Origin of the sequence: Ochrobactrum sp. BTU1 (genome assembly GCA_018798825.1) — a bacterium.
Classification (GTDB): domain Bacteria; phylum Pseudomonadota; class Alphaproteobacteria; order Rhizobiales; family Rhizobiaceae; genus Brucella.
Map to the genome: position 1 here is coordinate 574,779 of CP076354.1, position 57,671 is coordinate 632,449.

A 57,671-nucleotide genomic window follows, 5' to 3' on the forward strand; every position below is an offset into this window, starting at 1 on the left:
TCTGTTTTAAGCTCACGCAGTTTCGCAACCCACTTGGCAGGTTCCCAATAGGTCACACGCGGGTCGGTCAGACCAGCCACTGCCAGAATGCGCGGATAGGCTTGCGCGCTGACATTATCGTAAGGCGAATAGGCTGCGATGTTGCGATAATCGGTTTCCGAGGTGATCGGATTGCCCCATTCCGGCCATTCAGGCGGCGTCAGCGGCAAGGTATCATCAAGCATGGTGTTGAGCACATCCACGAACGGAACTTCCGCAATAATGCCACCAAAGGCTTCCGGTGCCATATTGGCGATAGCGCCCATCAGCATGCCGCCTGCCGAGCCGCCATGGGCGACAATGCGATCATGGCTGGTGAAACCATGCGTGACGAGGTGTTTTGCTGCCGCGATGAAGTCCGTAAACGTGTTGGTCTTCTTTTCGCGCTTGCCGTTTTCGTACCAGGCAAAACCCTTGTCCTTGCCGCCACGAATATGCGCGATGGCATAGATGAAGCCGCGATCCACGAGCGACAGACGCGAGGTGCTGAAGCTTGCCGGGATGGTGATGCCGTACGAACCATAGCCATAAAGCAGGCAAGGGGCAGAGCCGTCGAGCTTTGTATCCTTATGATAGATCAGCGAAACGGGCACCAGTTCGCCATCCATTGCCGGAGCGAGAACGCGCCGTGTGATGTAATCAGCAATATTATGGCCTGATGGAACTTCCTGCGTTTTGAGCAGTGCGCGTTCACGCGTGCGCATGTTGTAATCAAACAGCTGCTCAGGCGTGGTCATTGAAGAATAGGAGAAACGAATAACATCCGTATCGTATTCCGCGCTGCCATGCAGGCCGAGCGAATAGGCTTCTTCGTCGAATGCGATGGCGTGCTGCTCGCCGGTTTCGCGATCACGGATAACGATGCGCGGCAGGCCATTATCACGTTCCATCCAGACCAGATGCCGCTTATAGGCGGAATGCGACAGGATCAGGCGTCCCGGCACTTCCGGAACCAGCTCTTCCCAGTTTTCAGGCTGCGGTGCCGCTGCCGGTGCGCGCATGATCTTGAAGTCTTTGGCCCCATCAACATTAGTCAGAATGAAGAACTCATCGCCACCGGGCGCGATATCGTATTCAACGCCTGTTTTACGAGCCATGATCAGCTGTGGTTTTGCAGACGGATCATTTGCAGGCAACAACCAGCATTCCGAAGTCTCGTGATCATGAATATCGATGAAGATGAAGTCATCGAGTGCCGAGCCACCAACGCCTAGGAAGAAACCAGCATCCTTTTCTTCAAAGATCAGCTTGTCCTGCGTCTGTGCTGTGCCGATCTTGTGGTAGAAAACCTTGGATGGTCGGTGATTTTCATCCAGCAAAGTATAGAAGAAACCTTTGCTGTCAGCATCCCAGCTGCCACCGCCATTGGTATCTGTCAGAATATCTTCGAGATCCGACATGCTGTCGAGGTCACGTACCTTGAGCTTGTAGAACTCTGATCCCTTGTCATCATACCCCCAGATCAAACGATTGTGATCGGGTGAATGATCGGCAGATGCGAGGCGGAAATAGGCTTTGTCTTTCGCTTCCTTGTCGCCGTCGAGCAGAATGGTTTCATCACCGCCATCACGCGGGGTGCGAATGAAGTAAGGCTGCTCGCCGCCGGTCCGGAACGACATGCCGTAAGCATAGGGGCCATCCTTTGAAGGAATGGATGAATCGTCTTCCTTGATGCGACCGCGCATCTCAGCAAAAAGCTGCTTCTGCAGTGCATCTGTGTCCTGCATCAAAGTGGTCTGGTAGGCATTTTCCGCCTCCAGATGCTCGCGGATTTCAGACGCCAGAACCGACGGGTCTTTGAACACTTCCTGCCAGTTGTCAGCGCGGAGCCAGGCATAATCATCAGTTCGGGTGATGCCGTGGCGCGTGTCGCTCGCGGGGTGCTTTGGTGCTTTTGGTGGCTGAGGAAAATTGGTGTCGTGTGGCATGTAAAATCCAGTAAAAAGCAAATGAAATCAGTCCGAACCGTTGTGCCGGTCCGGACTGTGAAGCACAGGAATTAATCCTGATCGAAGATCAGTGCATTGCCGTTCATGCAATAGCGCAGGCCGGTTGGCGGAGGGCCGTCCGGGAAAACGTGACCCAGATGTGCATCGCAATCCGAGCAACGAATTTCCGTGCGGTTCATACCGTAGGAGTGATCTTCAAATGCTGAGACGGCATCTGGTTCGATCGGCTGAAAGAAGCTCGGCCAGCCAGTGCCGGACTCGTATTTCGCTTCCGACTTGTAGAGTGGACGGTCGCAGCAAACACAACGATAGGTGCCGTGTAAGGAGCTGTCGAAGTTCGGGCTTGAAAAAGCGCGTTCCGTACCGTGCTGTCGGGTGATCTGATACTGGATCGGCGTAAGCTGTTCGCGCCATTCCGCATCGGTCTTCACAACCTTCAATGGGCGGGTTTGATCGGTAGAGCTAGACATATATATCTCCTCTCTTGAGCGAAGCCGTATGGATTTGAATGCGGCACAGTGCAAACGGACATAAACTCTTCAATATATTGTTGAATTGCTTGTGCGCTTAGATGCCTGCATGTGCTCTGCGTTTCGTAGCGATTATATAGTTCGTGGATAAGCCAAATGCGAGCTGATCTGAATGAAATATATTTTAATTATGCCTTTTTGCTGCCCGACTCCCTGTTCATGGTCGCAATCAATAAATTGTGTTTGTAGTGGCGTGGGTAAATAGACTTGGCAGAAAAAAACTATTGCTTATGTGTGAGCTACAAATTAATGAAGCTGCGGAAAAGAGATGCAAATCCCCCCATCTTTAAGAATATATGGCTGAGCTGAAAATAGCGTCAAACGCGTTTGGCTACAGCATAATTCCTTAAACTTGAATCAGTTTAAGGTAAAGTTATGCTGTAAATATAGATTGTTAGAGCGACCTTTGTGTGCCCAAGAGGGCGTACGGCGCTCTAGTTTGAACGGTAATTGGTTTTTTGTGTTTAAGTACATTGTATTTGCACAACCAAGAAGAAATCAATTCCGTTAATGTAAAGTGGTTTGACAATTCTATTGCAAATGGCACTATTCATTGGTATTCGCATCGCGAAATGAGTTGGGCAGGGCATAAGAATTCGCGTAGACGGCAATCGGTTTTGAGAGTCGCAGTCTGCTTGATAAAAAGCAAAGACAAAAAAAGGAAATACAATGGAAAACCCTGAAATTTACGACGAAAGCGCAGAGCTGCTTCTCAGCCTTACTGCTGATGTTGTTGCTGCTTACGTCGGAAACAACTCCATTCGTGCGAGCGAACTGCCTCTCCTGATTTCGGAAGTGCATTCTGCTTTCAAGCGTCACGTTGAGCGTGAAGAAGCTCCGGTCGTTGTTGAAAAGCCGAAGCCAGCCGTCAATCCAAAGAAGTCGGTTACTGACGATTACATCATCTGCCTGGAAGATGGTAAGAAGTTCAAGTCGCTGAAGCGTCACCTGATGACTCATTACAGCATGACGCCAGAACAGTACCGTGAAAAGTGGGATCTCGATCCTAATTACCCAATGGTTGCTCCAAATTATGCTGCAGCACGTTCGCGTCTTGCAAAGAAAATGGGTCTGGGCCGCAAGCCTAAGGACGCATAATTATAGCATCTCCAGCAAGAGTGCGAAGCGGTTTTGCGTTGGACAATGCATAAAACCAAACAGTTACAGTGGTTCCAACGATTCAGTCTGAACTGGAGCCGCTGTAATCAAATCTTGGTATCCGAAGCTTGTGTTTCGATACTGACATGCGATTTGTTTGATGATGGCTCGGAATACATGAGGTAACCTTCATGCTCTCCGGGCCATTATTCATTTGAATTTATAGCATCGACTTTTGCTTTGCTTTTATCCCGCATAGCCGGTCCAAAGCCTGTTTTAATGCAATATGTCGATTAAGATCATAGCTCCAGTGTCCGCGCACACCACGAAGACGTTCGCGTTCGATAGGCGGTTTAGGCGGCCTTTTGCCTGCCGCTGCTCCTCAGCTGGGGCGCGGAGAAGCTTATCCATATCAATCCCAGCTATGATTTGCAGCGCTGCGCGTTGTATCGCGCTCATGCGCTCTTCTTTGCGCGCGTTCAAAAAGGTTTGGGTTGCTTCTCTTAGGGCTAATTCCATTATCATACTCCTCGTCGGCTTAATTTGGTGCCGAAAGGATCGCGCATTTCGCGCTTTGATGGATAAATTCCTATTATTTATAATTTTGTTAGACGCGGTATCAATTTTCTGTTGTAAAAAACTTATCCACGCTTGCAAACTCCTCACTATAAGAAGATATTCCTATTACGGTGAGGAAAGATGAATGTCTTTGGAACTAACAGATATCATCCATACCCGGGCTGAAGCTCTTGAGGCTTTGAAGGTGATTGCGGCGCGACACGGTCGAGCCCTCAGGATAGATAATTCTGGTCGTGCGTTGGGTCGCAGGCGCCAGGAAAAAAGCGTGGAACTCTGTGACGCGTTGATCGATTTGTTGTCGGCACATTTTTCTGTAAGCGGCGCTGAACTGCGCCCACCGCTAAGATGCAGAAGAGAAGTAGCACAGGTCAGACAGATCGGAATGTATTTGGCGCACACATCGTTTGGAATGGTGATGAGCGAGGTTGCATGTGGGTTTTCGAGAGACAGGAGCACCGTTGTTTATGCGTGTCATCTTGTTGAAGACAGACGTGATGACGAAGATTTCGATGCAGTGGTTTCCACACTTGAAAAGGTTGTGAATTCAGGGTTCTCGGCTTGGAGGATGGCAGCATGAGCGTGGCGTTATCAGCTTCTGAAACAAGATTGGTCCGCTTTTTAAAGCAGGGCGGCTGCGAAATGCAGGATTCCGTTCGCGAAACGCATGTATTGCTGGTTGGCGAGCAGGGAACCATTGCCGCAACGCGTATCGAGATCAGCGAAATGCAGAAGCGCGGCGTCATCATCTGTGATGGCCAGCGCCTGGCTCTCTCTGGGCCAATCCGCAAGGTCGCTGCAAAATGTGCCAAACCCGCAAAGACAGCGCGGGTCAGTCAGACAATTGAAACGGAGCAGGGGGAGACTGTTGAAATTAATCCAGCCGAATCTCCGCTCGCAAAGCTTTATCGCCTTAGAAGTGCCGATGGTTGCAGCTTCATTTCTGAGGACGAGTTTCGGGCAGGCGAGCGCCTAAGAGCTGATTTCACGCGCGGTTCTTTAATGCCTTCGATTTCTGCGCGATGGGATGCAAGTGTGGGCAATTCGGGTCGTTCCGGTCCCGGCGGGATGGCCGAGCTGACTGATATTGCACTGGCGAGCAGAATCCGTGTGGAGCGTGCGCTGGAAGCGGTTGGCCCCGAACTTAGCGGGGTCCTGATTGATATCTGTTGCTTCCTGAAGGGATTGGAAACAGTCGAGCGTGAGCGTCAATGGCCGGTGCGTTCAGGAAAGATGTTGCTAAAAATGGGGCTGGCAATGCTGAATAGGCACTATAATCCGCCGCGCGCAGTCGAACATAGGTCGCCGACAGTCCTGCATTGGGGTGCGGACGATTATCGTCCGACTGCTCGTCCCAGCCAGGGTTGAGTGGGGGTGCTCATTTTGACCGCATTGACCCTTTGAAGACTTTGAACAACAAAGCATTAGCAGCGGGGGTGAAAATGCAAAGCAATCGGCAAAGTCTTGAACGAGTTCTTGCAGAGCTTGAAGCTCGAGCGAAAACCGAACGTGTCTTCGGTAAGATTTATGCCGAAACCGCGCGTAATGAAGCCGATGCCGCTGATCAGCGCATCAAAGAAGGACGTTCCCGCGGACCTCTGGACGGTCGGATTGTATCGATCAAGGATCTATTCGATGTAACTGGCGAGCCAACGCTCGCTGGTTCCATCGTGCGTAAAATTGGATCGCCTGCCACCAATGATGCCCTCATTGTGCAACGTTTGAGGGATGCGGGCGCGATCATTGTCGGTAAAACGCATATGACGGAATTCGCCTTTACTGCAGTCGGATTAAACCCCCATTACGGCGTGCCAGCCAATGCAGTGGACCCAACGCGCGTTCCTGGTGGTTCATCGTCGGGGGCGGCAGTTTCGGTTGCAGAAGGTACGAGCGAAATCGCCATAGGTTCAGATACTGGCGGCTCTGTGCGAATCCCTGCCGCTTTGAATGGCGTAGTTGGCTTCAAACCAACCGCTAAACGCATTCCGCTGGATGGCGCATTTCCACTGGCCCCCTCACTTGATTCTATCGGGCCTCTGGCGCGGACGGTTGCGGATTGCATTCTGACGGACGCGATAATGGCTGGCGAAGCGTCTGTTCTGCCTGATGCTGCAGATTTGAGCACGCTAACGGTTGGTTTGCCGGAAGGCGTGCTCTTGGCTGATATGGAGCCGGAAGTAGCGGAAGCTTTTGGTGAGGCGTTAAACGCTCTCAAAAATGCGGGCGTGAGGATCGTCTCGCTTGAGGTCAACGATCTTATCTTAGAGCTGCGCAAAGCAGCACGGATTGGTTCGATTGCCGGTATTGAAGCAAGCCATGTTCATGCTGACACCTGGCTCAAAGACCCGGATGCAAATGTTGATCATCGGGTGAAGTACACGCTTGCGGAACGCTTGAATGTCTCAGATCAGGCATATGAAGAGCTGATGCAGACGCGGAAAAATCTGGTTCAGGAAATGGACCGGCGATTGGGTGGCATGGATTTCTTCGTAACCCCCACGACGCCAATTGTTGCGCCGACGATTGCGTCTGTCAGCGAAGATCCCGTTGAATATGACCGTGTTGAAGGATTGCTGCTGCGTAACACGCAGATCGCCAATCAATTCGACCTTTGCAGCATCACTCTGCCGATGCCGGTTAAAGGAATGCCAGCAGGATTCATGCTGACAGCCCGAAACGGTGCCGACAAGTTGTTGTTTGCTGCAGCTCTTGCCGTCGAAAAATTGCTAGAGCGTCTCCCGAAAAGCGGGAACCGGTTTTCGGAATAAGATGCGCCTAAAAACAACCAGATAAAGCATTTCCAATGATTCAATCTGAACAGGAAATGCTTTAGGCTGAGACTTTCAATGCTGCCGCATCGCGGCGGATGCGCGCGACCATGGAGCGAAGACCATTTGAACGCTGTGGCGTAAGATGCTCATCAAGTCCGAGCTTCTTCAGCACCTCTTCCGGATCGGAAGCGACGATTTCAGACGCTTTACGACCGGAATAGAATGCAAGCACAATAGCAACGAGACCGCGGACGATATGAGCGTCAGAATCGCCGAGAAATTCGACAACCGGATCATTGCCTTCATGTGGAATAGTCTTCAGCCACACCTGGCTGACGCAGCCTTGAACCTTATGCGCCGCGTCACGGGCATCATCTGGATAGGCTGGCAATTCCTTACCAAGATCAATCACATAGCGATAGCGATCTTCCCAATCGTCGAGAAATTCGAAGTCGGAGATTATGCTGTCGATTGTGGTCGTCATGATATTTGCTCAGATTTGATCCCGGATATGCCGTCTATATAGGGATAAATGTGACAAAGGTCACGGAAAAGCATCACTTGCGTGCGGGAATTGCACCTGTGGAAGAATGATCAAGTGCGCGCAGTGCTTCAGCGCGTGGCGTAGGGATCGGAATGGCATGGAGTAAGCTTTTCGTGGGCTGCTCCGTCGTTGTGTCCTGCGTTACAGTAACTGGCGACGCAGTCTTCGGCTTTGTACCGAAGCGATCGCTTAAATATTCAAGTACCCCGCCGCTGCGTTCCAGCACACCGCTCGCGGCGCTGGAAAGAACAGACGCGCCGTTTTCACATAAAGCAGGGTTGTTTACGCAAAGCTTGCCCAGTTCCAGGGCCGTTTTGCCATTATTGAGCAATTGGTCAATCGAATCCGGCTCCGCTTTGGTTTGAACCGGAGCGCTGTTCTTCGTCGATGTGTTTTCCTGATCCGCAGGAAAGAAGTGCGGCATCACCATGAATGCCAGCGACAGCCAGATTGCGGATTTGATGAGAAAACGGATCATTAGCTCAAAAATGTTGATCGGAAGCTTCGGGGCTATTCTCTACGGAATTTGAAAAGATTCCGTAACTGACGGATTCGACGCATTCATGACATGAAACAAATGCCGAGAGCCGAAGGCCTTGATGTCACTTGTCTACCTTCTGTTTACCATAGTGAAAAAACCCGGCCTCTGAACCCTCAGATTTTGGCTCAATGGACGCAACACGGTTCAGTTTTATCGTTTCTTTAAAGCCTCACCTGCAATTCTACTGTCGACGGGCTGATCCCTGATGGTGAAGCCAAACGAGTATTGAGTGAGTAAGGCAAGTTGAACGCCATTCTTTTGAACGCAGCACAGATCGTAGGCACGCAGGTGCAGGCGCTCGCGCGTTTTCACGAACGTTTCTGTCAGCGCTGGACTGAGCAATCAGACGCGTCTGCGATTCGCGTCGTCGGCTCATTCATGCTTTTCCCGGTTCTCTTGTTTGCTGCGGTACTCGCATCCGGCGTGGTGACTGATATTGCAGCCATAGCCGTTCTCGCGGCGAGCCTTGCAGGCGTTGCCATGATTTTTTGTGCTCTGAGCCTGATGGGCTTGAGTGCCGCAGTCCTTGGCGGTCTGAATTTTGCCGCCTATGGCGCAGGGCTGGTTTCAATTGCCGCCTTCGCGAATACCGGCAATGTCACGCTTTGGCTTATGGCTGCAGCTTTGCCGTTGGAAGCATGGTTCGTGAGCCGCAAGCCTATGGCAACACTTGGCGGCGCAGTTGTTGCGGCTTCCGTACTAAGTGCGTTTGGGTTGATCGGCGGCGCCACCGTTACTGGTGTATCATCGGTCTCATTGCTTGTTTTGATGCTTTACATGGCGAGCCTCGTTGCGCGCAGCTTCATGATCCGAAGCGCGATAACAGCGGCGCCACAGACTTTGAACAAGCCTGTCGTTGCTGAAGGCGATGTGCAGCTTTCGATGGATGCTGAAGGTATTGTATCGGAAATTGATGCGAAGTCTGCCGCTGTTCTGGGCGTCGAACCCAAGATGCTGGAAGGCACGGCACTGATTGATCGCGTTCATGTGGCTGATCGCGTGCAATATTTGTCGCTTCTCGCAGACCTGCGTTCGTCGCGCACTGCCCGCGCAGCAGATATTCGTCTGCGCACACTGGAAAACGGTAGCCCGGTCTTTCTGTCATTCCGCATGGATGGTGCGGCAATGAATGGCGTGATCACGCTGATCGGACGTTCGCTTGAAGGTGAGCAGAAGCTCATTGAGGAAATCAATGCGCTGAAGGCGCAGCTTGAAGCGGAACGCATCGGCAAAGGTCGATTGCTCGCAACTGTCAGCCACGAGCTGCGTACGCCGCTCAATTCGATCATCGGCTTCTCCGATATGCTGTCGCATGAAATGGGATGCCAGCTGCAGAATGAAAAGCAGCGTGAATATGCCGGTCTCATTCACAAGTCGGGTCACTATCTGCTCGAGCTGGTCAATTCGGTCCTTGATAATTCAAGGCTGGAAACCGGCACGTATCGGATCGAACCGAAGAGCTTCAGCTTCCGTGATGCTGCTGAACTGTGTGCAGCAGTTATGCTGCCGCTCGCTGAAAAGAAGGGTCTTGCCTTCTGTCATCGTGTGAACGCGACAACCGGGGAGGTCGTTGCTGACCGCCGCGCAGTCCAGCAGATTTTGCTTAATCTTGCTGCCAATGCGGTGAAGTTTACCGAGACTGGCGGCTGCGTCACCATCGACGCTACCCGCGTCATGATTGATGGACGTCCACAGTTGGAAATCATCGTTGCCGATACAGGTATCGGTATTGAACCGGAAGATATGCAGCGCATTGGATCGCCTTTCGTGCGAGCTGACAATAATTATACGCGCGCGCAAGAGGGAAGTGGACTTGGCCTTTCAGTGGTCAAGGGGCTGGTCGAGCTTCATCAGGGCTCGATGACCATTAAGAGCTGTGTGGGTGAGGGAACGGTCGTAACTGTTCTTCTGCCAGTCGCAGGCCCGCAAAAACTGCTTGAGCAGGATTCTTTGGGAGAAGAAGATCAACAGAAGCTTGGCACGGTGATTGATATCCACCGTCACCAGGGAGAACGGATTAATGAGTGGCAGAAAGACGAAAACCGGGACCAAGGCCCAGAGCGGATCGATGCGCAAACCCGCAAAACGGCATAGTCTCGGTCGCCGCCTCCTTCAGTTCTTTTTCAATTCTGCTTCTAAGCTGGCGATAGCTGCTGGCGAATTCATTGTGCGCAACCCCGTGCTAACCGGTGGTGCGACGGCCTTTGCTGTGGTGATGGGCTTTGTTTCAGCCAATGCGCTTTGGTACCAGCCAGAAGCGCACAATGCCGTCTTCTTCAAAACCCGTGCGGACTTTGTGTTCAAGGCAACGCCGCGTGCGGTTCTGCCGGGCACGGCTGCTGCCAACAAATCTGAGGAAACAGCACCTACCCAAACGGCAAATGCGGAAACACCCGCAACGGCTGAGACGAAGCCAGATCAGCAACCGACGGAAACTGCGGACCTGTCTCCTGATCGGCTGCAAACGACCGGCTCGATTGATGAAATGCTGCCCGCCCTTGCGCCAAATGCCGATATTGAAATTGCTCGACTGCAGCAGAGATTGCTGACGCTCGGCATCTATAAAGGTGCTGTCGACGGATTTACCGGTCCGCAAACACGCGAAGCAATTGAGCGTTGGCAGGCACTTCAAAAGAAGGTAGGCGTTCCGGCACAAAGTGGCGCGGTGCAGACGGCGAATGAAGATGATGTCGCTAAGGTGATTGATCTAGCGGTGCCGTCCCCAAGGCCTGAACCGGCAGTTTTGAAAATCGACGCATCAGCAAAACGTGCGCCTGACCTTGCATCGCTGGAAAGCAAGCCGAGGCAGGAAAAGAAGCAGCTGGCTGCAGAACCTGCCGTACAACAGCAGGCAAAGATTTCCTCGCAGGATATCGTGCGGGTGCAGGCAGGCCTCAAAGCCTTCGGCAACGAAATGGTGAGCGTTGATGGTGTTCCGGGTAAATCCACGCAGGACGCGATTCGCGAGTTCCAGAAGCTGTTCAATCTTCGTGTCACCGGCGAAGTGGATGCCGCACTGATTTCTAAGATGCGTGAGATCGGTCTCATCAGTTGATGCAGGGTAAACTATGCGTCTGACATCGGATTTCTGGGTTTCGGCACTCATACGCAAAGTTCAGGGCGAGGGCGGCTTTGCGTATCTCGCCCGCCGCGGTTCTAAAGAAGCCGGTGCAATTTTCATCAAGGTAAGTTCGCGCTTTGGCACATGTGACCTTTATTCACCGGCGCCGCAAACGTCCTATGAGGAAAACACAGACGGAGAGCGCATGTTTCTGCGCATTCTTCATGATGTCGATGACGTTAAAGCATCAGAACGCATGGATCGAGAGGTCAGATTTGATCCCGATCTTTGGCTTATAGAGCTGGAAGATATTGCCGATCCTGAGGGCTTTTTCTCAGTCTCGAAAGACGAGCTATAAGGTTGAACGCTTCGTTGCGGACTCGTCATCCGTAGCCGTTACCATCTCGCGCAACTTGCTGCGAAGCAGTTTGGACATGTCATCTGCCTTCCATCGGCGCACGAGCATGACAGCCTTTTCCTGATCAATTGAACGATAAATCTGAATGAATTCGCGCAGGCCTTCGCGATCAGCGGCCACCGGCCCAAGCACGGCAGACATGACCATGAAACATTCAGAAGCAGACAAGCCAAGCGCACGCAAGGCGATAGGTAAATGTGAGGCGGGCCACTGACCGATAATGTGATCGGCACGCTCAAAAGATACGTCGAGAGAATCAGCCAATGCCGTGCGGAAAATCTGGTCGTCGATCAGAAGGGCTGTATCGATGAGATGTTCCGGGCTGGATAAGGCACCAGAGTTGAAAAACGATGGCTGATGCGGCAGCTCGCCTTCTGATCTTTCGGCCTCATTGATGGTAGGCTGGATTTCAGTCTTATCGGTTCCGAGCCCAGCAAGGTTTTCCTGTAAGGCCAACAGCCTATCAATAACCGGATCGGTGAAGCTGCGTAACATGCCCTTCAACAACGCATCGTCGGATTGTCTGCGGGCAATGGCGCGGGCATGAGCAAGGCCGTTCTTGCCGATGATATCGACGAGATCCTCTGACCGTAACACAGGTGAACGCAAAAGAATCGGTGCGGAGATTTCGACAGGTGCGCTTGCGAGCGACAATACGAGGCGTCGTGGCGCGTCTTCAATCTGTGCCAGCGCAGAAGCCGCTTGCCGCTTGCCGCGCATAGTTGCGCGTTCAAGCAGCGGAAATGCAAGATCTTCAAGTTGGTGGGCATCATGCCGTCCGGGGCGTGTGATTGAGGCAAACGCAGCTATAGCAGCGCCGAGAAGGTCATCTGCTTTGCTCCCATCAGCTCTCAAATTTGATTGGTTCCGATTGCCTGAAATCTCTTCCAGGACGCGGAACTGATCGTTTGTCACGCAAGGTACTCCGGTAGGCTAATACTATTAACGCGGCCTGCCGCATGTCGGCAGACTGGATAATAGGCATGAAGCCTTAGCAACTCATTAACCGTGAGCAGGAAAGCGTCTGTTTTGCAGGTAGTTAACGACAGCATCTCTCCCGAAAGTGGGGAGCGGTTTAGGGATAAAGACAAGCTTAAAAACCAAAGCTTACAGCGTTTCGCCTAAATCTGATGGAGCGCGATATGCTTTAAAGCGCCGTGCGCCCTCGTGGGCACAAAGGCGGCTCTAGCACTCTATATTTACGGCATAATTTTACCTTAAACTGATTCAAGTTCAAGGAATGGTGCCCTATAACATTTCTAGCAAAAGTGCGAAGCGGTTTTGCGTCGGATAATGCGTAAAAACAAATAGTTACAGCGGTTCCAACGATTCTTTCTTAACTGGAACTGCTGTAGCTCGCTTCATACGGCGCACAGCTCGCTTGCGTGAAGAAGTTTTGCACTTGTTGACGCCAGCTTGCATCGGGAATGAAACTCCGCAGAACCACTGCGGCTTCGCTTACATCCTGCTCAATAATGATCGAGCGTCCATCATTCTGCACGCCTTCAGAGCGAAGAGCAGCGATGCCGATCGGGTCAGCGATAATGAGATCAAGCTGTTTGTCGGCCGATACATTGTCGTTGAGGCTATAAAGATTGTCACCATTGGGAGCATAGACAGATAGTGACCAGAAGGGCGTGGCGCCTTTCGTCGTGATGTGGACCGGCCCTTCCGACAAATCAAACCGACAGGCAGCCTGCTCCATCAGCGGGTCCTGATCACTTATCAACCCTGATTTTTCTGATAGAAGGTGGAAGCGGTAGGTATCACCTAAAGCTTCCAGATGCGACCATGCATTCTTGCTTGAATAAAGCGGGACAAGCAGCAGGACAGCAATATGAACGATTGCAGCACCGATCAGGCCAAGAAGCAGTAAACGCAGGACTTTAGCCACGACATGCCTCCAGATTTGCGACCGGTACAATACGGGGCATGACGAGATCGACGAGGCCGGAAGAGCTTGCAGCCGGCGTGTCGTAAAGCGTCATCACCAGAACGAAGCTGCCGCTACCTTCAACAGGAAGCCAATTGTCCGGGCTTGCATTCGCACCAACCGTAACCTGCACGCGCCCGTCATTGTCATAGAGCATCTCACGCGAATGCAGCGCTGTCTGAAGACCTTCGCGAGGAACAATAGGCTCCAGATTGGTGTTGGCTGGATAAAGCGTCCAGAACCGCGTTGATGGTGTAAGGCCGGTCAAACGATAACTGCACCCACGACGCAGCTCCCTGCCATTGCTGTCACGGCGCGCATAGAAGGGGAGGCCTTCTGCTGTGCCGATAGCGAGGTAGGCTTTGCGGGCAGCACGCGCTTTTGAATAAGGATCGGCGTCGGTCGTGCCGGAAGCCGGGTAAGCACTCCATGCACCCAACTGCAATTCACCAAACCCATCGAAATTGTCGAGGGTGTAATCTGTTACCCAGATGCCCCCACCAAGCGAGATGACCAGAACCACCAGAACTTTAAGAATAGTCTTCAGCATAAGGCGCTCAGAGTACCGATACTTTCGAGCGCCCGGCAAGTGCAGGCACAGGTGGCGCGTTGCGAATCTTGTCGTTGAGTTCCTTGAGCGCCTTCGTGGCGACAGGTGACAGAACGCGCGGTGGTGCCGACATCATCTCTTCCGGCTTTCCGGTTGCAGCAACCTTTGGCTCAGCCGTCTTGGCCGGTGCAGGGAAGGCGGGGGTGATGCCTGGAATTGGCCTTAGCTCGATATTCTGATGGGCATAATTCATCATTCGCTGCCAGGCCATGGCAGGCAGCACACCGCCGGTCAGATCCTTCATCGGCGTGAAATTATCATTGCCGAACCAGACCGCGGCGGTGAAATTGCCGGTAAATCCTACAAACCAGGCGTCACGATAATTCTGTGTCGTGCCGGTCTTTCCGCCAACGCGCGTCATTGGAAGTGCTGCCCGGCGGGCTGTGCCGCGTTCAGGCACCTGCACCAGCATCGAATTCATTTCGAAAGCCGCTTTCTCGGACAATGCCCGATGTGGTTTGGGCGCATCGCGAGAGAAGTCCCAGAGAACTTTGCCTTCCGAAGAGACGATCTGCGTGAAGGCATGACGATTGCCAGCCATGCCACCATTCGGGAAGACATTGAAGCCTGTCGCCTGATCCATCACGGTCATTTCGGACGTACCAAGCACCATGGTCTTGTGTGAGGAAATGGGTGATTCCACACCCATTGCCTTGGTGAGCGCCACAATCGGCGCGGTCGTCAGATGATCGCGCGCCAGCCGAACCGGCACGGAATTCAACGAGCGCACGAGCGCGGTTGTCAGGTCCACGCGACCGGCAAAGCTGCGGCCATAATTGCGTGGTGACCAATTGCCCCAGCTGATTGACGCGTCGGAAACGATGGTGTTCGGCGTCATGCCTTTCTCCATCGCAGCTGCATAAACATATGGCTTGAAGGATGATCCAGCCTGCCGCAGCGCCTTTGTTGCACGGTTAAACTGACTTTCGCCGTAGTCGCGTCCGCCGACTAGCGCACGCACCGAGCCGTCATTGGCGATGACGACTGTTGCAGCTTCGGAAACCTTATAATCCTTACCGTACTGGCGCAGATGGAATTCGAGCGATTCTTCTGCTGCCTTCTGGATATTACGGTCGAGCGTAGTCCGCACCGTCAAGGTGTGTTGCGGCACGTTGCCCGCGATTTTCTTCACCTCTTCAAAGGCCCAGTCGAGGAAATAGTCCGGACTTTCATTTTTGGCGCGGTCGATGACGCTGGCCGGGTTGCGGCGTGCAACTGCCACCTGTCCGTCGCTCATGAAACCGCTTTCCACCATGTTCGAAAGAACGACATTTGCGCGAGCGCGGGCGGCAGGAAGATTGACATGAGGCGCGAACTTCGCTGGCGCTTTGAACAGACCTGCCAGCATGGCAGCTTCGGCGAGACTTACATCCTTGATGTTTTTACCAAAGTAAAACTCGGATGCGGCTGCGATGCCGAAGGTGCCGCCGCCCATATAGGCGCGGTCGAGATAAAGCTGGAGTATCTCTTTCTTGCTCAGATTGCTTTCAAGCCAGATTGCAAGGAAAGCCTCCTTGATCTTGCGTTCGATCGTGCGCTCATTGGAAAGAAACAGATTTTTGGCAAGCTGCTGTGTGAGAGTAGAGCCGCCTTGAACCACACCATTCGCGCGCAGGTTCTGGCTCAGCGCACGGCTCAACCCCCAGAAATCAATGCCGTAATGATCGAAAAAGCGACGGTCTTCGGTGCCAAGCACAGCTTTGAGGACGTGGTCTGGCAATTCATCAATCGGCACAGCCTGCCGGTGCAGGATGCCGCGCTGGCCGATTTCGTTACCGTAACGGTCGAGGAATGTGACGGCATAATCATCCTGCGCGCGCCAGTCCTTCTTGGTTTCCTCAAAGGCAGGCAGCGCGAGCGCGAGCATGACGACAGAGCCGATCACGCCCAGCGTAAAACCTTCATCGAGAACCTCGACGACGAGACGACGGAACCCGCGCACCCGGAAACGCCGGGAGAAAATAGTGATGTTTTCCCACCATTCACGGGCATAAAAACGCAGATTGTAGAGGCCGGAGTCAATCCAGGCGTCAAGACCGATGAGCCGCGAAACCCGGAAGGGCTTGCGCTTTTTCTTGTCAGTATCTTCATCGGCCGTTTTACGCATGAACTCTACTTTATAGCCGTTAAAGTTGTGAGACGAGCGAAACCTACCCGTCAATCATATCAGATTAATAAGCTATAACTCACGTAAATTAGTAAACAGATATCATAAAAAGATCAGGAAAATAATCATTGATAGGAAAATAGTCCTTGACGGCGTAACGGTCATTTGCTAGCTATTAGATACAGTCAGAAAAGTGTGACTGGTGCCGAAGAAGCCTCGATACCCCCGGCTTTTATCGGCAATGCAAACCCCCGGAAGCGTCATGCTTTCGGGGTTTTGCATGAAAAGGGGAGTTTGACGGATAAGGCCGTTGAAAACGCGAAAAATTGACGAGTGCCGCGAGGCAAGAGTCAGGCTGGCTTTTTGCCTGCAAATGAAACACGACGTTGCCGTCACCGAAATCGCAAAGGTGATGGGATGTTCCGAGAGGCAATATCTTCACTGGTTGAAGCGCTTTGGTCTGAATGAGCAGGTGCAAATCAAATCGTCCAGCACCGAAAATGCTCTGCAACGATTGCGGACTGAGCTCAACAAACTGATCGATGGGGAGGAGCTGCCAGACAAAAACAAGGCAGAAGCCCTCATGGCTCTGGCGAAAGCCGTGAAGACGGTTGGTGAGCTTGCAGTTGAGACGGGGGCGTCGGAAGTGGACGGTGGTGCTTTGGCACCAAGCCTTCATGAAGCCAGACAGGCTCTGGCTCGCATAGACAGGAGAATCGACGAACTTGCAAAAAGGCGCGCGCAGGAAATCTTGGGGCGCGGACTTGACGCGAAATCAGATCATGACAGCGGAAAGCGAATGGCTGCTCAAGGCGCGTGATGCGCAATTGCCGCCGCCCGCTGGTTGGCGAACCTGGCTTATTCTGGGTGGTCGCGGCTCTGGCAAAACGCGTGCTGGTGCTGAATGGGTGTCTGGCATGGCACTGGGCTTGGCACCTTTTGCAGCAAAGGCTTGTGGGCACATCGCGCTGGTCGGTGAAACTTTTGCCGATGCGCGCGAGGTGATGGTGGATGGTCCTTCCGGCATATTGTCGGTCTCCCGGCTTTCGCGACCGCGATATGAAGCAACGCGTAAGCGACTTCTGTGGGACAATGGTGCGGTGGCATCGCTTTATTCATCCGAAGATCCGGATGGTTTACGCGGACCGCAATTTGATGCTGCATGGTGTGATGAGCTGGCGAAATGGAAGAACCCGCAAGCCACATGGGACATGTTGCAATTTGGCCTGCGTCTGGGCGATTTCCCGCGTCAGGTTGTGACGACGACACCGAGGCCCGTGCCTTTGTTGAAGGCATTGATCAGCGATGCTTCAGTTTCGATGACGCATATGCGGACATCTGAAAACGCAGCCAATCTGGCGAATGGTTTCATTGAGACGATTAACCAGCGATATGCCGGAACGAGGCTTGGACGGCAGGAACTCGATGGCGATTTGATTGAAGAACGCGCAGGCGCCTTGTGGTCGCGCGAGCGGATAGAACAGTGCTTTGAGGTTCAGGCACCGGAACTTATCCGCATTCTGGTGGCGATCGACCCTCCTGCTTCTTCGGGTAAGTCGTCCGATGCCTGCGGAATTGTTGTTGCAGGTATCGATGAAAATGGTTTTGCGCATGTGCTTGCCGATGAAACCATGAACATCGCCAAGCCACATCAATGGGCGCGGCGGGCGATTGCGCTTTATCATTCCTTTGAAGCGGATGCGGTTCTGGCTGAGGTTAATCAGGGTGGCGAAATGGTTGCAGCCGTGCTTGCGGCGGAAGATGCGACGGTGCCGGTTCTGATGCGGCGTGCCTCGCGCGGCAAGTGGCTGCGCGCCGAGCCGGTGGCAGCCCTTTATGAACAGGGGCGTGTTCGCCATACCGGGCGTTTCGCAGCACTTGAAGACGAAATGTGTGACTTTGCGCCGGAAGGGCTCTCGAACGGACGCTCGCCGGATCGCCTCGATGCACTCGTTTGGGCACTGACCGAACTCATGCTGGGTGGCGAACGAAAGCCACGTATCCGGCGCTTCGGGTAAAATTTAACTTTATTGGAGAGCCGATATATGGCGTGGAACTGGCCGTGGCGCAAAGTTGCCGCGAATGCCCCTTCGTATTCTGAAGCGGGACGAGAGAGAAAAAGCGCAAATGGCTTCGTGGCGCTGCATATGGAGCGCGGCGCTTCGTGGATTGCGCGGAATTATACGTCGCTCGCTCGTGAGGGCTTCATGCGCAATCCGGTCGCGCATCGCTGCGTGCGGCTGATCGCGGAAGCGGCCAGCAATGTGCCGTGGCTGCTCTATGAAGGCACGACCGAACATGAGGTGCATCCGCTGCTCGACCTCATCGCGACACCGCAATGCGGGCTTGATGGTAGCAGTTTCTTCGAGCGGCTTTATGGGCATTTGCTGATTTCGGGCAATGCATATGTCGAGCGGGTTGATCTGCCGAGCGGTAGAAGTGAGTTGCATCTTTTGCGGCCTGAAAGGGTGACGCTGGAAACATCAAGTGACGGCTGGCCGCAATCGCTGGTCTATCGCTCGGCCAATACGAGCCGCATTGTTTCACTTGCGGGCGCTGCATCTGTTGGCCTGCATCTGAAGCTTTTTCATCCGCTGGATGACCATTACGGATTTCCGCCGCTTGAAGCAGCTCTGATGGCGCTTGATCTGCACAATGCGGCAGGTGCCTGGAACAAAGCACTGCTTGATAATTCAGCACGCCCCTCCGGTGCGCTGGTCTATGCTCCTAAAGATGGTGGTAACCTGACGGAAGAGCAGTTTGATCGCCTGAAAACCGAACTTGAGGAGGGCTACACCGGAGCATCTGCTGCGGGGCGGCCGCTGCTTCTTGAAGGTGGGCTCGACTGGAAGGCTATGGGTTACAGCCCACAGGATATGGATTTCATCGAAGCGAAAAACGGCGCGGCTCGCGACATCGCTTTGGCTTTTGGCGTGCCGCCGATGCTGCTCGGCATTCCGGGTGACAACACTTATGCCAATTATGCCGAAGCCAACCGCGCATTTTATCGTCTGACTGTGCTGCCGCTGATTAACCGTACCGCCAAGGCTTTGGAGTGCTGGCTCGGTCCATTGTTTGGTGACGATCTCAGACTTGAGCACGATACTGACCGCATCGAAGGTCTGTCGCTGGAGCGGGAATCGCTCTGGCGGCGCGTGTCGGAAGCCTCATTTCTGAGTGATGACGAAAAACGCGATGCGGTTGGCTATCAGCCGCGTGCGGAAAGGAGAGTTTCATGAGCAATCTGAGCGAAACCGTTATGGCGTCTGATGCAAGTCTCGTGTGGTTTGCCAAGGTTGCGGGCGCGGTGGCCGGTTCTGCCGTGTCGCTCGCCTATATGCTGCCAAATGGCAAGCGGGAAGCGGCAATCCGATTTGCGGTCGGCATCATCTGCGGCATGGTGTTTGGGGGAGCTGCAGGCGTGAAAATTGCCGAAACGCTTTCTCTGCAGACCCTGCTTGGGCGAGCCGAACTCATGTTGATGGGGTCGACGGCTGCAAGCCTCGCGGCATGGTCTGTGCTGGGCATTCTCAAACGTTTTGCCGAGCGGGCCAAGAACGCATCGCTAACTGGAATTCTACCCGTTGAAAGGAACAGGAATGGCAAAGCCTGACCTGAAACTTGAAACCAAGCGTGCCTCGCTTGCACTCGATGATGTCGAAATCGACGGCAGCTTTTCAGGCTATGCAAGCGTGTTTGGTTTAGCTGATCTCGGCAATGATGTGATCGAAAAAGGCGCCTTTGCGAAGTCGCTCACCTCGCGCAAATCATCCGGCGTGCGAATGCTCTGGCAACACGATGCGGCTGAACCGATCGGTGTCTGGACGGATGTTCGTGAGGATGCACGCGGCCTTTATGTCGAGGGCAGACTGGCCAAAGGCGTGGCACGCGCACGCGAGGCGCTGGAACTCATGCGCACTGGTGGGCTGGATGGGCTGTCCATCGGTTTTCGCACTGTCAAAGCGCGCAAGGATGCGCGGACCGGTTTGCGCCACATCACGGAAGCAGACCTCTGGGAAATCTCGGTGGTTACGTTTCCTATGCTGCCACAGGCACGCATCGATAATCTCAAGGCGAATTTGCCGACAGTCAGAGAATTGGAACGCTGGCTCACGCGGGATGCGGGGCTGAGCCGTTCTGCTGCACGTCTGGTTATAGCCAAAGGCTATTCAGCGCTTGCAGCCATGCAAAGCCGGGACGGGCGGGACGCTTTCCAGGCAGATGATAAGGCGCTTGCGCAGCGTATGCGCGCCGCCTGCAAGATGATGCAACTCAATTAAATCAGGATCAAAAATGGTAAAAAATCATGCAATCCCGCTCGAAACCAAGAGCGTGGAAACGAAGGCGCTTGGGAACAACGGCGATGTGTCGGAAGCTTTTGACGAGTTTATGACCGCTTTCTCGGCGTTCCGTGAAGCCAATGATGAGCGTCTGAAAAAGGTCGAAAAGAGTGCCGATGTTGACGTGCTGCTGCGCGACAAGGTTGATCGTATCAACCGTGCTCTGGACGAACAGAAACAGGCACTTGACCAGTATGTTTTGAAAAGTGCGCGTCCGCAACTTGGCAAGGGCAATGCTATCGTTGATGTCGAGCATAAGCAGGCTTTTGACGGTTATGTACGCCGCGGCGATGAGCAGGCGATGCGTGGTATTGAGCAGAAGGCCCATTCTTATGCATCCGGTCCGGATGGTGGCTATCTGGTGCCAGCGGAACTCGAGACTGAAATCGGTCGTCGTCTGGCCGTGCTCTCGCCGATACGTGGCATCTCCAGTGTGCGCCAGGTTTCCGGTGCCGTACTGAAAAAGCCATTCTCGGTCAGCGGCCCGGCAACGGGTTGGGTTGGCGAAACTGATGCACGTCCGCAGACAGCTTCGGCCAAGCTTGCAGAGTTGCAGTTCCCGACGATGGAAATCTACGCAATGCCAGCGGCCACTTCTTCATTGCTTGATGACGCAGCTGTCAACGTTGAGCAGTGGATCGCCGAAGAAGTCGAAGCAGCCTTTGCCGAACAGGAAGGTGCTGCCTTAATCACCGGCAATGGCCTGAACAAGCCGATGGGCTTCCTGAGCTATAGCACCGTTGAAGATGCGAGTTGGGAGTGGGGTAAGATCGGCCACATAGCCACTGGTGTTGACGGCGCATTGCCTGCTTCCGATCCATCCGACAAGCTTATCGAACTCATCTATGCGCTGAAAGCTGGTTATCGCCAGAACGCCAATTTCGTGATGAACCGCAAGACGCAGAGCGTGTTGCGCAAGCTGAAAGATGCGGACGGCAATTACCTCTGGCAGCCGCCGGCGGCTGTTGGTGAAAAGGCATCGTTGATGGGCTTTGGTCTGGTCGAGGCCGAGCATATGCCAGACATTGCTGCTGACGGAACGCCGATTGCCTTTGGCGATTTTGAACGCGGTTATCTGGTGGTGGATCGTATCGGTGTGCGCGTGTTGCGCGATCCATATTCTGCCAAGCCATATGTGCTTTTCTACACCACCAAACGCGTGGGCGGCGGCGTGCAGGATTTTGATGCGATCAAGCTTCTGAAATTCGCAGCCTGATATTTTTAGCAGTGATCTCCCTGCCGGTTTTGGCAGCTAGATTCAATTTGCGAACAGGTTGAATCTTTTTCTGGGGTTGCATGCGTAACTATCTGATTTGAGAGTTATTTAAGGGGAAAATACATGACAATGTTTCTTGTCACGCCGCCGGCGCTGGAGCCGGTGACGATTGCTGACGCACGCGCATTTTTGCGAATTTCGACCGATAGTGAAGATGATGTTCTGCGCCGTATCATCAAAACCGCACGCGAGCTTGTCGAAGCCGAGACGGGGCTTGCACTGGTTGATCAGACATGGCGCCTGCGCGTTGATCGCTGGCCGCGCTCGGGGCGTCTCGCTATTTTCAAGTATCCGGTAAAAGCTGTAACGGCTGTGGTCGCATATCGTCCTGATGGCAGTGCAATCAGCATGGAGCCTGAAGAGTTCATGCTCCAGCATGGCCGCCGTCCACAACGTGTTTACATGGCGCAATATCCGGATGCACAGACGTTCTGTGGCCTTGAGGTAGACTTCATTGCGGGCTTTGGTGAAACGGGCGTTGAAGTGCCGGATGCGCTCAAACAGGCAATACTCACTTTGACTGCGCATCTCTATGAGAACCGCGCAGGCCTGGATACAGCCAAGGCTGAACTGCCTGTGATGGTCGGCCAGATGGTCGATAGCTGGCGACGAATATCCCTATGAACAACGTGCTGTTTATTGATCCGGGTCAGCTCACGACAGAGTTGGCCCTGGAAGCCATGCAGTCTGTTGCTGATGGTATGGGTGGCTATCGCGAAACATGGTCAGAGATCGGGACTGTTTGGGGGCGTATTGAACCCCTATCAACCAGTCAGCGGGATTTCGGTATCCGGCCACGCCCTGAGATCACCCACCGCATTCTGGTGCGTCATCGTGAAGATATCGCGACAGACAAACGCTTCCGCAAAGGTGGGCGTGTTTTCACGCTGCACTCTGTCCACGATCCGGATGAACGCGGACGTTACCTTATCTGCCTGGCGGTGGAGGAGGGGCGGTGAATATCACGATGAAACTGACCTTCGATGGTCTCATTCGGGCACTGCGTTTCAGGCAAATCGCGGTGCGGGAGAATATTGCCACCGGGCAGCTGATTGCCCGGCGCGACACTCAAAAATCAAGCGGGGAGCAAGATGAGGAACGGCGCGGCAGCATTGCAGAAGGCTCTTTATGACGCCTTGAAGAATGACGAAGAACTTATTGAAACACTTGGGGGTGAGCATGTTTATGATCACGTTCCGCCCAAGACTCCATTTCCTTATGTCACGCTCGGCGAAACGCTGAGCAAGGACTGGAATACGGCCTCTGAGCCAGGTGGAGAACATTTTCTCAATATCCAGATATGGGCGCGTGAAGCAGGCCGCAAACGCGTGCTTGAAATTGCTGGGCGTATCGCAACGAGGCTCGACGAAGAACCACTCGACCTCAACGGTCATCGCGTCGTTAACCTCATGCTGACCGAAGTTCTAGCCCGCAACACGGACGGGTTCGGCAGCTATCTGGGCACCATGCGCTACCGCGCGGTGACCGAACCGGAAAATTAAAGCGCATCCCGAAAAGTGGGAACCGTCTATGCGGGGAAATCAGTCCATTGGACTGATTTCTGATCTCGCTTCGATCGGAATTAAGATGCGCGTAAAAGCAAAAAGATCGAGGAACACAGAATGGCAGCTCAACGCGGCAAGGATATCTTGCTGAAAATTGCGCATGGCACGGACCAGTTTGAAACCTGTGCTGGCTTGCGCACCAAGCGCATTGCTTTCAATGCCGAAACCGTCGATGTGACAGATGCGGATGCTGCCGGTCGGTGGCGGCAACTGCTGGCCGGAAGCGGCGTGCAACGAGCTTCGATCAGCGGATCGGGCATATTCAAGGATGCAACATCGGATGCTCTTATCCGTAGTGTGTTCTTTGATGGTGAGATTCGCAACTGGCAGATATTGCTGCCCGACTTTGGCACCATCACCGGTCCTTTCCAGATTGTGGCCCTTGAATATGGCGGCAATCACGATGCGGAGGTGACGTTTGAAATTGCACTGGAATCCGCAGGACTAATCTCCTTCGGAGATGCACTATGATGGTCAATCGCCATCGCGGCGAGGTTGCGGCAAAACTTGATGGCCGCGACTGGACTCTCTGCCTGACGCTGGGTGCGCTGGCACAACTGGAGTCTGCTTTTGAAGCGGACAATCTCTCCGATTTGATTGCCCGATTTTCCGGCGGCAAGCTTTCCGCCTTCGATATGCAGCGTATCATCTGCGCCGGTTTGCATGGCGGTGGACATGATGTGCCGTTTGAAGACGTAGCGGAGATGAGAGCAGATGGCGGCGCGAGCGGTTATGCTCGCATCGTTTCAGCATTGCTCACCGCGACCTTCGGAACGGAAGAAAGCGATTCTCCTTCAAACCCTTGAGTGCCGCAGTTGAATCAGTTCCTTCACGTCAGCCTTTTCCCTGGGAAGAGGTGATGCGCGCAGGTTTTGGTTTGCTGCGGCTTTCCTCAAAAGACTTCTGGGCCATGACCCCACGCGAACTTGGCGCCGTTCTTGGACCCGTTTCGCAGAGCACGAATGCTCCTTCGCGCGCGACACTCGACGCGCTGATGCACGCCTTTCCCGACAGGTAATTTAACATGACAGATGAAAACGTAACCGTTTCCGTTGAGGCGGACACGAGCGCCTTTGATCGCGCTCTGACCGATCTTGAAAAGCGTTCGTCAAGCTTCGGCTCAAGCCTGACAACGGCACTGAAAAGTGCAATCGTTTCCGGCAAGGGGCTTGATGATGTGCTGCGCGGGCTTGCCAGCAGTCTGGCAGGCTCAGCGCTCTCTGCTGGGCTTCAGCCACTGCAAAGCCTTGGCTCCTCGCTAATGTCGGGTGTGATGGGCGGTATTCGCGGCATCACGCCTTTTGCCAAGGGCGGGGTTGTATCAAGTCCCACTTACTTTGGTATGGGAAATGGTTCGCTGGGCCTGACGGGTGAGGCGGGTGCGGAAGCGATCCTGCCGCTGGCGCGCGGTGCTGATGGCAGGCTGGGCGTTGCAACTGGCGGCAGTGGCTCCAAGCCCGTGCAGGTCGTGTTCAACATGACATCGCCCGACGCATCTTCCTTCCGCAAATCCGAAGCGCAGCTTTCAACCATGCTTGCGGGTGCTGTGCGCCGCGGCGCACGGAGGATGTGAGATGGACGCTTTTCACGATGTCCGTTTTCCGCTGGGTGTCTCATTCGGTGCGACGGCCGGACCGGAGTGGCGCAATGAAATCGTCACGCTCACATCAGGATTTGAAAAGCGTAATGCCCGATGGGCGCATTCACGCAGACATTTTGATGCGGGAACCGGTTTGCGGTCGCTGGACGATCTGAAATCGGTGCTTGCCTTTTTCGAGGCAAGACGCGGATCGCTGCATAGTTTCCGCTTCCGCGATCCGTTCGACTTTTCTTCGGCTGCTGGCAGTTCCGCACCATCCTTTAACGATCAGGTGATCGGAACAGGCGATGGCGCAACTGCCATGTTCCAGCTTGTCAAACATTACGAAGCGTACAGCCGACCGATCACGCGTCCTGTCGCGAATTCCATACTGATTGGCGTCAACGGCGTAAGGCTCGATGAGGGTGAGGCTTATACGCTCGACCATGCCAAGGGGATTGTATCTTTTACCCCCGATTACGTGCCTGCTGATGGCGAACAGGTGACGGCTGGTTTCCTTTTCGATGTGCCTGTGCGCTTCGATACAGACCGCCTCACGGCAAGCATTGCTTCGTTTCAAGCAGGTGAAATCCCATCTATTCCCATTATCGAGGTCAAGGCATGATCCCTGTCCCGGCAGAACTTGAATCACATCTGAAGGGAGAAGTGACAAGCCATTGCTTTGCATGGCTTATCAGACGTTCCGATCAGGTGGTCTTGGGTTTCACAGATCACGACCAGACACTGGTTCTGGAAGGTATTTCCTGCGAGCCATTGACGGGTCTTAACAGCAGCGAAGCCACGACAACGCTCGGTCTTTCCATCGCGGGTGGCGATGTCGAAGGTGTGTTGTCCTCGATACGCATCAGCGAGACCGATATTGAGCAGGGGCGCTTTGATGGTGCCGTGGTCGAGAGCTATCTCGCCAATTGGAACATACCAGATCAGCACATGCTTTTGCGGCGCTGGACGGTGGGGACAATCACGCGCTCAGGTGGCCGGTTTGTGATGGAACTGAAAGGTGCTGCTGCGGCTTTTGATGCTGTCTGTGGGCGGCGTGTTCTGCGTCAATGCGTTGCGGTGCTGGGGGATAAACGCTGCGGCGTGAATATCGACGACCCGCGCTTTTTTGCCGTTGGTTCTGTTGTAAGCGCCGACGGTGCAATTCTTAATGTAAGTGGGCTCGATGGTTTTGCCAGCAACTGGTTTGCACAAGGGCGGCTCACATGGACAAGCGGAGATAATCAGGGCGGTTTGGTGCGCGTCCTCGCACATAGCGGCAATCGCTTGAATCTCACAGAACCGCCAGTTCTTGCCGCAAAACCGGGCGACGGTTTTCGACTGGTGGCAGGCTGTGACAAGAGCTTTGTCACCTGCAAAGCAAAGTTTGCCAATGGCGCAAATTTTCGCGGCTTCCCGCACCTGCCGGGCAATGACGCCGCCTTTGCCTATGTCAGCTCCAACAACGAATATGACGGGAGCGCGCTGGTCCCATGAATATTGCAGATAGAATTCTGACGGAGGCGGAAAGCTGGATTGGCACGCCCTACCGCCACGGCGCTTCAGCGAGCGGTATCAGCTGCGATTGCCTTGGTCTCGTGCGCGGCATCTGGCGCAAGATCTATGGCACTGAGCCGGAAAGCCCCGGTACCTATGCGCCAGACTGGGCGGAGGCCGCTCACGGCGATCCGCTGCTTGAAGCCGCATCGCGCCATATGCAGCGCCGCGACGGCACTGATCCGCAGCCGGGTGATCTCCTCGTTTTTCGTTGGCGGTCCGATATGGCGGCCAAGCATCTTGGCATTATGGCCAGTGAGAACCGTTTCATCCATGCCTATGAGGGGCATCGGGTGATGGCTTCTGCACTGGTGCCGCAATGGCGAAAACGTATAGCCGGAATTTTCATTTTTCCTGAACCAGAAGGTTAAGCAATGGCGACTGTTGTTCTGCAGGCGGTGGGCGCTGCCGTCGGTGGCATTTTTGGCCCTGTGGGTGCTGCCATCGGCGCAGGGCTTGGCGCAATGGGTGGTTATGCCATCGATACGGCTATCATTAACTCCACCCGCCATATGGAAGGGGCAAGGCTCAACAGCGGGCGCGTGGCAACAGCTGAAGAAGGAGCAGCTCTGCCGTTCGTCTATGGCACGGCAAGACTTTCCGGCACATTGATCTGGGCGACACGGCATGAGGAAAAGAAAACGACTGAACGGCAGGGTGGTAAGGGCGGTCCGAAGGTGACCTCCTACAGCTATTTCGGTAACGCAGCCTATGCTGTTGCAGAGGGGGAAATAGCTGGCATTCGCCGTGTCTGGGTCGACGGGCAGGAGCTTGATCTTACCGAAATCGAATTGCGCATTTATCACGGCACGGATACGCAGCAGCCCGATCCGCTGATTGAAGCCAAGCAAGGCACAGGCAATGCTCCCGCCTATCGCGGAACGGCCTATGTCGTGTTTGAGCGTATTCCGCTTGATGTCTATGGCAATCGCCTGCCGCAGTTTCAGTTTGAGGTTCTGCGTCCGGTTGGGAAGCTGGCGCGAGATGTCCGTGCTGTCGCACTTATTCCAGGCTCAACCGAGTTCGGTCTTTCACCAACTCCCGTTACGGATCGACCGTCGCCCGGTGAAAGCCGCACGCTTAATCGCAATGCAAAACGCGGCCGCAGCGATTGGACGGTTGCTATGGATGAGCTGCAGTCGCTTTGTCCTCAGTTGCAGCATGTGGCGATTGTCCTGCCGTGGTTTGGCGATGACTTGCGCGCGGGATATTGCCAGATACGCCCCGGTGTTACGCATCAGAGTGCTTTGTCGTCGAGCCCGACATGGAAAGTTGAGAATGTTACGCGCGGCGGAGCGCATCTGATTTCCCAGAGCGGTGAGGGAGCGGCCTATGGTGGTACGCCATCCGACCAAAGTGTGGTGGATGCAATCCGCGATGCCAAGGCGCGCGGCCTGAAAGTAACGCTATATCCTTTCATCATGATGGACGTTCCCGCCGGCAACTCGCTGCCGTCGCCTTATGGCGGTGTGGGACAATCCGTTTACCCATGGCGTGGGCGCATAACCTGTAGTCCCGCGATTGGTATCTCTGGATCACCTGACAAGACGCTGGAAGCAGCCGATCAGGTTGCAGCTTTCGTCAACGGAACATGGGGTTACAGACGTTTTCTGAATCACTGTGCAAGCCTCGCAATGCAGGCGGGCGGAGTTGATGCGTTTTTGCTGGGTTCCGAACTGCGTGGTCTTACCAGCATCCGCGACATCCGCGACAGCTTTCCGTTTGTAACCCATCTCTGCACGCTTGCAGCCGAAATGCGCACGAAGCTTGGGCAGAGCTGCCGCATCAGTTATGGCGCGGACTGGACTGAATATTTCGGCTATCAAGCGCAGGATGGCACTGGCGATCTCTTCTTTAATCTCGACGCGCTGTGGGCGCATCCAGCCATCAATGCCATTGGTATCGACAATTACATGCCGCTTTCTGATTGGCGAGACGGCGACCTTGATGGCGGCAACCCTGATGGTTTTGAAGGCGCTTACGATCTTGATGGTCTGAGCAGCAACATCGAAGCGGGTGAGGGCTTCGACTGGTATTATGCCAATCGTGAAAACCGCGAGCAGCGCAAGCGCACGCCAATCACGGATGGGCTTGCGGGCAAGCCATGGGTTTACCGATATAAAGACATTCGCTCATGGTGGAGCAACCCGCACTATAATCGCATTGATGGTGCTGAGGCTCTTGCGCCAACTGCATGGGCACCACAATCAAAGCCCATATGGTTCACCGAACTGGGATGCCCGGCGGTCGATAAAGGACCAAACCAGCCGAATGTGTTCCCTGATCCGAAATCCTCGGAAAACGCGACACCCTATTTTTCGAATGGAGCGCGTTCCGATATTGCCATGGATCGCTTTCTGCGGGCGCATTATCACTACTGGCCGGATAGGAACCCAGTTTCCCCCATCTATGGCGGGTCGATGCTCGACATGGATCGCGTCTATCTCTGGTCATGGGATACGAGACCTTTTCCGGAGTTTCCGCTGAAAGCCGACGTGTGGGGAGACACACCAAACTGGCGGTTGGGACATTGGCTCAATGGCCGCATGAGCGGTGTTGCACTTGATGAGCTTATTGCAGCTATCTTCGCAGATTTCGGTTTGCCGGAAGCAGACTGCACAGGCGCGGATGGGCATCTGACTGGCTTCGTGATTTCAGAGCCCAGCACGGCTCGCGGTGTGCTGGAGCCACTGATGAGTGTGTTTGGTGTGCACGGCTTTGAGCAGTCAGGGCAGTTCAAGTTCCGCAGCATTGGTCGTGCGGCTCCTGTACTTGACGTGGCGGCTACGCTTGTCGAACCGACCGATGGCGAAGCGCTGACCGCGGTTCTTGAGGATCAGGGCGATTTACCTTCGGTAGCTGAACTTTATTGCAACGATCCGCTGCGTGATTTTCAGGTGGTAGGTGCATCGGTGCGGCGCGATATGGGCCAAGGCACGGAAAGCCTCAGCCTTTCCGGCTCAATGGAAATGGGACAGGCGACTGCACTCGCGGAAGCCTGGATGGCGCGCCGTTATGCAGAACGGCGGACAGCGAGCTTCTCATTGCCGTGGTCTGAGGCTGCCCTGCATGTCGGTGATCGTGTGCGGCTCGATATGCTGGGCGGTGGTCGCGATTATGTTGTGTCGTCTCTTGAAGACGGAGAGGTGCGGGTGGTCAAGGCTGTAGCGCTGGCACCCAATGTGGCTTTTGCTGATAGGGGAGAAACGCCGCAGCTGACGCCGGGCGGACCTGTTTCGGATATGAAGCCGATATTTCATCTCATCGACCTGCCACTCTGGCCAGGTGCTGAAGATCCGGCTGGTCAGTTGCGTATTGCGTGTCATGCAAAGCCGTGGCGTGGGGTCGCGACTTATGCCTCGCCCTCCGGTGACGGCTTTGCCGAGCGTGGCCTGATCGGCGAACGCGCCGTTATGGGTGAGCTGACAGCTCCATTGCCCGGAGGGGCAAGTGGGCGACTTATCGATGGTCAAACACTGGAACTGGTGCTGTATTCGGGTGAGTTGGAATCGAAACCGTTCACGCAAATCCTGAATGGTGCCAATACCGCGCTTGTGCAGTCCTCTGATGGAAAATGGGAGGTACTGCAGTTCCTTGCGGCTGAAGAAATCGGCCAGAACCATTGGCGCTTAAGTCGTCTTTTGCGCGGGCAGCTTGGCACAGAGGCCGCTAGCCTCAATGAAAAGCCGACGGGTACGCCCTTCATCCTGCTGGATGGGGGCGTTCAAAGCATCGGTTTGCAAACATCTGAAATCGGGTTGGAACTCAACTGGCGCATTGGGGCGGCCGGTAAATCGTTCTCGGATGATTTTTTCGACACCGTAAAAGCAACCGGCGGTGTGCAGGCGTTGAAACCATTGAGTCCTGTTCACCTCAAAGCAGAGCGGCTCAGTAATAATGATCTGTTGTTCGGCTGGATCAGGCGCGGCCGTGTTGATGCCGATAGCTGGCTTGGGGAAGAGATTCCACTGGGTGAAGAGCGCGAAGCCTATCAGGTCGAAATCTGGCGTTCGGATGTGCTTGTCCGAAGCGTTCAGGTGCAAGCGGCTTCCTGGATTTACCCCAGTGCAGATCGGCTTTCGGATTTGGGTAGCAGCGACTTCCAGCTTCGCGTTGCAATGGTGAGTTCTAAAATCGGAGCAGGGGATTTTGCTTCCATTGATATTTCAAACGGAACCTGAACTTAGAAAGGAAAAGTCATGATCGAAGATAAGCCTTGGTATCTTTCTCGCACAGTCTGGGCAGGCCTTGTTGCCCTGTTTCTATCACTTGCTGGAGCTTTTGGTCTGGTCAGTGAAACTGTGGATCAGGGGGCTTTGACAGATATTTTGTTGCAACTTGCTACAGCTATTGCCGGCCTTATCGCCGTTTTTGGGCGCATAGGGGCAACTTCACGCATTTCATAATTTTATAATCCGTGATAGCAAGGTTTTGAAAAGATGCATGAAACCGGAATATTGACTGATGTTCCGGTTGATATTATGCATAAAAACAACAGTTTAGAATGGCTTCAATCCGGATATGGGGTTGAAGCTGTTTTATGAGCATAATTTCCTTTGTGTCGACAGGCAGAGTGTATCGTTCATGCATCGTTCAGCTGGGAGGCGCTATATAAGGGACATGATGAAACAGAACCCTGCTCTCAAAATTTTCGCGCTTCTGGCCGTTAGCATTGGTCTGTTGCCGGCTGATGCCGGTGCCCTGCCAATTGCGACGCCACAGAAGTCCAATCTTCTGGTCGCTGCCGCTGGTGATTGCGCGGCAGTTGGAGAACAAGTGGCAGCCTCACAGGGTGGCCAATTGGCCAAGGCAACACCAACCACGCAAAATGGTCGTGCCATGTGTGTGATCGTTGTGCTCGTACCTGGCCGCGATGGCGAACGCCCGCGCCGTGTAGAAGTGGCCGTCCCCGCACAGTAATGCGTTCCTGCGAGGAGCTTTAAACTTGCGTATCCTGATCGTTGAAGACGACAAGGACCTGAACAGGCAGCTCTCGGATGCGATGGTTGCCACGGGCTATGTTGTCGATAGTGCCTTTGACGGCGAAGAAGGTCATCATCTCGGTGATACCGAGCCTTATGATGCCGTGATCCTCGATATCGGTCTGCCGCAGATGGATGGCATTAGCGTTGTTGAGCGTTGGCGCCGCAGCGGTCGTACAATGCCTGTTCTCATGCTGACCGCCCGTGATCGCTGGAGCGATAAGGTTGCAGGTATCGATGCTGGTGCCGACGATTATGTCGCAAAGCCTTTTCATATCGAAGAAGTGCTGGCGCGACTGCGTGCGCTTATCCGACGCGCTGCCGGGCATGCTTCGTCGGAGCTGGTGTGCGGTCCGCTGCATTTGGACACCAAGACCTCAAAGGCCAGTATTGACGGTGTGGCGCTGAAGCTTACCTCGCACGAATATCGGCTGCTTTCCTATCTGATGCATCATATGGACGAAGTGGTGTCGCGCACCGAACTGGTCGAGCATCTTTACGATCAGGATTTTGACCGAGATTCCAATACGATTGAAGTCTTTGTCGGCCGCTTGCGCAAGAAGATGGGCGTTGACTTGATCGAAACGGTACGTGGCATGGGCTATCGTATCCGTTCGGAAGGAAATACAGATGTGAAAGGGAGCGGGAACTGAAGCTTCTTAGCATTTTCCCCCCTCTGCGTTCTCTTGCGATACGCGTCGTAACCCTTTCGACGCTTTGGGTCATTCTGGCGCTTGTTGTTGTCGCGACATTGATAAGCACGCTTTATGGCGATGCTGCGCGCAACAACTTTGAGCGGCTTCTGACTGCGCACCTTTTCAGTCTCGTCGGTGCCGTGAGCATCTCTCCGGAAGGCACTCTTCAAGGGCGTCCGGAGCTGGGCGAACTGCGTTATTCCAGTCCGCTTTCTGGCTGGTACTGGTCTGTAGATCCCGTTTCCTCAAATATTTCCGGCAAACTCCAGTCGCTGTCCTCGGTCGGGCGCATCGTGCCTGAAATGCCGATCACGCAGGCGCCCTTTGATAGCTCGTTTATGCGCAGCTACACGCTGCCAGGCCTGAACGGTGAAGAGCTCTATATTGTCGAGACCGAAGTTGTTCTCGATAACGACAATCGCGTCGCACGCTTCCGTGTCATGGGCAATCTCAGCGAAGTGATGAATGAAATCTCAGACTTCAGAAGCAAGTTGGCTCTTTATCTGGCGATTTTCGGCATTGGCAGCGTGTTCATCAATGCTGGTATTATTCTCTTTGGTTTGCGACCACTTGATAAAGTGCGTCAGGCTTTAGCTGATATTCGCGAGGGACGATCGGCCAAACTCGACACGTCGCTGCCGCTGGAAATTGCACCGCTGGCAAACGAGATGAATGCGCTTATCGAGAATAACCGCCGCATTGTTGAGCGCTCGCGAACGCAGGTCGGAAATCTCGCCCATTCTTTGAAAACACCGCTTTCGGTGCTGACGAATGAAGCGCGCTCCATGGGTGGTGAACAGGGCCGCGTGGTGCTTGAGCAAAGCGAGGCCATGCAGGTTCAGATACAACACTATCTCCAGCGCGCTCGGATTGCTGCGCAACGGGATAGCGTCGTATTTCGAACTCAGGTTACACCTGTGCTTGATCGTATGGAACGCGTAACTGCAAAGCTCAATCCGTCGTTCAATATTGCATTCAGAAATGTTTTGCCGGATGCAGTTTTCGCTGGTGAAAAGGAAGATCTGGAAGAAATTGTCGGTAATCTTCTGGAGAACGCAGGCAAATGGGGACGTCGACGGATCAAGATCGTTCTGCGACCTGCGGCGGATGTGCAACGCCAGTTCGAGATTCTGATTGAGGATGATGGCCCTGGTCTTGCTCCCGACAAGATTGATGCCGCATTGAAACGGGGTAACCGCGTTGATGAAACGAAGCCAGGCACTGGGCTTGGTTTGGCAATCGTTCAGGATACGGTTCGTGAATATGGGGGCAGCTTGTTCTTGGGCAAAAGCAATCTTGGCGGCCTTCAGGTGCGCGTTGTGTTGCCGCTGACTGAAGATTGATAGTTGTTTTTGCCACGAGGCAGACTAGAAGGTTAGAGTAATAGCTGCATCCTACGATAGTATGCATGCTCATTTTTATGAAGGCCGATTTGTTATGACGATGGTATCAAGGTTTTCTGCTCCGTTTTTGATCGCTTCTATGGCGTTCGCTCTCTCTGCCTGCGGAACTTCCGGCGGCGGCAAGGGCTCAGGGCTGACTTCGCTTGGTGGGCTTTCCTCGAAAGCAGAAACACGTCCGGATCTGCTCGCGTCGCTCGGCAACGGACTCCTTGGCAGTTCAGCAGGTCAGCTGACAGCGGGCGACCGTAAGAAGGCACTTGAAGCGGAATATCGCGCGCTTGAATATTCTCCGGCAGGTAAAGCGGTTTCATGGAGTGGTAGTGGTTCGACTTCCGGCGATGTGACTGCCGCACAGCCTTATCAGGTGGGTTCTCAGAACTGCCGCCAATATACCCACACATTCTCGATTGGCGATGCGTCGCAAACCTCGCGCGGAACCGCTTGCCGGAATGCCGATGGCAGCTGGACCCCGCTTACATAAAGCCAAAGGTGCTTAAACAGTCATGCATGGAATGCATCGCTAAAATTTATCCCATGCGTATGTGCGGGCATAAATCGGCGTCCTTTGATTAAGCCTTTGCGGCGAATTGCCCTAGTCAGCCTAATTCCACGTCCTTCGAGTTGGTTTTTGCCTTCGCTGAGATTAAGTCTCAGCCATGGAATTCTGGTTGACTGCCGCACTGCTGACTTTTGCAGCAACTTTGACTGTTTTGTTGCCGCTGACGCGGAACAAGCAAGAATTTTTGCCCCCTGAAAAAAACGATCTAGAGGTCTATCGAGACCAGTTGCGCGAAGTAGAGGCCGATGCTGCGCGCGGCATGATCGATGCTCCCAGCGCGGAGCAAGCACGTATCGAAATTTCCCGTCGTATACTCAGTGCTGAAAAGAGCAGCGCCGACGCTGCTGCCGAGGTGAAAAAGGTTCGCTCAGGACGGTTGCTGGCTTTTTCAGCTGTATTGGCTGTCCCCCTTATCGCCTGGGGTGTCTATCCACTTTTTGGCGCGCCCGATACGCCGTCCATGCCACTTGCTGCACGCTTGGCTAACAGCCCACAGAACAGTTCGGTTGATGAGCTTATTGCCCGCGCTGAATCACACTTGGCTCAAAACCCCAATGACGCTCGCGGCTGGGATGTTCTGGCGCCGATTTATTTGCGTATAGGCCGAGGCGCCGACTCAGTGAATGCATATCGTTCGGCCATTCGTCTTGAGGGTGAAAATTTCCCTCGTATCCTTGGTCTTGGCGAAGCTTTGATTGCTGTTTCAGGTGGACCAATCACTGCAGAGGCAGAGGGTCTGTTTGAAAAAGCAGCAGCGCTCGAACCCAACGATATCCGCCCGCAATATTATCTTGCACAGGGCGAAATGCAGGACGGCAATGCCGACAGCGCCATTACAAGGTTGCAGACTTTCCTTGATAATGCACCGAAAGATGCGCCATGGCGTGCTCAGGTTGAGCAGACAATTGCGCGCATTCGAGGATCGCTAGCACCGTCCGCGCCAGCCAAAGGACCCACGACAGACGACGTAGACGCTGCAGCATCCATGAGCCCGGAAGATCGTCAGGCGATGGTTGAGGGTATGGTTCAACGTCTTGATGAAAGTCTTCGCGAAAACAGCGGGGATATCGATGGCTGGAAGCGTCTCGTGCGCTCCTATATGATCCTCAATCGCCGCGATGCAGCACTCGATGCACTCAAACGTGGAGTTGCGGCGCTGGATGGTGAAAAGCGGACGGAGCTGACAAGCTTTGCCGCAGGACTAGGTTTGGAAGCAGGGAGCGCAACACAATGAGTGCAACTGCAGAAGGTAATGGACGCAACACGAAACCTGCAGGCAGCTTAGCCCGCACTGTCAGTCAGAGGAAGCGCAAGCGCCTCATGCTGATCGGCGGTGCGCTGGTCGTACTCGCAATCGCTGTCGGTCTTATGCTTATGGCCTTTAGCCAGGACATCCGTTTTTTCCGTACGCCAGCTGATTTGACAGAGCAGGAAATTACATCGGGTTCGCGGTTCCGGCTTGGTGGCCTTGTTGAAGAAGGCTCGGTTACTCGTGAGGGTAGCGAACTTCATTTCACCGTCACGGACACAATCAAAACCGTCAATGTCGTGTTTGAAGGGATTGCGCCTGATCTGTTCCGCGAAGGTCAGGGAGTGGTTGCTGAAGGCCGTTTTGGCCCTGACGGTGTATTCCGCGCCGACAATGTTCTCGCCAAACACGATGAAAATTACGTACCAAAAGATCTCGCCGACAGCCTGAAGAAGAAAGGCGTGTGGGAGGGCCAATGATGAATATTGGACCAGTAATCGAGCCAGTAATTGAGATTGAAACTGGAAAAAGCCTATGAATGTCGAGATTGGTCATTTCGCGCTTGTTCTCGCACTGGCTTTGTCAGTGGTGCAGTCAATCGCGCCTGTTGTTGGCGCACAGCGCAGAGACATGCAGCTGATGGGCGTCGCCGTGCCGACTGCACTGGCTGTTTTTGCTCTTATTGCTTTTTCTTTCGCAGTTCTGACTTTCGCCTATGTGGTCTCTGACTTCTCAGTTCTGAACGTTGTCGAGAATTCGCATTCGCAAAAGCCGATGCTCTATAAAATTACCGGCGTTTGGGGCAATCATGAAGGCTCGATGCTCCTCTGGGTGTTGATCCTTAGCTTCTTCAGTGCGTTGGTTGCTGCCTTTTCAGGCAACTTGCCAGAAACGCTACGCGCAAATGTGCTTGGTGTTCAGGGTTGGATCGGAACAGCATTTCTCGCTTTCATCATTTTCACGTCCAATCCGTTTACGCGTATTATCCCCGCGCCGATTGAAGGTGGCGATCTAAACCCGATCCTTCAGGATATTGGTCTCGCGATCCATCCGCCGTTGCTTTATCTCGGCTATGTCGGATTTTCAGTCTGTTTTTCCTTTGCCGTAGCAGCGCTGATCGAAGGTCGCCTTGATGCGGCTTGGGCGCGCTGGGTTCGCCCTTGGGCGCTGGTCGCCTGGATGTTTCTGACCGGCGGTATCGCGATGGGTTCATATTGGGCCTATTACGAACTCGGCTGGGGCGGCTGGTGGTTCTGGGACCCGGTTGAGAATGCGTCCTTCATGCCATGGCTGGTCGGTACTGCTTTGCTGCATTCGGCAATCGTCATGGAAAAACGGTCGGCGCTGAAAATCTGGACCGTGTTGTTAGCGATCTTGACCTTCTCGCTGTCATTGCTTGGCACTTTCCTTGTGCGTTCCGGCGTGTTGACTTCAGTGCATAGTTTCGCGACCGATCCGGGGCGCGGTCTCTTCATTCTTGCTATTCTCGCGATCTTCATCGGTGGGTCGCTGTCGCTTTTTGCACTTCGTGTTCAGAGTCTGACTTCAGGCGGGCTGTTCCAGCCGATCTCGCGTGAAGGCGCTTTGGTCTTCAATAACCTCTTTCTCACGACTGCTGCTGCAACCGTCCTTATTGGGACGCTCTATCCCCTGCTGTTGGAAGTGATGACCGGAGAGAAGATCTCTGTCGGCGCTCCCTTCTTCAACATGACCTTCGGACCATTGATGATTCCGCTGTTGTTGGCAGTCCCATTTGGTCCGTTGCTAGCGTGGAAACGCGGTGATTTGTATGGTGTCGCACAAAGGCTGATGACTGCCTTCGCTCTGTCACTGATCACTGTCGGTATTGTGGTTTGGCGTAGCAATGCCCATTCCGTACTTGCCGCGCTGGGTATTGGTCTTGCCGTTTGGCTGATCCTTGGAAGCCTGACCGATCTTTGGCTGAAGGCAGGTATCGGCAAGGTTTCGGCAGGCAAAGCATTTTCTCGCTTCAAAGGTCTGCCGCGTTCCGTCTTTGGAACGGCGCTGGCACATATCGGCCTCGGCGTGACCTTGCTCGGCATCGTCAGTGTCACAACTTACGGCACTGAAAGTGTCTTGCTGATGCGGCCGGGCGAAACAACAAAAGTTGCCGAATATTCGTTGCGCTTTGAAGGATTACGTCCTCTCACCGGCTCCAACTTCACTGAAAATCGCGGCAGCTTCACGCTTTTGGATTCCTCAGGCCGTGACTTGGGGCTGATTGAGCCGTCGAAGAGGTTCTTCCCGGCTCGACAGATGCCAACAACGGAATCAGGCATTCGCACACTTTGGTTCAGTCAGGTTTACGTTGCTTTGGGCGATGAGCCGGGAAATGGTTCCATCGTTGTACGCGTCTGGTGGAAACCGCATGTGACGCTCATCTGGTATGGCGCATTGGTCATGATGATTGGTGCAATCTTCTCGCTTGCCGATCGGCGCCTGCGTGTTGGTGCACCATCGAAGGCCCGTAAATCTTCATCCAAGCCCGCTGAGGCCGCAGCATGAAGATTGCGAGAGGGTTTACAGCACTTTTCCTGGCAGTCCTTTTGTCATTTTACGGGTCGGCCGCACTTGCGGTGAACCCGGATGAGATATTGCCTGATCCGCAATTGGAAAAACGGGCACGGCAGATCTCGGCAGAGCTGCGGTGCATGGTCTGTCAGAACGAATCGATTGATGATTCCAACGCTGAATTAGCGCGTGACCTTCGTATTCTGGTGCGTGAACGCCTGACATCGGGCGATTCTGACAAGCAGGTCATGGATTTTGTCGTTGATCGATATGGTGAATTTGTTCTGCTGAAACCTCGTTTCAATGCCCAGACGGCATTTCTTTGGGGTTTCCCTGTTCTTGTTTTGCTGTTTGGTGGAATTGCTTTGTTCATTGCTTTCCGCAGACGAAATGCGGTCGTCGAGGTCCAAAAGCCTTTGTCTGAGCGTGAAAAAGCCGAGCTTTCCCGGCTTCTTGATGACAAATAAGATCTTTTTCTTCTCCTGAATTGAACCCAAACCTTACAAAACTTTCATTTTCCGGAAATTGAGCGGTAAGGTAGCTCGAACTATCTTGTGCTCTATAAAGGATTACAGGACCGGATTTGCCTTGGTGGAAATTCCTGGTCCGAGATTGCTGCTCGTAAGGAGAGACAGATGTCGAAGATCATAACTTCAAAGTACCGCAAGGGTGTTGCAGCAGTAGCGCTGTCGGCCGCGCTGGCTGGTGCCTTCGTTGCCACCGGCCCGATGGGCGTGATGAACAATGCCCGTGCGGAAGCCGTAAGTGTCACTCCGCCCCAGCAAGCTGGCTTTGCTGATCTGGTCGAAAAGGTTCGTCCGGCAGTCGTCAGTGTTCGTGTCAAGAAAGATGTTCAGGAAACAGCAAACAGCGGTTCGCAGTTTTCCGGACCTCCCGGATTTGATCAGCTCCCAGACGGCCATCCATTGAAGCGCTTCTTCCGTGATTTTGGTATGGAACCGCGCGGCGATGCACGTCCTGATAGCCGTCGTCCTGGCAGAGCTCCAAAGGGTCGCCCGGGCCATGAGCGCCCTGTCGCACAGGGTTCCGGCTTCTTCATCTCTGAGGATGGCTACCTTGTCACAAACAACCACGTTGTTTCAGATGGCGATGCCTATAGCGTCGTTCTCGACGACGGCACAGAACTCGATGCCAAGCTGATCGGCACCGATCCACGCACTGACCTCGCCGTACTGAAAATTGACGATTCAAAGCGCAAGTTCACTTATGTGAAACTCGGCGATGACAGCAAGATCCGCGTCGGTGATTGGGTCGTTGCAGTCGGTAATCCTTTCGGTCTCGGCGGTACTGTAACCTCCGGTATTGTCTCTGCTCGTGGTCGTGACATCGGTGCAGGTCCTTACGACGACTTTATTCAGATTGATGCTGCAGTGAACAAGGGTAACTCCGGCGGTCCAGCCTTCGACCTTTCCGGTGAAGTTATCGGCATCAACACCGCCATCTTCTCTCCTTCAGGTGGCAGCGTGGGTATTGCCTTTGCAATTCCTGCATCGACCGCCAAGCAAGTTGTCGATCAGCTGATCAAGAAGGGCTCAGTTGAACGCGGTTGGATCGGCGTACAAATTCAGCCGGTAAACAAGGACATTGCCGCGTCGCTCGGCCTTGCAGAAGAAAAGGGCGCACTTGTTGCATCGCCTCAGGCCGATGGTCCGGCTGCCAAGGCTGGTATCAAGGCTGGTGATGTAATCACTGCCGTCAATGGTGAGACAGTTCAGGACCCACGCGATCTTGCTCGCAAGGTTGCGAACATTATCCCGGGCGAAAAGGCTGCTCTGACTGTATGGCGCAAGGGTAAGGCTGAAGAAGTCGATATCACCATTGCAGCCATGCCGCAGGATCTCGGAAAGGCTGACACCCAGTCCGGTGGTGGTGGCGATACCGAGCAGGGTGAAACCCTCGACTCGTATGGTCTGACTGTCACCCCTTCTGAAGAAGGTGATGGCGTGGTGGTCACAAATGTTGACCCTGACAGCGATGCATCTGATCGCGGCATTCGTTCCGGCGATGTGATCGTAAGCGTCAACAATCAGGTGGTGAAGAACGCCGCAGACATCAATAAGGCAATTACCGAAGCTTCAAAGGCTGGTCGTAAGGCGGTATTGTTGCAGCTCCAGAGCAATGATCAGAGCCGCTTCGTGGCGCTGCCTATCGATCAGGGATAATGATGATCGTCTGGACAATTAGTGTCTGAAATTCAGATGCCAGGCGGTCAGTCCGCCTGGCATTGCTCCATTTACCACATCGAACTTTGTTTTTACGCGTGTCGTCAAAGGAAGAAACTCGTTCCAACTTTTCCCCGACATGCTTTAGGGTGGCGCCATGAAGATTCTCGTTATTGAAGACGACCGCGAAGCGGCCCGCTATCTTGAGAAGGCCTTTATCGAGGCTGGCCATTCTGCCGACATTGCTGGCGATGGTGAGATTGGTTATACGTTGGCTGAAAACGGTAGCTATGATGTGCTGGTCGTTGACCGGATGTTGCCGAAGCGCGATGGCCTTTCTGTGGTCGCCGGACTGCGTGCCAAAGGCATGGAAACGCCGGTTCTCATCCTTTCCGCCCTTGGCGAAGTGGATGATCGCGTGACAGGACTTCGCGCAGGCGGTGACGATTATCTGACCAAACCTTACGCATTTTCCGAGCTTCTGGCTCGTGTTGAAGTTTTGCAGCGCCGTTCAAGCCCCCGCGAAGCGGACACGATTTATCGTGTTGGCGATCTGGAGCTTGATCGCCTCGCACACACTGCGCGCCGACAGGATGTAGACATCACACTTCAGCCGCGTGAATTTCGTCTGCTCGAATATCTGATGCGCCATGCAGGTCAGGTCGTGACACGTACTATGCTGCTTGAAAATGTCTGGGATTATCATTTTGATCCTCAGACCAACGTGATCGACGTCCATATCTCGCGTCTGCGCTCCAAGATCGAGAAGGGCTTCGATGGCCCGCTTTTGCATACAGTGCGTGGCGCCGGCTACATGTTGAAAGCTGGACGCGCTAAAAGCTCATCAGCGAGTGCCAAGGTGGAATGATGGGTCGCTTTTCTGCGCTCATGCGCACGACGGCTGCGCGACTATCGACACTCTATTTGCTATTGTTTGCTGTTGGTGCGGTGGCATTGGTCTTTTACATGACCAATCTTTCCGCTTCGATAATCAATACCCAGACGCAGGAAGCACTGGGTGAAGAAGTTGCGAGCATTGGTAAGGCCTATGCGCGTGGCGGCATTCCGCAGCTCGTACGCACGATTGATTATCGGTCGCGTCAACCCGGCGCCTATCTCTATCTCGTTGCTGATCCATCGGGGCGGATTCTTTCTGGCAACGTAGAAGGCGTTGAGCCGGGCGTTCTGGACACTGACGGCATCGTTGAACGAGCCTTCAAATATCGCCGCTATGGTGAGCAGGGCACGGAAACCGAGCATCGCGCAATTGCCGTGGTGATCGCGCTTCCGAATGGCATGCGTCTTCTGGTTGGCCGTGATCTTGGTGAACCGGAACGCTTCCGCGATCTGGTACGCCGATCGCTTATGTTGGCGCTCGGCATTATGGGTGTTGGCGCGCTATTGATCTGGTTCTTTGTGGGCCGTCGAGCACTCAAGCGTATTGATGAAGTTTCGCGTGCTTCGCAACGCATTATGGATGGCGATCTGACTGGTCGGTTGCCTGTTAATGGTTCCGGCGATGAGTTTGATCGTCTTTCTGGCAACCTCAATGTCATGCTTGGACGAATTCTCGAGCTCAACGAAGGCTTGAAGCAGGTATCCGATAATATTGCTCACGACCTCAAGACGCCGCTCACCCGCTTGCGCAATCGGGCGGAAGAAGCTCTCTCAGGCAAAAAAGCAGGAACGGAATATCGTGAAGCGCTGGAAGACATCATCGGCGAATCCGATCAGCTGATCCGTACTTTTAATGCGATCCTTATGATCTCACGCTTGGAAGCGGGCTATTCTTCGGAAAATCTGGAGAATATGTCGGTCGCGCCAATCGTCAGCGATGTGTCGGAAATGTATGAGCCGGTTGCCGAAGACGCTGGCGTAAAGCTTACTCTTGGTGATCTGATTGACGTGCCTTTGCATATCAATCGTGAGCTTGTCGGTCAGACCGTTTCTAACCTTGTCGATAACGCCATTAAATATGCGCTGAATAGTGAAAACACCGCAACAGTCACGCTTTCCATGGAACGTGATCAGCAGTGGGTACGCATTGTGGTGGCTGATAACGGCCCCGGCATCCCGGAAGATAAACGTGAGCAGGCAACTGAACGCTTCGTGCGTCTTGAGGAAAGCCGTACGCAGCCCGGATCGGGTCTTGGTTTAAGTCTTGCCAAGGCAGTTATGAAGTTGCACGGTGGCGCTCTGCGTCTGGAAGACAATGGACCGGGCCTGCGTGCAGTTCTCGAGTTTCCGTTGTTGAAGGACAGCTGATCTTAATACTCGCATGAATGAGGGGACCATGGCGGCTGAAGACACAAAGGCACTGTTTTTCGACCGAAACCTTTGTGGGCTGACACCCCTTGATAGTGGGCGTGCAAAATCGTTTTTTGCTGATCTCATCCAGCGGTCCAAGGAAGAAAATCTTTCCGATGTCGATGCGCTGTTGCATCAGCCCAAAGCGGAAGCATTTCTTGCTGCTGTTCTAGATCTTTCCCCCTTCATTCGCGAAGCTCTGACGCGTCATCCTGGCATTCTGCAGCGTCTAGTTGCAAAAACACCCGAGACTGCACTCAGTGACATCATGGGCGAAATATCGGCCAGTGGCGCGGAAGAGGGTGCGAGCGAGACTTCGCTTATGTCCGATCTACGCCGATTGAAGCGCGAAGCCCATGTGCTGATTGCGCTTTGCGATCTAGGGCAGGTTTTCAATACGGAAACGACAACCGGCTGGCTCACCGATCTGGCCGAAGCTTGCACTGGTGCAGCCATTCGCTTCCTGCTTCGCGATGCGGATCGTGCGGGTAAGATCAAGCTTGTCGACCAAGCCAATCCTGAAAAAGAGAGCGGCTGGATTGTGCTAGGCATGGGCAAATTCGGTGCGCGTGAGCTCAATTACTCGTCAGACATCGACCTCATTGTTTTCATTGATTCCGAACGCCCATCAATCATCGATCCCTATGAACGTGTTGATACGTTCTCACGGTTGACGCGTCGTCTTGTCCGCATTCTTCAGGACCGCACTGCGGATGGTTATGTCTTCCGTGTTGATTTGCGCTTGCGTCCTGATCCGGGATCAACGCCTCTTGCAATTCCGGTGGGCGCAGCGTTGCACTATTACGAAGGCCGTGGCCAGAATTGGGAACGTGCTGCCATGATCAAGGCACGACCAGTTGCCGGTGATCGTGAATCCGGTCTGCAGGTGCTGGCCGAACTCGCCCCTTATGTCTGGCGCAAATATCTCGACTACGCCGCCATTGCCGATGTGCATTCGATCAAGCGACAGATCCACGCTCATAAGGGGCATGGCGATATTGCCGTGCGTGGCCATAATGTGAAGCTTGGGCGCGGCGGTATCCGCGAAATCGAGTTCTTCGTGCAGACGCAGCAATTGATTGCCGGTGGGCGTTTCCCTGAGTTGCGCGGCAACCAGACCGTGCCGATGCTTGCCCGGCTTGCTGAACGTGGCTGGATCACCGAGAAAGCACGCGATGCGCTTGCAAAGGAATATTATTTCCTGCGCGACGTTGAGCACCGTATTCAGATGATCGCCGACGAACAGACGCATATCCTGCCGGAAGACGACGAAGGCTTTGCGCGCGTCGCTCGTATGATGGGCTATGCCGATCCAGCAGAGTTTTCCGATGTTTTTCTTGCTGCACTCAAGGTCGTTGAAAAGCAGTATGCGGCATTGTTTGAGCAAGCCCCTGAACTGGGTACAGCGACCGGCGGCAACCTCGTCTTCACCGGTGATGTTGATGATCCAGGTACGCTCGAAACGCTTTCATCGATGGGTTTTGAACGGCCGAGCGATATTTGCCGTGTAATCCGCACCTGGCACTTTGGACGCTATCGCGCCACGCAATCAGCCGAGGCGCGCGAACGCCTGACCGAACTGACACCCGCACTTTTACAAGCCTTTGCCGAAACCAAACGTGCCGATGAATCCTTGCTGCGCTTTGACAGCTTTTTACAAGGGCTTCCGTCGGGTATCCAGCTTTTCAGCCTGCTGCAATCCAATCCGCGTCTGCTTAATCTAATTGTCATGATCATGAGTGCGGCACCTCGTCTTGCAGAAGTAATCACACGTAATCCGCATGTCTTTGATGGTCTGCTCGATCCGGCAATTTTCTCAGAAATGCCGACGCGTCATTATCTGGAAGAGCGGCTCCGCGCGTTTCTCGGATCAGCCAGTGATTATGAGGAGGTGCTTGATCGTCTACGCATCTTCGCAGCCGAACATCGTTTCCTGATCGGTATCCGGCTTTTGACCGGCGCGATTGATGGTGTGCGGGCAGGGCGTGCTTTCTCCGATCTCGCTGAGCTTATGATCGGCAAGGCATTCGAGGCCGTGGAGACGGAATTACAACGCCGACATGGCAAGGTTCCGGGCGCTAAAGTGGCGTTGCTTGCTATGGGTAAGCTTGGCAGTCGCGAGCTGACTGCTGGCTCTGATGTCGATCTGATCCTTCTCTACGATCACGACGTTGACACCGATGAGACCGACGGTGAAAAACCTCTTGCGCCTTCCCAATATTATATTCGCCTTACGCAGCGTCTGATCGCTGCACTGTCTGCGCCGACAGCCGAGGGCGTGCTTTATGAAGTTGATATGCGGCTGCGTCCTTCTGGTAATAAGGGGCCGGTTGCTACACATATTGAATCTTTTGGCAAATATCAGCGTAGTGAAGCGTGGACATGGGAGCATATGGCACTGACGCGTGCTCGCCCGATCCATGGCGATGCTGATTTTATTGATTTCATCAAAGGCGAGATCGATGAGGTGCTTTCAGCACCACGCGATACAACGAAGATCGCAAAAGACGTGCGCGAAATGCGCGATCTTATCTATCAGGAAAAGCCACCGCGCGATGACTGGGATTTCAAGTTGAAACCCGGTGGCATTGTCGATCTCGAATTTATCGCGCAATTTGCAGTTCTAACGGGCAAGCTGGTCACTGAGCCCAGACCGCTTGGAACCGAAGATGTGCTTTCAGGACTGGATTCGTCCTTTGCCGATCCAGCATCAAGCGACATGCTGGTGGAGGCACATCGCTTCTACACCAATCTCAGCCAAACAATTCGCCTCTGCCTTGGTAGCGACGCGTCGCGGGAAGAGTTCATTCCGGGGATGATCGACCTTCTCTGTCGCGCTGCCGAATTGCCGGACATCAAGCGCGTCGAACATCAATTGGCGGAACTGGCGACAAGTGTTCGGGCCAGTTTTGATGAGTTGATCAAATAAACTTATACCAAAACTCCATGAGTATGACTCATGGAGTTTTGGTTAAGCCCAAGTGGCGATTGAACTTTTTCAAGGCGTGATGCGTCAGCATCTTCACGCCTTGCTATTAAGCGCATCCCGAAGCAAACAGATGGCGCATTTCCATGGGGTAAATTGAAACGTGAAATGCTCTAGCGCCAATCAGGCTGCGTGGATTTCTGCCTCATGACTGACGATGGCTTTCTGTCTGCGGTCTGGAATGCAGACGGAAACTACAGTGCCAATGCCCTCGGTCGAGCGGATGCGCAGCCAGCCACCATGCAGTTCTGCAAGTGAGCGCGTAATTGCAAGGCCAAGACCTGAGCCACTATGCGTCTTGGTAAACTGGTTTTCCACCTGCTCGAACGGCTGGCCGATTTTCCGCAAGGCAGACTTTGGAATGCCTACGCCTGTATCCTGAATGGTCATGAAAAGAGCCGATCCGGTTTTACGAGCGCGTACAGTGATGTGTCCGTTATGCGAGGTGAACTTGACCGCATTGGAAAGCAGATTGATCAGCACCTGTTTGACCGCACGACGGTCTGCATTGAGCTGCATCGCTTCTTCGATACGCGTCTCGACTGTGATGTTCTTTTCGTCTGCCTGCAGCGAGATCATGCGTACGGTTTCATTGATCAGCGGGCAAAGGTCTATCTCTTCGCGATCAAGTGAGAAATGACCAGCTTCGATCTTCGACATATCCAGAATGTCATTGATAACGTTGAGCAGGAAGTTGCCGCTGGTGTGAATGTCGTTGATATATTCTTCATAGCGATCGGAACCAAGTGGCCCGAAAGTGCCGGCTTGGATCATTTCGGAGAAACCGATAATCGCGTTGAGCGGCGTGCGCAACTCATGAGACATGTTGGCGAGGAATTCAGACTTCGCGCGGTTTGCAGCTTCCGCGCGTTCCTTTTCCTGACCATATTTACGAGCCAGTTCCGACAGTTCACGAACGCGGTCGCGCTCGCCCTTACGGGCTATCGAAAGATCGTGAATGGTTGCCATGAGGCGACGTTCGCTATCAACCAGACGTTCCTGATGCTGCTTGATCTGCGTAATGTCGGTGCCGATGGAAACAAGTCCGCCGTCCTGCGTGCGGCGTTCGTTGACCTGCAACCAGCGTCCATCGCTCAGCTGTCGTTCGAAGGTCTGACCACCCGCACGGTTATGCTCGTTGGCCATGCGACGCTCAAAGCTGAATGGGCGTGTATGGGCATCGACTTCATTGCGCGGAACGCCTGGCTTCAGTGTCCAGACTGGAAGCCCCGCATATTCACTGAACTTGGAATTTGCCATCACCAGACGATTATTGGCATCCCACAAAACGAAGGCCTCGGAAATGTTTTCAATAGCCTCACGGATGCGCATATCGGCTTCAGCCGTTTGCTGCGCAAAACGGTGCTGTTCGCTGACGTCAAAGGCGATGCCCACCAGATGCAGGTCATTCTCTGCGGCAATTTCCGCACGAACTCGCATCCAGACCCATGAACCATCGGCATGGCGCATACGGAATACCCGATCGACGTGGGAAATGTCGCCAGCCGCAGCCTGTTCAGCGATTGAATAGAGATCGCCGTCTTCTGGATTGATGATCGCTGACACGTCGCCAAAGGCGAGAACCGCATCCTGCGCTTCATAACCAAGCATTTCATACATTGAGCGCGACCAGTAGATGCGTCCGCGCGCCATGTCCCAATCCCATAGACCACCACGGCCACGCGCAAGCGCCATATCGATGCGGCGCTGAATCTGCCCGGAAAGGTCGTCAGCTTCGCGAGCGCGCGCTGCCTGACTGAAATAGGCATAAAGGATGGCAAACATCACGCCTGTCGTGCCTGCAAACAGCGTCACGTTCAGGGAGACTGCGCGCTTCCATTCGGCAAAGATCGTACTTTCCGGTTCCGCGGCTACAATCGCATAGGGCACGGTCATAGGTTTGGATACCGTGCCGTAAGCGGCCTCACCGTTCATGACGATGGTCAGAACGCCTGCGCGCTCCGCAAACATGAAAAGCGGTTGGATGTCGCTGAACACATCGTCAGCCCGTTTGCCGATGATGTCCGTTGCAGGGCCGGAAGCGGTGACGATAACGGAGTCATCATTGACCAGAGCAACGGTCATGCCGCTGGAGGACAGTCCGCGCGACCGAAATTCGGCAATTGTATTATCGAGGTCTTTGGGCGACATCTGAGCGCCAGCCTGCGTTCCATTGGCTGCACGCTCAATCATCTGCGCCAGATTGGCCGTTGCAGCAGAAAGGGCGGCTTTGTGCTGAAGCTCAATGTCTTCGCGCCATGACAGCATCGAGAAAACACGAGCCACACCGAGTATGATCAGGAATATGATGATGAGAGCCGGAACAAGGCGGCGCAACGCGGGTTCAACCGCTGCGAATTTGCCATAAGCAGGGCCTGCAAGAAGCTTGGCATGGCCAGAAAGCCTGCCTTTCTTTCGCTTCCGTCCGGAGTCGCGATGCTTCCCCGCCGTCGCGTCGTACGCGTCGGTGCTCGCCATCTATTGGCCCCTCTTTGATTTGCCGTAACAGTTCCCAAGATGCGCTCAAAGCGCTGTCCGCCCAGAACTGCTTTTGCCGCGTGAACTGAAATCTCTACTCAAAATGTTTCGGAATACGCCATCTCCGAACAACATCAATGAATCAAAAGTGATTCGTGCTGTCCAGTGAATTCGTTAACGAGACGTAAAAAACACCATTCGTGAATTTGGATTTTCCGTTGAATCTCAATCTGTTAAACGGAATCAGTTTGAGAGCGCGCCCATCTAACACCCTGAAAAGACTCATGAAAGCCGGAAGCCTTTTCAGGTTTTATGCAGCTTTGCTTGAATATCTGCGCAACGGCCAAACCCGGCCTGTTCAGAGGCCGAGTTTGATGAAGTAGAGAATCAATCAGCTGATTCGCGAATCAAGCAAGCGTTCTGTCGACGATGTCCCGTAGATCAGTCGACAGCTTCTGCGTCCCTGCAATGCGGGCGAGGGCTGCACGAGCATGTTCACGACGGGCATCTTCCAGCGAACGCCACGACCGCAATGCTGTGAGAAGGCGAGCTGCGAGTTGCGGGTTTTCTGGGTCGATTGCCAGAATGATATCGGCAAAGAAGTTGTAAGCCGCGCCATCTTTGCGATTAAAGCCCGTTGGATTGCTCGCCGAGAATGCGCCGATCAATGCGCGTACCCGGTTTGGATTATCAAACGAAAGCAGCTTGTGTTTCGTCAAGGTCCGAACGGCTTCAAGTGCCTTGTCGCCCGGTCGGGTTGCCTGCACGATGAACCATTTGTCCATCACCAAGCCATCGTCGCCGAAGCGTCTTTCAAATGACGCAAGCGCCCCCTGGGCTTCATGGCTATCGCCGAAGCGATGCACCAGCACGCTTAAGGCTGCTGCACGTTCGGTCATGTTATCGCCGTCTGCAAACTGCTGCGCAGCACGCGCCGGGCTATTCTCGTGACGGCTGAGGTAATCAAGCAGCACATTCCGCAGAGCGCGCTTGCCCGCTGATACAGCATCAGGAGAGAATGCATCCTGTTGCTCCAGCCGTGTGTAAAGTGCTGCGAAGTCTTTCGCATAGGCGGAACCAATCGCAGCAATCAGATGGTCGCGGCTTGCAAAGATTGCATCCGGGTCAACATTCTCGCCCATCTCACGCGCAATGTCGCTTTCGCTTGGCAAAGTCAGACATAGTGCACGGAAAGCGGCATCAAGGCTCTCATCCGAGGCAATACGTCCGGCAAGTTCGATAATTTTAGTATCGGTCTCCGGCAAGTAGCCGCCACGTACTCGTTTGGCGCCTTCTAGCAAGGCTTGCGTAAAGATGCCGGTCAGAGCCTGCCAGCGGGCAACCGGGTCGCTGTCATTGAGAGCGAGGAAGACCCGGTCTTCCGAGTTAAGCGGTGAGACCAGATTGATCGGGGCGGAAAAACCACGCAACAGCGAGGGGACTGGGCGTTCCTTGATCCCATGGAACGTTAGCGTTTCCGAAACACGATGCAGATGAATGACGCCATCGTGCACATCTCCACCTTCGACAGAGGAAGGTTGAATATCTTTGCCATCCGATCCCAACAAGCCAAAGGCGATCGGAATATGCATCGGTTTTTTTACCGGCTGACCGGGCGTGGGTGCGAGGGATTGCGTGAAACTGATGGTGTAAGTTTCTTTTGCCGCATCAAAACTGAAGCTCGCTTCAACCTTTGGTGTGCCCGACTGATCATACCAGAGCGCAAATTGCGAGAAGTCTTGGCCGGAGACATCGGAAAAAACTTTGATGAAGTCTTCAATGGTTGCAGCATCGCCATCATGGCGCTCAAAATAGAGATCCATACCTTTGCGGAACAGTTCGGGGCCGATGATCGTTCGGATCATACGCACCACTTCCGAACCTTTTTCATAAACAGTCGCCGTATAGAAGTTGTTGATCTCGCTATATTCACGTGGGCGTACCGGATGTGAAAGAGGACCGCTATCTTCTGGGAACTGCTGGGCTTTCAGTATTTTCACTTCTGCGATGCGCTTTACCGGACGCGAGCGTTCGTCGGCCGAAAATTCATGGTCACGATAAACTGTCAGGCCTTCCTTGAGACACAGCTGGAACCAGTCGCGGCAGGTAATGCGATTGCCGGTCCAGTTATGGAAATATTCGTGCGCGATCACGGCTTCGATGCCAGCATAATCGACATCCGTTGCCGTTTCCGGGTCGGCCAGCACATATTTGTCGTTAAAGACATTGAGGCCCTTGTTTTCCATAGCCCCCATATTGAAGTCCGAGACGGCAACGATGTTGAAGACATCGAGATCATATTCGCGGCCGAACTTTTCTTCGTCCCAACGCATGGAACGTTTCAACGCATCCATCGCATAAAGTGCGCGATCCTCTTTGCCATGTTCAACATAGATGGCGAGGTCGACAGGATGCCCTGATTGTGTCGTGAAATGATCCTTCACGACATCAAGCGAGCCAGCAACAAGGGCGAACAAATAGGAAGGCTTGGGGTGTGGGTCGTGCCAGACGGCAAAATGCCTGTCGGCATTACCGACGACAGCGCCGTGCTCGACTGGATTGCCATTTGCGAGCAGTATTGGTGTAGCAGCCTTTTCGGCGTCAATACGAACCGTATAAACTGAGAGAACGTCCGGACGATCATAATAATAGGTGATGCGCCGAAAACCTTCTGCTTCGCATTGCGTGCAATAGACATCGCTTGAGCGGTAAAGCCCGGAAAGCTGCCGGTTTGTAGTGGGGTTCACTTCGGTGACGATTTCCAGAGTGAAACGCTCAGCGTCGGGAAGGTCAGTGATTTCGAGTTTATCCGGCGTCACTGAGTAGCTGTTATCATTGAGCGCCTTCCCATCCAGGCTGATGCTGACGAAGTTCAGCTCGTCACCATCCAGAACAAGTGGTGTATCAGCAGCCGTTCCAGCGCGGCGCTCAATAGTCAGTTCGGCGCGAACGATCGTTTTCTCGGGCTCAAGTGTGAAATCGAGTTTCGTTTGAGGAATTGCGTAAGGTGTCGGGCGATAATCTTCGAGGCGGAATGTCTGGCCGGTTTCAGTACGCATTGCGAAACTCTTCTTTGTGATCACTTCGATACGAGAGTCGTATCCGGCTTTTTAGCAAACGACAAGAAAAGCGAAGTTGCTCAATATTTTTTAATTACTGATCTTTGCTTGGCTGGCACTTTGTTGCGAACAAGCCTATGGATAGCGCAATAACTGTAATTTCCCGCCTTGCTCCTGCATCCCCCGTTTAAGGAACTGCGTTGTGAAGTCCCTCCCGGACGCGGCCTCCGCAAATGTTCAGACCGGCGAAACTGCCGAGCCTGATCTGCTTCAAAACAATCCAATGCTGGGCATTAGCCTAAAAGTCGCTTCCGTCGCTGTTTTTGTCGGTATGTCGACCTTGCTCAAGGCTGCAGATGGTATCCCGCTTGGCCAGTTAATATTCTTCCGATCTTTTTTCGCAGTCCTTGCCATCCTGGTCTACTTTGCGTTGCGCGGGCAGCTATCCGGCATTCTTCAAACCCGCCATGGGTTCAGCCATTTCTGGCGCGGCATGGTCGGCGTTGGCGCGATGTCTCTGAGCTTTTATGCACTGACCAAGCTGCCTTTGCCGGAAGCAATTGCAATCAACTACGCATCACCGCTTATCGCCGTTGTTCTTGGCGCACTCATTCTGCATGAAGTGGTCCGGCTCTATCGCTGGAGTGCGGTCGTCATCGGCTTGTTCGGTGTGATGATTATCATCTGGCCGCGCATGACGCTGTTTGCGGAAGGCAATGTCGGACATAATGAAGCCATGGGCGCCTTGGCGGCATTGGGCGGCGCCGTGATGGCTGCCTTTGCCATGATGCTGGTGCGTCGTCTTGTGCAGACCGAACGCACATCGACAATCGTTATCTATTTCTCGATTTCAGCAAGTGTTATTGCGCTAGTTAGTGTGCCGTTCGGTTGGGTTGCACCGAGCTGGCCTCAGCTCGCAATGCTGATTGGCGCAGGTATTGCGGGCGGGATTGCGCAAATTCTGCTGACCGAATGCTATCGGCATGCCCCGATGAGTACCATTGCACCATTTGAATATACCTCAATGCTGCTCGGCCTCGGCATTGGGTTTTTATTCTTCGGGGATATTCCAACTTTTGAGATGCTGATTGGCAGCGTGATCGTTATGGGCGCTGGCGGCTATATCATCTACCGTGAGCATCAGTTGGCGATCGCGCCTCACAAAACCAATACTCCACAACAGGCACAGTAGAATTACGCCTGTCCCGGTGAACCTTCTGCGCGCGGATCAAGCTGCATTGTTTCAGGTGTAGGCTGACCGTCTGGCGTGTAGATTTTGAACTCTGTTTTTTGATCGCTGACTGCTGGTCGCTCGAAACGGCGAATACGCCAGAAAGCATGCAGACCATAGACTGCATAAGCGAGTGCCATAGTTACAAAGAACCCAGATGCCCCCATAAGATCCATGAGTGGGCCGGATAAGGCCGGGCCGACCATGCTGCCTGTGCCATAGATGATAAGCAAGCCACCAGAAATTTTAACAAATTCACTCGCGTCGGCATAGTCGTTGGCGTGGGCTACGTTAAGGCTGTAGATCGAGTAAAGTACCGAGCCGAACAGAAACATCATGATGTAGAGCGCATAGGGCGAGGTCGGATGAACCAGCAGCATGATGGCTGAGAGCACAAAGCCAATAGCGCCCGCGATAACCATGACGAAACGGCGATCCACAATATCGGAAGCGCGCCCGAGTGGATATTGGAAGATAGCGCCGCCAATCATTGCGCAGGCCAGCATTGTGGCGATGCCAAAGGTCGAAAGGCCGTTCATTTCACCATAGATGGCGGCGAGGAAGCTCCATGTGCCGGCCACTATGCCCGCGATGAAAGATCCGACGGCTGCTGCGGGGGAGCGTCTATAAAGCCCCTTTAGGTCCAGAGAAGCTTGCGTCAGCGGATTTGGTGACTGAGCGCTGGAAAGTGTGGTTGGCAACAGGGCGCTGGCATAAATGATCGCACAGATGATGAATAACGTTACGGTCGTCGCATCACCAAATGGCAGGATGTATTGGCCACACATGAGACCAAGCATGGTAATAATCATATAGATCGAGAAAATCTTGCCACGCGTTTCATTGGTGACGCGTTCATTGAGCCAGCTCTCGATAATCATATAGGAGCCTGCAAGCGAGAAGCCTGCGATGCCGCGGAAAATCATCCAGGCATAAGGGTTTACAATCAGCGAATGAAGCAGCAACGCGATTGATAGAAGCGTGAGTAGTGCCGAGAATACACGCACATGCCCGACGCGCCGCACCAGATGAGGAATAACAATGCAGCCTATGGTGAAAGCGAGCGCATAGGTCGTTCCCATCCAGCCAATTGTGGTCGTTGACCAGCCTTCAACGCCTCCGCGGATTGGCAGGAGAATGCCTGCAAGTCCACCGGCAAGCAGCATTAGAAATGTGCTTGCAAGCAAGGCAGCTATAGGCAGAAGCTGGCCGGCCATGAAAACCTCCCCGATGCACTAAGCTTAAAGAACGTTTGTCGAGTTCGGATATAGTGCAAGCGGCGGAATAATGTATGTTTGCGGCATGTTAGTGACAATTCGCTGTCTGATACGTGCAATCTGGGAATATTATTCAGCCAGTTCCGCAAGCTTCATTTTCACTGCAAGAAAATCGCGCCAGGCAAATCTTTTCTGCGCAGGCGTACGCAAGAGATAAGCCGGATGCAGCGTGGGCATGACCGGGATCTCAATACCCGACGGCGTGCGGTGCACTTTCCAATTGCCACGTAACCGTAGAATGCCTTCAGTCGCACCTGTCAAAGCCTTGCCAGCTGGACCGCCGAGCGCAACAAGCACTTTGGGGGCTGCAAGTTCGATCTGCCGTTCAATGAACGGGCGGCAAAGTTCTGTTTCGACGGGGGTTGGCGTACGATTACCCGGCGGACGCCAAGGAATAGTGTTGGCGATATAGACGCCTTCACGCTTGAGGCCGATAGCCTCGATCATCCGGTTGAGAAGTTGGCCGGATTTGCCAACGAATGGCAAGCCTTCCATGTCCTCATCACGCCCCGGCGCTTCACCTACGAACATGATGTCTGACGACGGATCACCATCTGCAAAGCAGAGGTTTTTGGCGGTGAATTTGAGATTGCAGCCATCAAAGGCTGCAAGTTTTTCGCGCAGCTCATCAAGCGTTGCGGCTTGTAAAGCGGCTTCGCGGGCCAGTGCAATTTGCGCATTATCCGGAACATCGGATGCAGCCTGCACAGGGCGGCTGGTCGGTGAGGGCGTTGCTGCCTGACGCGGTTGCTGTTGTTGCGCGCGCGAGCGGTCCGCTGACGAAGTTGATTTGTTTTCCTGCTGCGCGGGAGCTGAACGTACCGGCTGACGCTGAGCTTCTGCAAATCGATCGATCGGCGTATCGGAAAGCGGCATGTCAACACCCGCTTCCGCGTAAAAGCGGAGCAAGCCTTCCATATCCAGCGTTTCCCGGTCATCGATCATATTTTACACCTCACAAACTGAGGTGGCGAATTTTGGTGTTGAATGCAATAGCAGAGCGCATATTTCCGGTTCATAGAGTTGATTAAAGCGTCTCTCTCGAAGATGGGGGCGGCCTTTGGGCACGCAGAATTACGTTGCGTCACAATAGCCCATAATCACTAAATCGGCTGTTTAAAATTTGACGTTTACGTTAAGGTCAATATTATGAATGCTTGTATTGCGGCGATTTTGGACAATTGGACGCATATGCGACAGTCTTTAACTCTGCGACAGGGTAAGACCAATATGGGGAAGCCTATCTGTATAAAAGCGGTTTATCGCCGTTCGCGATAGGATCATGAGTAAAAACAATTGGATGCTTCACGCCCACTCCATTAGTGGGTGATGAAGTTACACCAGACGGAGGCCTAGAATGTCTGAAGCCCCAGCAATCGCGAGCCAGGAGCTTCCCGAACGCGAAAGCATGGAATTTGATGTTGTGATTGTCGGCGCAGGCCCTGCAGGCCTTGCTGCGGCTATTCGGTTTAAACAAATCAATCCGGAGCTTTCAGTCGTCGTTCTTGAAAAGGGCGGGGAAGTTGGCGCGCATATCCTGTCGGGCGCCGTCGTTGATCCAAGTGGTATCGATCAGCTTCTGCCAGGCTGGCGCGAGGAAGAGGGGCATCCGTTCAAGACCCCTGTGACCGCTGACCATTTCCTGCTGCTTGGTCCTGCGGGTTCGGTGCGTCTGCCAAATTTCGCCATGCCACCGCTGATGAACAATCACGGCAATTACATCGTGTCACTCGGCAATGTCTGCCGCTGGCTTGGCACGAAAGCAGAAGAGCTGGGCGTTGAAATCTATCCGGGCTTTGCTGCCACCGAAGTGCTTTATAATGATGAAGGCGCTGTAATCGGTGTTGCTACTGGTGATATGGGCGTCGAGCGTGATGGCTCGCACGGTCCAAATTACACGCGCGGCATGGCGCTGCTTGGCAAATATGTTCTGATCGGTGAAGGTGCACGCGGCTCGTTGGCAAAGGAACTGATTGCGAAGTTCAAGCTTGATGAAGGTCGTGAACCAGCCAAGTTTGGTATCGGCCTTAAGGAACTCTGGCAGGTCGATCCGTCCAAGCATAAGCCGGGTCTGGTACAGCATTCATTTGGCTGGCCGCTTGATATGAAGACCGGCGGTGGCTCGTTCCTCTATCATCTTGAAGACAATATGGTTGCAGTCGGCTTCGTACTGCATCTCAACTACAAGAACCCTTATCTGTCGCCGTTTGAAGAGTTCCAGCGGTTCAAGACGCATCCGGCGATCCGCGATACATTCGAGGGTGGCAAACGCCTTTCTTATGGCGCGCGCGCGATTACCGAAGGTGGTTTCCAGTCAGTGCCAAAACTGTCCTTCCCGGGTGGTGCGCTGATCGGCTGTTCGGCTGGCTTAGTCAACGTACCCCGCATCAAGGGCAGTCATAACGCAGTTCTGTCGGGCATTCTTGCTGCCGACAAGATTGCGGAAGCTTTGGCCGCTGGTCGTGCCAATGATGAGCCGATTGAAATCGAAAACAGCTGGCGTAACAGCGCTATCGGCAAGGATCTCAAGAAGGTCCGCAATGTGAAGCCGCTCTGGTCGAAGCTCGGAACGGTTATGGGTGTTGCTCTCGGTGGTCTTGATATGTGGACCAATCAGCTGTTTGGCTTCTCATTCTTTGGTACGCTGAAGCATGGGAAGAACGATGCGCAAAGCCTTGAGCCAGCAGCAAAGCACAAGAAGATCGATTATCCGAAGCCGGATGGCGTTCTGACTTTTGATCGTCTTTCGTCGGTGTTTCTTTCGAACACAAACCATGACGAAAACGAGCCAGTTCATTTGCATGTGGCTGACATGAAGCTGCAGCAGACATCAGAGCATGATGTCTTTGCAGGTCCATCGACGCGCTATTGCCCTGCAGGTGTTTATGAATGGGTGGATGCTGACGGCAATTCCGCGGCTGATCCGCAGGCCAAGGATGTTCGCTTTGTGATCAATGCGCAGAACTGCGTGCATTGCAAAACTTGCGATATCAAGGACCCGAACCAGAACATCAACTGGGTTCCGCCACAAGGCGGCGAAGGACCGGTTTACGTAAACATGTAATGTTTGCGTGAACTGTGTCCGTATCGACCGCCGTTGAGAACGATGTCGGCGAGGGACCAGTTTACGTGAACAATGTAGTGTTTGCGTGAACTGTGTCCGTATCGACCGCCGTTGAGAACGATGTCGGCGAGGGACCAGTTTACGTGAACAATGTAGTGTTTGCGGAAACATGTAATTGAAAAAGGCGGTTTTAAACCGCCTTTTTTATTAGAGTGCCGGGGGCACAAAGGTCGCTCTAACGCTTCAAAAAGAGAGCATGACTGATTGAGTTTCCGGCTCGTCAGTGTCTGGACGTACCGGCATCGGAACCGAAAACTCAAGCCTGATTGGCAAGTGATCGGAGCCGACGTCCTCGCGTGTGGTTGCAGCGGGCGCTTCGATTTCATGGCTTACGAGAACCTGATCGATCGGCAGACCGACATAAGGCGCGAGTTTTATCGGAAGGTTTTGCAACATCCATGTGCCACCGATACCAGTCATCGCCTTGGTGGTCGAAGCTTTCTCGATGCGATGGACAGCATTGCTCCATGGCGTAGCGTTGAAATCGCCAGCGATGATCATAGGGCCACTGAATTTCTGCAATTCTGGCACCAATGCATCGATGATCGCCGCCTGACCATATGGCCACGGAAGCACAGCATGATATGCTGCTACATTCACGCTCGTGCCGCTAAAATCGATAGAAGTCATGGCAAGGCGATCATCGCCAAGGCACAACTGAGCGCTACCTTCACTGAATGGGCGGCGGGACAGAATGCCAACGCCCATATTGCTTCCGTCTTTGTGGCATTCAAAATGGTAAGGATAAGTACCCTTCAGAATGTCGATCCACATTGCCCAATCTGCACCGGCTTCCTGATAGGTGATAACGTCAGGCTTTTCCTGCGCAACCATCTGCATAACGCGTTTAGGCTCAGGGTTGTTATAGCGCAGATTGATCTGCACCAGGCTGTAACGTGCGCCGGTCGTCGGCACATCGGCCTGTGCAGAAGATGATCCGTTGAGAAGATTACGTGCGGCACCAAGCGTCGTGCTGAAAGCAAGGATCGCAAAAAGCAGGATCATTGCACCTTCACGCCGCATCTTTGTGAACAAGAGCGGCAATGCCAGCAAACCCATCAGAATCGCTAGATGTGGTCGAAAATGCCCGAATGAATCGAGCATTGGATGCG

At 53.7% G+C, this 57,671-nt stretch carries 53 protein-coding genes and 1 pseudogene (2 of these 54 cut by a window edge); 40 read left to right on the forward strand and 14 right to left on the reverse strand.

The features are described 5' to 3' along the window. Both KMS41_02725 and msrB read right to left on the reverse strand, forming a co-directional pair. Positions 1–1,967, reverse strand: partial view of a S9 family peptidase gene (locus KMS41_02725; protein ID QWK78179.1) — the 5' portion only. The gene continues 127 nt to the left of window position 1, outside the view; the window shows 1,967 of its 2,094 coding nt (coding positions 1–1,967); the start codon lies at positions 1,965–1,967; the stop codon falls past the left edge of the window. Positions 1,968–2,038: 71 nt separating this feature from the next. Continuing rightward, positions 2,039–2,458, reverse strand: a complete 420-nt coding sequence (gene msrB, locus KMS41_02730; GenBank protein QWK78180.1) for a peptide-methionine (R)-S-oxide reductase MsrB — start codon at positions 2,456–2,458, stop codon at positions 2,039–2,041. A 729-nt stretch (positions 2,459–3,187) separates the two neighbouring features. Here msrB and KMS41_02735 point away from each other — a divergent pair. After that, positions 3,188–3,616 carry a MucR family transcriptional regulator gene (locus KMS41_02735; GenBank protein ID QWK78181.1) on the forward strand — a complete coding sequence of 143 codons (429 nt, stop codon included), beginning with the start codon at positions 3,188–3,190 and terminating at the stop codon, positions 3,614–3,616. 220 nt (positions 3,617–3,836) lie between these two features. Here KMS41_02735 and KMS41_02740 read toward each other — a convergent pair. Next, positions 3,837–4,135 (reverse strand): annotated as a pseudogene (locus KMS41_02740) (cytoplasmic protein). Between the two features lie 190 nt (positions 4,136–4,325). Between KMS41_02740 and KMS41_02745 the strand changes: the two are divergent. The 3 genes from KMS41_02745 to KMS41_02755 all read left to right on the forward strand — a co-directional run bounded on the left by KMS41_02745 (position 4,326) and on the right by KMS41_02755 (position 6,960). Next, on the forward strand, positions 4,326–4,772 hold the full coding sequence (locus tag KMS41_02745; GenBank protein ID QWK78750.1) for a hypothetical protein: 447 nt from the start codon (positions 4,326–4,328) through the stop codon (positions 4,770–4,772). After that, complete coding sequence (locus KMS41_02750; protein ID QWK78182.1) at positions 4,769–5,560, forward strand: hypothetical protein; 792 nt, start codon at positions 4,769–4,771, stop codon at positions 5,558–5,560. The genes KMS41_02745 and KMS41_02750 overlap by 4 nt, the downstream gene beginning before the upstream one ends. A 74-nt stretch (positions 5,561–5,634) precedes the next feature. Next, entirely contained in the window at positions 5,635–6,960 is a 1,326-nt protein-coding gene (locus KMS41_02755) for an amidase (GenBank protein ID QWK78183.1), read from the forward strand. A 61-nt stretch (positions 6,961–7,021) separates the two neighbouring features. On the opposite strand, the gene KMS41_02760 is transcribed toward KMS41_02755, so the two are convergent. Next, positions 7,022–7,447, reverse strand: coding sequence for a SufE family protein (locus tag KMS41_02760; GenBank protein ID QWK78184.1), 426 nt, complete (start codon positions 7,445–7,447; stop codon positions 7,022–7,024). Between the two features lie 73 nt (positions 7,448–7,520). Further along, on the reverse strand, positions 7,521–7,985 hold the full coding sequence (locus KMS41_02765; protein ID QWK78185.1) for a hypothetical protein: 465 nt from the start codon (positions 7,983–7,985) through the stop codon (positions 7,521–7,523). A 306-nt stretch (positions 7,986–8,291) separates the two neighbouring features. Here KMS41_02765 and KMS41_02770 point away from each other — a divergent pair, with 306 nt between their 5' ends. The 3 genes from KMS41_02770 to KMS41_02780 are packed head-to-tail and all read left to right on the forward strand — an operon-like array spanning position 8,292 to position 11,467. Beyond that, complete coding sequence (locus KMS41_02770; protein QWK78186.1) at positions 8,292–10,142, forward strand: sensor histidine kinase; 1,851 nt, start codon at positions 8,292–8,294, stop codon at positions 10,140–10,142. Beyond that, entirely contained in the window at positions 10,117–11,103 is a 987-nt protein-coding gene (locus tag KMS41_02775; GenBank protein QWK78187.1) for a peptidoglycan-binding protein, read from the forward strand. The genes KMS41_02770 and KMS41_02775 overlap by 26 nt, the downstream gene beginning before the upstream one ends. Positions 11,104–11,116: 13 nt before the next feature. Continuing rightward, positions 11,117–11,467 carry a DUF1491 family protein gene (locus tag KMS41_02780; GenBank protein ID QWK78188.1) on the forward strand — a complete coding sequence of 117 codons (351 nt, stop codon included), beginning with the start codon at positions 11,117–11,119 and terminating at the stop codon, positions 11,465–11,467. Here the strand turns inward: KMS41_02780 and KMS41_02785 are convergent. From KMS41_02785 to KMS41_02800, 4 genes are all read right to left on the reverse strand, one after another. Further along, positions 11,462–12,442, reverse strand: a complete 981-nt coding sequence (locus tag KMS41_02785; protein ID QWK78189.1) for a DUF2336 domain-containing protein — start codon at positions 12,440–12,442, stop codon at positions 11,462–11,464. The genes KMS41_02780 and KMS41_02785 overlap by 6 nt on opposite strands. Before the next feature lie 421 nt (positions 12,443–12,863). Beyond that, entirely contained in the window at positions 12,864–13,421 is a 558-nt protein-coding gene (locus KMS41_02790) for a hypothetical protein (protein ID QWK78190.1), read from the reverse strand. Next, positions 13,414–14,010, reverse strand: a complete 597-nt coding sequence (locus KMS41_02795; GenBank protein QWK78191.1) for a DUF1214 domain-containing protein — start codon at positions 14,008–14,010, stop codon at positions 13,414–13,416. Before KMS41_02795 ends, KMS41_02790 begins: the two co-directional genes overlap by 8 nt. A 7-nt stretch (positions 14,011–14,017) precedes the next feature. Further along, the gene (locus KMS41_02800) at positions 14,018–16,177 is read right to left on the reverse strand and encodes a penicillin-binding protein 1A (protein QWK78192.1); all 2,160 of its coding nucleotides are present in this window, start codon (positions 16,175–16,177) and stop codon (positions 14,018–14,020) included. A 310-nt stretch (positions 16,178–16,487) separates the two neighbouring features. Between KMS41_02800 and KMS41_02805 the strand changes: the two genes are divergently transcribed. From KMS41_02805 to KMS41_02955, 31 genes are all read left to right on the forward strand, one after another. Beyond that, complete coding sequence (locus KMS41_02805; GenBank protein QWK78193.1) at positions 16,488–16,997, forward strand: hypothetical protein; 510 nt, start codon at positions 16,488–16,490, stop codon at positions 16,995–16,997. Then, positions 16,960–18,195 carry a terminase family protein gene (locus KMS41_02810; GenBank protein QWK78194.1) on the forward strand — a complete coding sequence of 412 codons (1,236 nt, stop codon included), beginning with the start codon at positions 16,960–16,962 and terminating at the stop codon, positions 18,193–18,195. The genes KMS41_02805 and KMS41_02810 overlap by 38 nt, the downstream gene beginning before the upstream one ends. Positions 18,196–18,222: 27 nt before the next feature. Next, the gene (locus KMS41_02815; GenBank protein ID QWK78195.1) at positions 18,223–19,416 is read left to right on the forward strand and encodes a phage portal protein; all 1,194 of its coding nucleotides are present in this window, start codon (positions 18,223–18,225) and stop codon (positions 19,414–19,416) included. Continuing rightward, a complete protein-coding gene (locus KMS41_02820; protein QWK78196.1) occupies positions 19,413–19,790 on the forward strand; it encodes a hypothetical protein in 378 nt (125 codons plus the stop codon). Before KMS41_02815 ends, KMS41_02820 begins: the two co-directional genes overlap by 4 nt. Next, positions 19,777–20,457 carry an HK97 family phage prohead protease gene (locus KMS41_02825; protein QWK78197.1) on the forward strand — a complete coding sequence of 227 codons (681 nt, stop codon included), beginning with the start codon at positions 19,777–19,779 and terminating at the stop codon, positions 20,455–20,457. The genes KMS41_02820 and KMS41_02825 overlap by 14 nt, the downstream gene beginning before the upstream one ends. Before the next feature lie 13 nt (positions 20,458–20,470). Beyond that, positions 20,471–21,733, forward strand: a complete 1,263-nt coding sequence (locus tag KMS41_02830) for a phage major capsid protein (GenBank protein ID QWK78198.1) — start codon at positions 20,471–20,473, stop codon at positions 21,731–21,733. Positions 21,734–21,856: 123 nt separating this feature from the next. Continuing rightward, positions 21,857–22,417, forward strand: coding sequence for a head-tail connector protein (locus tag KMS41_02835; GenBank protein QWK78199.1), 561 nt, complete (start codon positions 21,857–21,859; stop codon positions 22,415–22,417). Beyond that, the gene (locus tag KMS41_02840) at positions 22,414–22,752 is read left to right on the forward strand and encodes a phage head closure protein (protein ID QWK78200.1); all 339 of its coding nucleotides are present in this window, start codon (positions 22,414–22,416) and stop codon (positions 22,750–22,752) included. The genes KMS41_02835 and KMS41_02840 overlap by 4 nt, the downstream gene beginning before the upstream one ends. After that, positions 22,749–22,925: a hypothetical protein gene (locus KMS41_02845; protein ID QWK78201.1), complete on the forward strand. Its 177-nt coding sequence runs from the start codon at positions 22,749–22,751 to the stop codon at positions 22,923–22,925. The genes KMS41_02840 and KMS41_02845 overlap by 4 nt, the downstream gene beginning before the upstream one ends. Continuing rightward, on the forward strand, positions 22,885–23,295 hold the full coding sequence (locus tag KMS41_02850; protein ID QWK78202.1) for a DUF3168 domain-containing protein: 411 nt from the start codon (positions 22,885–22,887) through the stop codon (positions 23,293–23,295). The genes KMS41_02845 and KMS41_02850 overlap by 41 nt, the downstream gene beginning before the upstream one ends. Positions 23,296–23,415: 120 nt before the next feature. After that, on the forward strand, positions 23,416–23,829 hold the full coding sequence (locus tag KMS41_02855) for a phage major tail protein, TP901-1 family (GenBank protein QWK78203.1): 414 nt from the start codon (positions 23,416–23,418) through the stop codon (positions 23,827–23,829). Next, the gene (locus KMS41_02860) at positions 23,829–24,164 is read left to right on the forward strand and encodes a gene transfer agent family protein (GenBank protein QWK78751.1); all 336 of its coding nucleotides are present in this window, start codon (positions 23,829–23,831) and stop codon (positions 24,162–24,164) included. Before KMS41_02855 ends, KMS41_02860 begins: the two co-directional genes overlap by 1 nt. After that, on the forward strand, positions 24,161–24,376 hold the full coding sequence (locus KMS41_02865) for a phage tail assembly chaperone (protein ID QWK78204.1): 216 nt from the start codon (positions 24,161–24,163) through the stop codon (positions 24,374–24,376). The genes KMS41_02860 and KMS41_02865 overlap by 4 nt, the downstream gene beginning before the upstream one ends. Before the next feature lie 6 nt (positions 24,377–24,382). Continuing rightward, positions 24,383–24,931 carry a phage tail tape measure protein gene (locus KMS41_02870; protein ID QWK78205.1) on the forward strand — a complete coding sequence of 183 codons (549 nt, stop codon included), beginning with the start codon at positions 24,383–24,385 and terminating at the stop codon, positions 24,929–24,931. A gap of 1 nt (position 24,932) precedes the next feature. Then, on the forward strand, positions 24,933–25,562 hold the full coding sequence (locus tag KMS41_02875; GenBank protein QWK78206.1) for a DUF2460 domain-containing protein: 630 nt from the start codon (positions 24,933–24,935) through the stop codon (positions 25,560–25,562). After that, positions 25,559–26,434: a DUF2163 domain-containing protein gene (locus KMS41_02880; GenBank protein QWK78207.1), complete on the forward strand. Its 876-nt coding sequence runs from the start codon at positions 25,559–25,561 to the stop codon at positions 26,432–26,434. The genes KMS41_02875 and KMS41_02880 overlap by 4 nt, the downstream gene beginning before the upstream one ends. Then, complete coding sequence (locus KMS41_02885; protein ID QWK78208.1) at positions 26,431–26,865, forward strand: C40 family peptidase; 435 nt, start codon at positions 26,431–26,433, stop codon at positions 26,863–26,865. Before KMS41_02880 ends, KMS41_02885 begins: the two co-directional genes overlap by 4 nt. 3 nt (positions 26,866–26,868) lie before the next feature. Beyond that, positions 26,869–30,675 (forward strand): glycoside hydrolase/phage tail family protein, encoded by a 3,807-nt coding sequence (locus tag KMS41_02890; protein ID QWK78209.1) that lies wholly within the window; start codon positions 26,869–26,871, stop codon positions 30,673–30,675. 18 nt (positions 30,676–30,693) lie between these two features. Then, the gene (locus KMS41_02895; protein QWK78210.1) at positions 30,694–30,900 is read left to right on the forward strand and encodes a hypothetical protein; all 207 of its coding nucleotides are present in this window, start codon (positions 30,694–30,696) and stop codon (positions 30,898–30,900) included. A gap of 217 nt (positions 30,901–31,117) precedes the next feature. Continuing rightward, positions 31,118–31,414 carry a hypothetical protein gene (locus KMS41_02900; protein QWK78752.1) on the forward strand — a complete coding sequence of 99 codons (297 nt, stop codon included), beginning with the start codon at positions 31,118–31,120 and terminating at the stop codon, positions 31,412–31,414. A gap of 25 nt (positions 31,415–31,439) precedes the next feature. Beyond that, positions 31,440–32,129, forward strand: coding sequence for a response regulator transcription factor (locus KMS41_02905; GenBank protein ID QWK78211.1), 690 nt, complete (start codon positions 31,440–31,442; stop codon positions 32,127–32,129). Between the two features lie 74 nt (positions 32,130–32,203). Further along, on the forward strand, positions 32,204–33,514 hold the full coding sequence (locus tag KMS41_02910) for a histidine kinase (GenBank protein QWK78753.1): 1,311 nt from the start codon (positions 32,204–32,206) through the stop codon (positions 33,512–33,514). A gap of 94 nt (positions 33,515–33,608) precedes the next feature. Beyond that, complete coding sequence (locus KMS41_02915) at positions 33,609–34,055, forward strand: hypothetical protein (protein QWK78212.1); 447 nt, start codon at positions 33,609–33,611, stop codon at positions 34,053–34,055. 175 nt (positions 34,056–34,230) lie between these two features. Next, positions 34,231–35,367 (forward strand): c-type cytochrome biogenesis protein CcmI, encoded by a 1,137-nt coding sequence (gene ccmI, locus KMS41_02920; protein ID QWK78213.1) that lies wholly within the window; start codon positions 34,231–34,233, stop codon positions 35,365–35,367. After that, positions 35,364–35,861: a cytochrome c maturation protein CcmE gene (gene ccmE / locus KMS41_02925; protein ID QWK78214.1), complete on the forward strand. Its 498-nt coding sequence runs from the start codon at positions 35,364–35,366 to the stop codon at positions 35,859–35,861. The genes ccmI and ccmE overlap by 4 nt, the downstream gene beginning before the upstream one ends. Positions 35,862–35,916: 55 nt before the next feature. Further along, complete coding sequence (locus KMS41_02930) at positions 35,917–37,908, forward strand: heme lyase CcmF/NrfE family subunit (protein ID QWK78215.1); 1,992 nt, start codon at positions 35,917–35,919, stop codon at positions 37,906–37,908. Continuing rightward, positions 37,905–38,381: a cytochrome c-type biogenesis protein CcmH gene (locus tag KMS41_02935; GenBank protein ID QWK78216.1), complete on the forward strand. Its 477-nt coding sequence runs from the start codon at positions 37,905–37,907 to the stop codon at positions 38,379–38,381. Before KMS41_02930 ends, KMS41_02935 begins: the two co-directional genes overlap by 4 nt. 168 nt (positions 38,382–38,549) lie before the next feature. Beyond that, positions 38,550–40,097 (forward strand): Do family serine endopeptidase, encoded by a 1,548-nt coding sequence (locus KMS41_02940; protein ID QWK78217.1) that lies wholly within the window; start codon positions 38,550–38,552, stop codon positions 40,095–40,097. Between the two features lie 157 nt (positions 40,098–40,254). Further along, complete coding sequence (locus tag KMS41_02945) at positions 40,255–40,965, forward strand: response regulator transcription factor (GenBank protein QWK78218.1); 711 nt, start codon at positions 40,255–40,257, stop codon at positions 40,963–40,965. Further along, positions 40,962–42,362, forward strand: a complete 1,401-nt coding sequence (locus KMS41_02950) for a HAMP domain-containing histidine kinase (GenBank protein QWK78219.1) — start codon at positions 40,962–40,964, stop codon at positions 42,360–42,362. Before KMS41_02945 ends, KMS41_02950 begins: the two co-directional genes overlap by 4 nt. Positions 42,363–42,390: 28 nt before the next feature. Beyond that, positions 42,391–45,333 (forward strand): bifunctional [glutamine synthetase] adenylyltransferase/[glutamine synthetase]-adenylyl-L-tyrosine phosphorylase, encoded by a 2,943-nt coding sequence (locus KMS41_02955; protein QWK78220.1) that lies wholly within the window; start codon positions 42,391–42,393, stop codon positions 45,331–45,333. Positions 45,334–45,513: 180 nt separating this feature from the next. Here KMS41_02955 and KMS41_02960 read toward each other — a convergent pair whose 3' ends face one another. Together KMS41_02960 and pepN are read right to left on the reverse strand one after the other, a co-directional pair. Further along, positions 45,514–47,868, reverse strand: a complete 2,355-nt coding sequence (locus KMS41_02960) for a PAS-domain containing protein (protein ID QWK78221.1) — start codon at positions 47,866–47,868, stop codon at positions 45,514–45,516. Between the two features lie 407 nt (positions 47,869–48,275). Beyond that, positions 48,276–50,927 carry an aminopeptidase N gene (pepN, locus tag KMS41_02965; GenBank protein ID QWK78222.1) on the reverse strand — a complete coding sequence of 884 codons (2,652 nt, stop codon included), beginning with the start codon at positions 50,925–50,927 and terminating at the stop codon, positions 48,276–48,278. A 283-nt stretch (positions 50,928–51,210) separates the two neighbouring features. Between pepN and KMS41_02970 the strand changes: the two genes are divergently transcribed. After that, positions 51,211–52,119: a DMT family transporter gene (locus tag KMS41_02970; GenBank protein QWK78754.1), complete on the forward strand. Its 909-nt coding sequence runs from the start codon at positions 51,211–51,213 to the stop codon at positions 52,117–52,119. A gap of 2 nt (positions 52,120–52,121) precedes the next feature. Here KMS41_02970 and KMS41_02975 read toward each other — a convergent pair whose 3' ends face one another. Continuing rightward, on the reverse strand, positions 52,122–53,375 hold the full coding sequence (locus KMS41_02975) for an MFS transporter (protein QWK78223.1): 1,254 nt from the start codon (positions 53,373–53,375) through the stop codon (positions 52,122–52,124). A gap of 129 nt (positions 53,376–53,504) precedes the next feature. Then, complete coding sequence (locus tag KMS41_02980) at positions 53,505–54,380, reverse strand: uracil-DNA glycosylase (GenBank protein QWK78224.1); 876 nt, start codon at positions 54,378–54,380, stop codon at positions 53,505–53,507. Positions 54,381–54,792: 412 nt separating this feature from the next. On the opposite strand from KMS41_02980, the gene KMS41_02985 reads away from it, so the two are divergent. Further along, a complete protein-coding gene (locus KMS41_02985) occupies positions 54,793–56,499 on the forward strand; it encodes an electron transfer flavoprotein-ubiquinone oxidoreductase (protein QWK78225.1) in 1,707 nt (568 codons plus the stop codon). A 243-nt stretch (positions 56,500–56,742) separates the two neighbouring features. On the opposite strand, the gene KMS41_02990 is transcribed toward KMS41_02985, so the two are convergent. Next, positions 56,743–57,671, reverse strand: partial view of an endonuclease/exonuclease/phosphatase family protein gene (locus KMS41_02990; protein ID QWK78226.1) — the 3' portion only. The gene runs 91 nt beyond the window's last position; the window shows 929 of its 1,020 coding nt (coding positions 92–1,020); its start codon lies off the right edge, out of view — the gene reads right to left on this strand; it ends in the stop codon at positions 56,743–56,745.

Coding starts and splice junctions, on each gene's coding strand:
- msrB (QWK78180.1), bottom strand. CDS start 2,458: ATGTCTAGCTCTACCGATCAAACCCGCCCATTGAAGGTTGTGAAGACC.
- KMS41_02735 (QWK78181.1), top strand. CDS start 3,188: ATGGAAAACCCTGAAATTTACGACGAAAGCGCAGAGCTGCTTCTCAGC.
- KMS41_02750 (QWK78182.1), top strand. CDS start 4,769: ATGAGCGTGGCGTTATCAGCTTCTGAAACAAGATTGGTCCGCTTTTTA.
- KMS41_02755 (QWK78183.1), top strand. CDS start 5,635: ATGCAAAGCAATCGGCAAAGTCTTGAACGAGTTCTTGCAGAGCTTGAA.
- KMS41_02760 (QWK78184.1), bottom strand. CDS start 7,447: ATGACGACCACAATCGACAGCATAATCTCCGACTTCGAATTTCTCGAC.
- KMS41_02765 (QWK78185.1), bottom strand. CDS start 7,985: ATGATCCGTTTTCTCATCAAATCCGCAATCTGGCTGTCGCTGGCATTC.
- KMS41_02775 (QWK78187.1), top strand. CDS start 10,117: ATGCGCAAACCCGCAAAACGGCATAGTCTCGGTCGCCGCCTCCTTCAG.
- KMS41_02780 (QWK78188.1), top strand. CDS start 11,117: ATGCGTCTGACATCGGATTTCTGGGTTTCGGCACTCATACGCAAAGTT.
- KMS41_02795 (QWK78191.1), bottom strand. CDS start 14,010: ATGCTGAAGACTATTCTTAAAGTTCTGGTGGTTCTGGTCATCTCGCTT.
- KMS41_02800 (QWK78192.1), bottom strand. CDS start 16,177: ATGCGTAAAACGGCCGATGAAGATACTGACAAGAAAAAGCGCAAGCCC.
- KMS41_02810 (QWK78194.1), top strand. CDS start 16,960: ATGACAGCGGAAAGCGAATGGCTGCTCAAGGCGCGTGATGCGCAATTG.
- KMS41_02815 (QWK78195.1), top strand. CDS start 18,223: ATGGCGTGGAACTGGCCGTGGCGCAAAGTTGCCGCGAATGCCCCTTCG.
- KMS41_02820 (QWK78196.1), top strand. CDS start 19,413: ATGAGCAATCTGAGCGAAACCGTTATGGCGTCTGATGCAAGTCTCGTG.
- KMS41_02825 (QWK78197.1), top strand. CDS start 19,777: ATGGCAAAGCCTGACCTGAAACTTGAAACCAAGCGTGCCTCGCTTGCA.
- KMS41_02830 (QWK78198.1), top strand. CDS start 20,471: ATGGTAAAAAATCATGCAATCCCGCTCGAAACCAAGAGCGTGGAAACG.
- KMS41_02835 (QWK78199.1), top strand. CDS start 21,857: ATGACAATGTTTCTTGTCACGCCGCCGGCGCTGGAGCCGGTGACGATT.
- KMS41_02840 (QWK78200.1), top strand. CDS start 22,414: ATGAACAACGTGCTGTTTATTGATCCGGGTCAGCTCACGACAGAGTTG.
- KMS41_02850 (QWK78202.1), top strand. CDS start 22,885: ATGAGGAACGGCGCGGCAGCATTGCAGAAGGCTCTTTATGACGCCTTG.
- KMS41_02855 (QWK78203.1), top strand. CDS start 23,416: ATGGCAGCTCAACGCGGCAAGGATATCTTGCTGAAAATTGCGCATGGC.
- KMS41_02860 (QWK78751.1), top strand. CDS start 23,829: ATGGTCAATCGCCATCGCGGCGAGGTTGCGGCAAAACTTGATGGCCGC.
- KMS41_02870 (QWK78205.1), top strand. CDS start 24,383: ATGACAGATGAAAACGTAACCGTTTCCGTTGAGGCGGACACGAGCGCC.
- KMS41_02875 (QWK78206.1), top strand. CDS start 24,933: ATGGACGCTTTTCACGATGTCCGTTTTCCGCTGGGTGTCTCATTCGGT.
- KMS41_02880 (QWK78207.1), top strand. CDS start 25,559: ATGATCCCTGTCCCGGCAGAACTTGAATCACATCTGAAGGGAGAAGTG.
- KMS41_02885 (QWK78208.1), top strand. CDS start 26,431: ATGAATATTGCAGATAGAATTCTGACGGAGGCGGAAAGCTGGATTGGC.
- KMS41_02890 (QWK78209.1), top strand. CDS start 26,869: ATGGCGACTGTTGTTCTGCAGGCGGTGGGCGCTGCCGTCGGTGGCATT.
- KMS41_02895 (QWK78210.1), top strand. CDS start 30,694: ATGATCGAAGATAAGCCTTGGTATCTTTCTCGCACAGTCTGGGCAGGC.
- KMS41_02900 (QWK78752.1), top strand. CDS start 31,118: ATGAAACAGAACCCTGCTCTCAAAATTTTCGCGCTTCTGGCCGTTAGC.
- KMS41_02915 (QWK78212.1), top strand. CDS start 33,609: ATGACGATGGTATCAAGGTTTTCTGCTCCGTTTTTGATCGCTTCTATG.
- ccmI (QWK78213.1), top strand. CDS start 34,231: ATGGAATTCTGGTTGACTGCCGCACTGCTGACTTTTGCAGCAACTTTG.
- ccmE (QWK78214.1), top strand. CDS start 35,364: ATGAGTGCAACTGCAGAAGGTAATGGACGCAACACGAAACCTGCAGGC.
- KMS41_02930 (QWK78215.1), top strand. CDS start 35,917: ATGAATGTCGAGATTGGTCATTTCGCGCTTGTTCTCGCACTGGCTTTG.
- KMS41_02935 (QWK78216.1), top strand. CDS start 37,905: ATGAAGATTGCGAGAGGGTTTACAGCACTTTTCCTGGCAGTCCTTTTG.
- KMS41_02940 (QWK78217.1), top strand. CDS start 38,550: ATGTCGAAGATCATAACTTCAAAGTACCGCAAGGGTGTTGCAGCAGTA.
- KMS41_02945 (QWK78218.1), top strand. CDS start 40,255: ATGAAGATTCTCGTTATTGAAGACGACCGCGAAGCGGCCCGCTATCTT.
- KMS41_02950 (QWK78219.1), top strand. CDS start 40,962: ATGATGGGTCGCTTTTCTGCGCTCATGCGCACGACGGCTGCGCGACTA.
- KMS41_02955 (QWK78220.1), top strand. CDS start 42,391: ATGGCGGCTGAAGACACAAAGGCACTGTTTTTCGACCGAAACCTTTGT.
- KMS41_02960 (QWK78221.1), bottom strand. CDS start 47,868: ATGGCGAGCACCGACGCGTACGACGCGACGGCGGGGAAGCATCGCGAC.
- pepN (QWK78222.1), bottom strand. CDS start 50,927: ATGCGTACTGAAACCGGCCAGACATTCCGCCTCGAAGATTATCGCCCG.
- KMS41_02970 (QWK78754.1), top strand. CDS start 51,211: ATGCTGGGCATTAGCCTAAAAGTCGCTTCCGTCGCTGTTTTTGTCGGT.
- KMS41_02975 (QWK78223.1), bottom strand. CDS start 53,375: ATGGCCGGCCAGCTTCTGCCTATAGCTGCCTTGCTTGCAAGCACATTT.
- KMS41_02980 (QWK78224.1), bottom strand. CDS start 54,380: ATGATCGATGACCGGGAAACGCTGGATATGGAAGGCTTGCTCCGCTTT.
- KMS41_02985 (QWK78225.1), top strand. CDS start 54,793: ATGTCTGAAGCCCCAGCAATCGCGAGCCAGGAGCTTCCCGAACGCGAA.